A 51,945-nucleotide genomic window follows, 5' to 3' on the forward strand; every position below is an offset into this window, starting at 1 on the left:
TCCAGCGGCAGTTCGTGGCCGGACTGCTCGGCGGGGCGGTGAAGGGATGAGCCGCCCGAGCCGGACCCGTCTCACCCGAGTCCCCGGCCTCCTGTACGGCGGCGACTACAACCCCGAACAGTGGCCCGAGGAGGTCTGGGCCGAGGACGCCAAGCTGATGCGGGAGGCCGGGGTCACCATGGTGACCGTCGGCGTGTTCTCCTGGGCCCGGCTCCAACCCGGCCCGGACACCTGGGACCTCGCCTGGTTCGACCGGCTCCTCGACCTGCTGCACGCCCACGGCGTCGCCGTCGACCTGGCCACCGCCACCGCCTCACCGCCCGCGTGGCTGGTGCGCGCCCACCCGGAGATCCTGCCCGTCACCGCGGACGGTGTACGCCTTGAATTCGGCTCGCGCCAGCACTACTGTCCGTCCTCACCCCAGTACCGGGCCGCCGCACTGCGCCTGACGCGCGCCCTCGCCGAGCGGTACGCGAACCATCCCGCGCTCGCCCTGTGGCACATCCACAACGAGTACGGCGACCACGTCACGGAATGCTTCTGCCCCCGCTCGGCCGCCCACTTCAGGGCCTGGCTCAGCGACCGCTACGGCACGATCGACGCCCTCAACCACGCCTGGGGAACGGCCTTCTGGTCGCAGCGCTACGCCACGTACGACGAGATCGAACCGCCGCGCACCGCGCCCGGACCGGTCAACCCGACCCAACTCCTCGACTGGCGGCGGTTCTGCTCCGACGCGCTCCTCGCCCTGCACCGCGCCGAACGCGACATCCTGACGGAACTCAGCCCCGGCACTCCCTCGACGACCAACTTCATGTCGATGTTCAAGGCACTCGACTACTGGAAGTGGGCCCAGCACGAGGACTTCGTCTCCGACGACGCCTACCCGGACCCCTCCGACCCGCGCGCCCACATCACCGCGTCCCTCAACTACGACCTGATGCGCTCCCTCAAGGGCGGTACACCCTGGCTGCTCCTCGAACAGGCCCCCTCGGCGGTCAGCTGGCGCCCCGTGAACCTCCCCAAAAAACCGGGCCTGCAACGCCTGTGGTCGCTCCAGGCCCTGGCCCGCGGCGCCGACGGCATCATGTACTTCCAGTGGCGGGCCTCCCGCGCCGGAGCGGAAAAGTACCACAGCGCCCTGCTGCCGCATCGCGGCACCGTCTCGCGCGGCTGGCGCGAGACGGTGCGCTTCGGCGCCGAACTCGCCCGTCTCGGCGACGTCGCGGGCAGCCGTCTCACCGCCGATGTCGCGATCGTCCTGGACTGGGACTCCTGGTGGGCCCTGGAGGCCGACGACCACCCCTCGGCCCGGATGCGCTGGCCCGACCTGTTGCGTCCCTGGTACACGGCCCTCCACACCCGCGGCATCACGATCACCTTCGTCCCACCGCACGCCGCCCTCGACGGCTACCGGGCCGTCCTCGCGCCCAACCTGCACCTCCTGCGCCCGGAGCACGCCCGCCGGATCGCCGACTACGTGCGCGGCGGCGGCCACCTCGTGTGCGGCCCCTTCAGTGGCGTCGTCGACGGACACGACCACATCCACGACGGGGGAGCACCCGGCCCGCTGCGGGACGTACTGGGCCTGTCCGTGGACGAGTTCTGGCCGGTCCCCGACGGGGAGACGGTCACCCTGGCCTCCGGAGCCGAGGCCACGCTGTGGACCGAGTGGATCGTGACCGAGGGCGCCGAGACCGCCGACGTGTACACCTCGGGCCCGCTCGCCGGCCGGCCCGCCGTCACCCGGCACCCGTACGGCTCCGGAACCGCCTGGTACATGAGCTGCCACCTCGGCGAAGACATCGGCGACATACTCGACCGGGCCCTGACCGCAGCGGGCGTACAGCCCGTCCTGGACACCCCCGAAGGCGTCGAAGTGACGGTCCGCGCCGGCGCGCAGGGCACCTATCTCTTCCTCCTCAACCACGGCGACCGGCCGGCACAGACCCCGCTGGCCGGTGCGTACGCCGCCGGCGGCACCGATCTGCTCACCGGACAGGCCGTCCACGGCCACGTAGCTCTCGCACCCCTCGGCGCCGCGGTCATCCACGTCGCCCCCGACTCCCCTGGAGGGACAGACCAGTGACCAGACACCGGCCCCTGCACGCCCTGACGGCACTCCTGCTCGCCGCGGGGGCACTCGCCGCCCCGCAGGCCGCCTCCGCCGCGGACCGTCCGCAGCCGCCGTCCCGCTACGCGGACGTCCTCGATCTGCACGGCACCCCCACCGCCGCCCTGCCCGGCAACGACGAAGACAACAACCCCGTCACCGTCTTCGCCGACCGCGGCGCCTGGCACGCCTACGCCCTGCCCGAGAACGGCGAGCGCGCCGCGTACGGAGGCTTCAGCGGGCCGCTCTACATAGCCCAGGAATACCCGTGGTGGCTCAGCACCTCCTTCAGCCGCATGGGCCTCAGTGAGGGCGGGCACACCCTGGACCTGGCCGCGGGCGGTACGCCCCGGTTCACGTCGCTGCCCGGGCTGCTGCGCCAGTCCTACGACCTCGGACGCGGCTTGAACCTCACACTGGAACTGCGGTTCGCCACCAGTCGCAGCGCATTCGTACGAGCGGAGTTACGCAACACCGGTACCGCGACGCGCACCCTGCACGCCGACTGGACCGGCAGCCTGCTGCGCCCCGCCGACCCGCCGATGCACGACGCGCCCTCGCTCACCGCCACACCCACCGGCGTCGGCGTCGACTTCGCGAAGGTCCGCAAGGTGTGGGACTACCTCACGGACGGCACCGAACGCTTCGAGGTCACCCACAAGGAACCCGTTCGCACCACCGTCGACGGCGACACCTACCGGACAGAAGCCACGGCCCCGGTGACCCTCGCCCCCGGGCGCACCCACAGCTTCGACTGGACCGAGTCCTACACCTTCACCGCCGCCGAACGCACCCGCGAGGCACACAGGGCGCGACACGTCCTCGCCGACCCCTCGGCCGAGGCCGCCGCCGCTGACGAGCGCTGGCGCGGCTATGTCTTTGACGTGACCCGCGGCGTGCCGTCGGACCGGCGGCGCACGGCCGTGAAGTCGCTGGAGACACTCGTCACCAACTGGCGCAGCGCAGCAGGGGAGATCAAGCACGACGGCATCACGCCATCGATCTCGTACAAGTGGTTCACCGGCGGCATCTGGGCCTGGGACACCTGGAAGCAGGCAGTCGGCACCGCCCGCTTCGACCCCCAGCTCGCCCAGTCCCAGATCCGCTCCATGTTCGACTGGCAGATCCGGCCGGACTCCCCGACCCGGCCGCAGGACGCCGGAATGATCCCGGACGTCATCTTCTACAACGACCCCTCGCGCGGCGGCGGCAACTGGAACGAGCGCAACTCCAAGCCCCCGCTCGCCGCCTGGGCCGTGTGGGAGGTCTACCGCAGGAGCGGCGACACGGCGTTCCTGCGCGAGATGTACCCGAAACTCGCCGCCTACCAGGACTGGTGGTACCGCAACCGGGACCACGACCACAACGGCCTCGCCGAGTACGGCGCCACCGTCGACCCCGCCAACGACTCGCCCGAACAGCAGCGCCTGGCCGCGGCCTGGGAGAGCGGCATGGACAACGCGCCCCGCTACGACGCCGCGCTCGGCACGTCCGTCGTCGCCAACCGGGCTCCGGACGGCACCCTCCTCGGCTACTCCCTCAACCAGGAGTCCGTCGACCTGAACGCGTATCTCGCCGCGGACCAGGGCTACTTGGCGCGCATCGTGGCCGTCGTGGGGCACGAGCGCGACGCCCGGCGGTGGAAGGAGAAGTCCGCCGCCACCCACGCCCTCGTACGGAAGACGATGTACGACCCGGCCGACGGCTGGTTCCACGACACCGCGCTCGGCACCGGCAAGCCGCTCACCGCGCGCGGGCGCGGCATCGAGGGCGCCGTCCCGCTGTGGACCGGCACGGCGTCCGCCGCGCAGGCCGGGACGGTGCGCGACCGGCTGACGGACGCCGCGGAGTTCGCGACCCGGGTGCCATTCCCCACGGTCGCGAAGAGCTCCCCGTACTTCTCGCCGACCGCCTACTGGCGCGGCCCCGTCTGGCTCGACCAGGCGTACTTCGCACTCGGAGGCCTGCGCCGCTACGGCTACGGCAAGGACGCCGATGCCCTCACCGACCGGCTCCTCGCGCACGCGTCCGGGCTCACGGGCAACGGTCGGATCATGGAGAACTACGACCCGGTCACCGGGGCGCCGCTCAACTCGCCCCACTTCAGCTGGTCCGCGGCGCTGCTGCTGCCGATGCTGACCGGAGACGAGATGCCGACCGGGGACAATTGACGTGCTCCCTGGCCCAAAGTACAGGGATTCCGGCCTGGGTCGGCTGACCCTTCCGGGGGCTTCCTGCTTCACCGCGCTGTGCCGGGACTTTCGTCCTGGTCTTACCGGCGCTCCACGAGGCGTTTAGCGTCTCCGCCCGTCCGGCGGCGACGATACGGCGTCCTTCGAACAGGACGTTGCGTGCTGCGTTGTGGTCGCGGTCGTGCACGGTGCCGCACTCACCGCACGTCCACTGCCGGACGTGCAGGGGTTTGGGGCCGTCGCGGAATCCGCAGGCCGAGCAGACCTGAGAGGACGGGAAGGCCCGGTCCACCTTGGCGAAGGTGCGGCCGTGCTTGACCGCCTTGTACTCCAGCATGCCGACGAACGTGGACCATCCCGCGTCGTGCACGGACTTGGCGAGCCGGGTACGCCCGAGGCGCCGGCGCCTGGGCGCCCGAGGTATTCGGCCATGGCCTCGCCAGCGTCCTCCACGGTGCGTCCGATGACCAGGGCTTTCTGTTCGGGGCCGAACGGGTGGCCGTGCGCCGCGAAGATGGCCGTTTCCGCAACGGTCCAGCATGTTTCGGTGTCGACCAGCAGGCCGTCGCAGTCGAAGACCACCGCCTCGGCGCTGGTGAGGAGCGTGCCCATGCAGATGTCCTTTCGCTTCAGGTGGCGCAGGTGCCCGTTCGGCGGCTGTCGGATCGCCTGAGGCTGCGTCGCCCGGTGCCTTACTGTCCGAGGGCGAGCCGGATGCCGAAGGCGGCGATGACCGTGCCGGTGATGCGGTCGAGGTAGCGGCGAGCCGAGGGCCGTTGCAAGCGGTCTCGGAGCGCGTGCGCGAAGGCGATCAGCGCGCAGGCCCAGATGACGGCCAGGAGGATGTGCACACCAGCCAGGAGCACGCCTGGAGCGAGGTGCGAGGCGCCGGCGGGGATGAACTGTGGGAGCAGCGCAACATAGAAGGCGCCCATCTTCGGGTTGAGCAGATTGGTCACGAACCCTTGCCGCCAGCCGCCGAGCAGGGTGTCGCCGGCGCCTGTCCTGGTCTTGCCCTCGCCCCGGGCCCCCGCTGTCGGCGGGCTCTGGCTCGATGAGTGGTGCCGGTTGGCCCACAGCAATCTGCCGCCCATCCACACCAGGTACGCGGCACCGGCCCAGCGAAGAGCCTCATAGGCGAGGTGAGACGCGGTCAGCAGTGCAGTCACACCGAGCGAGGTGAGCACGCCCCAGACCAGTGTGCCGCTCTGGATGCCGAGGACCACGCCCCAGGCGCGACGTCGGTGTCCGAGCGCTGCGGTGCGCAGGATGAGGGTGGTATCCAGCCCGGGAGTAAGCGTGAGAAGTCCCACCATCAGGGCGAACGTGCCTATTGCGTCTGGGGTGATCATGAGCGATCACCCTAGGTCGGGAGCCGTGGCGCGTCCATACTCCTGCCCGATATCGGGCAGGAATCGCGGTATTCGACTCCGAACTTGCGTATCGCACCTCACGATGGCGTGTCCGGGATGCGCCTCAAACGATGGGGTAAGCCGCTCAGCCGGGACTCCACTGGAACGGGGGTCCCTACAGCCACGACGGCAGTACAGGCGCAGGTCTCCGGTGATCACAGAGCGTCACCACTCCATGACCTCCAAGACCTGCGCCTGCTTTGCTGCCGAGACCCACCACCGCGCCTATCTGCGCGACCTCTAAGGTGCACGTCACAGCAGCCTTGAGACGCTTCATCCCCGGCGTGAACGCCGGCGCTTTCTGCAAGAGTCCCGGGAGCCAAGGTCCCGGGGGGCAGGCGGCGGCCGAACGCCCGGGGGGCTTCCCACCCGCCCGGCTCAGCCGACGATCGGCGAGACGGCGACGCAGCCGGCGGCTGCCACCACGCCCACGCCGGACTTCTCGACCAGGACCTTGCCCCTGTACACAATCTTGCAGGAGAGCTCACCGGAGCCGTCGTTGACGTCCACGGCAATCGGCGCAACGGTCGGCGCCTCGATGCCGCGCAGCTTCACCGTCTTCTTCCACGGCAGCGTGGGGTTCTTCACCGTCTCCAGCTTCGGGTTGGTCGAGTCTCCGCCGCCCGCATTGAACTCGATCGAGTCGACCTTCTCGCCGGTCACCTCATACTCCTCGTTGACCTGCCTGTCGACCTCCTTGCTCACCTCGTCCTCGACCTGCTTGGCGGCCTCGTCGGCGATGTCGGAGCAGGCGCCGAGGCCGAGGACGAGGCCGCCCACGACAAGCGCGGACGCGACGGAGCGGCTGACGCGGTTCATCTGGAATGACCCCCCAGGTCACGCGGACTGTGTAAGCGCAGGCAACAGTAAAGGACGAGTAAAGTCAATTTGTTATCAAGTGGACTGAAGCACTGGCCTTCGTCGTCGGCCGCAGGCCGGCAGTCACCGCGTTGTCGCGACCGCCCGCGTACATCCAGTACGCGGGCGACCCTCCGCCTTGCGATGCTCCCCCACAGCCCGAACGGCGTGGGAGGTACCCCCAGCACCAGACGCCGCGGCGCCCGCCCTCCGGGCGGACGACGGGCAACTCCACACAGGCCCTAGCTTGACTCTGTCGGGGATCTTGATGGTTGCGGGTGTCAGCTGGCGGCTTGCCAGGAACCCGGGCGCGGGATGCTGTCCTTGTCGAGGTAGTCCTGGAATGCGGTCGGTGCTCGTGGGGGCGCGCTCTCGCCGGAAGGCTGCTGGCTGAGGCGCTCGACATTGACGGCGATGGCGGTGAACACGTGCTGCACGTGGGTCTCGGCCTACCCGCGGTAGCGGCAGCGGCGCATGCCGTGGCCGTGGGCGAACTCGCAGATGGTGCCCTCGATGCCGGAGCGGGTGTAGCGCTTGTGCCACACCGGTTCCTGCTGTTTGGCGCGGTTGCGCAGCTGGAGTTCGAGCAGCTCGCGCGGGGGGAAACCCACGGTGAGGCTGACCCTTTGGAGTGGACACCTCTGCGGTTATCTTTCGCACGGACGAGGCCCGCCCTGCGCTTCTCCTGTCCGGGCTGCTCAGCATCCGGTGACGCGGGAGCGTCGTCGTCGCTGCCCTCCATCCAGGCAAGGAGGTCCCGCCTGCGCTGCTCCATGCGTTCCTCGTCAATGGGCACAACAACCCAGACCACGCCGGTCATTCCGGCCAAAACTTCGACATCACCAACCTTGTGCGCGAGCTGGCCCATGAGTGGTTCGGCAACTCGGTCACGCCGAAGACCTGGCGGGACATGTGGCTCAACGAGGGTTTCGCGACGTACGCGGAGTGGCTGTGGTCGGAGGACCACGGCGGTCCCAGCGCGGAGGAGTTCTATGGCGCGCTACGAGAAGGACGAGAACTCCTCGCTGTGGTCGTTCCCGCCGGACGATCCCCGGGCCGCCGCGTCCATCTCCGACTATCCGGTGTACGTGCGCGGTGCGATGGTGCTCCACAAGGTCCGCCGGGCAGTGGGCGACCGGGCCTTCCGCGACATCGTGCAGGGCTGGACGAAGGACCACCGGTATGCCAACGCCTCCACGGACGACTTCACGTCGTACGTGGAGGCGAAGGCCGGCCAGGACCTCAAGGAGGTGTGGGACACCTGGCTCTACGGCAAGGGGAAGCCAGTTACTTCACGTTGATCGCGGTCCAGGCCTTGGCCACGGCCTGGTACTGGGTGCTGTTCGCGCCGTACAGGTCGGTCGCCGCCTGCAGCGTCGCGGTGCGCGCGCCCGAGTAGCTGGTGGTCGAGGTCATGTAAGTGGAAAGGGCCTTGTACCAGATCTTGTAGGCCGCGGTCCGGCCGATGCCGGTGACGGTGATGTTGCCGGAGGTCGGCGAGTTGTAGGTGACACCGTTGATGGTCTTGGTGCCGCTGCCCTCGGAGAGCAGGTAGAAGAAGTGGTTGGCGGGGCCGGACGAGTAGTGGACGTCGAGCCGGCCGACGCTCTTCGACCAGTAGTCGGCGGACCTGCCGTCCTTGCTGGGCTGGTCCATGTAGCGCAGCGGGGTGCCGTTGCCGTTGATGTCGATCTCCTCGCCGATGAGGTAGTCACCGGTGTCGGAGGTGTTGTTGGCGTAGAACTCGACGGAGGTGCCGAGGATGTCCGAGGTCGCCTCGTTGAGGCCGCCGGACTCGCCGCTGTAGCGCAGGTTCGCGGTGCGGGAGGTGAGGCCGTGGCTCATCTCGTGGCCGGCCACGTCGAGGGACGTGAGCGGGTGGGTGTTGCCGATGCCGTCGCCGTAGGTCATGCAGAAGCAGCTGTCGCTCCAGAAGGCGTTCACGTAGGCGGTGCCGTAGTGGACGCGGGAGTAGGCAGCCTTGCCGTCGTTCGCGATGCCGTTGCGGCCCAGCTCGTTCTGGTAGAAGTCCCAGGTCATGGCGGCGCCGTAGTGGGCGTCGACGGCGGCGGTCTGGCGGTTGGAGGCGGTGCCGTCGCCCCAGACGTCGTCGGCGTCGTTGAAGAGGGTGCCGGTGCCGGCGGAGCCACCGTTCAGGTCGTACGTCTTGTGGCCGCCGCGACCGCTGTCGGTCAGGTCGAAGGTGGAGCCGTTCGGGGTGGTGCCGAGGGTGACGGAGCCGCTGTACATGCTGGTGCCGGAGCCGGTCTCGATGGCCTCGTACTCGAACAGCTTCTTGCCGGTGACGGCGTCGGTGACGACGTGCAGCTCGCTCGGGGTGCGGTCGGCCTGGAGGCCGTTGACGACGATCTCGTAGGCGAGGGCCGGCTTGCCGGTCGCGGCCCAGATGACCTTGCGCGAGCTCGCGGCGGAGGTCTTGGTGTTGTCGGCCGCGGCGGAGGCGGCGAGCGCTTCCTTCTTGGCGCCGGCCTCGGTGACAGTGGCAGCGGTGGACGCGACGGCGATCTTCGCGGAGATCGCCTTGGTGACGCCCTTCAGCTTGCCGCCCTTGGCCTTGTGGACGACGAGGTCGCCACCGAGGATGGGGAGGCCCTCGTAGGTGCGCTCGTAGCGGGTGTGGACGGTGCCGTCGGCGTCCTTGATGACGTCACGGACGACCAGCTGCTCCTTGCCGTCGAGGCCGATCTCCTGAGCGACGGCGTCGGCACCGGCCTGAGCGGCCTTGATGGCGGCGGCGCGCTGAGAGGCGCTCTGCGGCAGGGCGGTGGCGCCGGCCTCGCGCTCCACGGCGGCGCCCGCGGAGCCGGCCTGCACGCCGAGGACGACCATCGCCGCGGAGGCGGCGAGCGCGGCGGCGCGGATGACGGTCTTACGGGGGGTGCCCGAAGCGGCGGTCTTTGCGGTCACTCTGGTCTCCTTGGGTCTCGAGGTGTGACGGGCCGTAAGACTGCCAGGAGTTGAGCGCCTCTTGACAGAGGTCGGTCAAGTTCTTGCCAACCGTTGCCTGGAAGGCGCATACCGATGTTCGTTATCCGGTCAACAGCCTTGATTTGGCAGCTCTTTGCGCATGACCGCGCATGAACACCCGAGTTGGCGGTCTTTTGGACGCCGCCGATGATTCGGTCGTGATCTGGCCCGGGGTAGGTGAATCGGTCACCGGAGTCGTCGTAGGGCATTCGGAACACAACGAAGAGCTGAAGATCCACCTGTCCTGATCGAGTCGAGCACCGAAGGACAGAACGGAACGCCGCGGCGACGCGCGGAATCCGGGACCCTCGCGAGTTGTCCGCCGGTCGGGCGCGACAGGTCCCGGTGGAAACGTGACATTGTATTCTGAGGGCCCGTACGGCGCTGGAGGAACACATATGGGCCGCCTGACGACGCTCAAGGCGATCTCGGCGCATGAGCACTTGCGTGACCGGGTCGCGGACGCACTCAGGGCGGCTCTGATCGCCGGTGATCTCCGTCCTGGCATGATCTACTCCGCTCCCGCGCTCGCAGCCCAATTCGGGGTGTCCGCCACTCCGGTCCGCGAGGCCATGCTCGACCTGGCGCGGGAGGGCCTGGTCGAGGCGGTCCGCAACAAGGGCTTCCGGGTCACCGAACTGACCGAGCAGGACCTCGACGACTTCACCGAGCTGCGCGCCATGATCGAGGTGCCCACCGTCGGCCGGATCGCCCGGATGGGCAAGACCAAGGAGCTGAAGGCGCTGCGGCCGCTTGCTCTGGCGATCGTGGACGCCGCCGCGGAGCAGGACATCATCGGATATCTGGAGGCCGACCGCCGCTTCCACCTCGAACTGCTCGGCCTGGCCGGCAATCGCAGGCTGGTGGAAGAGGTCGGCAACTTGCGCAAGCGATCGCGTCTCTTCGGGCTGAACAGGCTGTCGGAGACGGGGCAGTTGATCGCATCGGCCGAGGAGCACGTCGAGCTGCTGGACCTCGTGATCGCCGGTGACGTACAGCGCGCCGAGACCTGCATGCTGGCTCACATGTCGCACGTCAGGTCGCTGTGGGCCGAGAAGGACGGCCAGGAGACGGCGGCCACCACGGGACTGGTCGGAACCAGCAGGGTGCCCGTGCCGGTCGCGGAGGCCTGACCGGCACGGCGCTACGACCCGAACCCCGGTCGTCCGAGGCTTGAGCCGCCCCTGGCCCGCATGCCGCGCCCCTCGGCCGGCTGTGCGGTGCGTCTGCCCGTCCCCGGTGCGTCCGCTCGTCCCCTCGACCGCGGGCCGTCATTGCGGATCCAGTGCAGGACACAGGCGTGTGCCCCGGCTGCGGCGATCGTCGAGTAGCCCGGACCGTTGCCCTCAAGCCGGGCCCTCAGATCGAAGACGCCCTGGATCCAGCGCTTGCCGCGGCGGTGCCGCAGCGCCTGCGGGAGGCTTCGCACCACATCCTCGAACCCTGCCACCGTCGCATCGGCGGCATGCTGCAACTGATCCTTCTCCCAGAGGTCCTTGGCGAGGCGGAGTTCGCTGAGCACCGTCGCCAGTCCGGCCGGTGCCGACCGCCTGGGCGCAAACGAACCGCGGCTGCACAGCGGTTCGTCGACGGACGGGTCCACGCCGTCCAGCACCCGTATCGGGGGCTGTGGCCCGGTCAGCAGCTTCTCCCATGCGTCCAGGTGTGCGCAGCGGATGCCGGTCATCCGGGTGGCCTCCGTCAGGTCGGGCCTGCGCCCGACCCAGAACTCCCCGTATCGGCGGTCACGGTAGAACTCGCCGCCGGTGCGTGGTGACCGGGGCCGCAGGTACAGCACCGCCTCGTGCCGCTCGTCGCCGTCGGGTTTGAGGACGAGGCCATGGCTGGCGTGGTCCTCACCGGTGAGGCCGGTGAGCCAGGCGCAGCCGGTGGTCGGTGTCGTTGGAGCGGACCGCGAGCCGGGCACGGCGGGCGGGTGTGACGTCGTACGAGGGGACGCGGATGTCCGCCGGTAGCGGGGTGGCCGCCCACGCCGTGCTCATGAAGGCGTCCAGTGCGGGCGACACCGGCAGGTCATGACTGCTGGCGAGGGGCGCGGAGAGGGCTGGGACACGGGCGTTACCCCTCGGTGTTCTGTCGGTGCGCTGCTGAAATCCGTTGCTGCAGCGATGAGTTGGCGCGGAGATGAATGTGTGTGAGAGGGCTTCCAAAGAACATGTGACATATGCAATTGTACAGCGCGCAGTGAGGAAGAGGTCGTGTCCATGCCATGCCCACGGAGGAATTCGGTCCGGCCTCACCCCCGCGCAATCCCCCACAACCGCGCGCCATCGCGCGGTCACGACTCCGCTGGGAGGCGGCACGTGAAGAACCGAACGGTTCGACAAAGATTCACCGGACTGTCCACTGTGGTCCTGGCAGCATGCCTGGGCGTGGGCCTGCTCTCCACACCGGGCCAGGCCGTCGAGCGGCACCCCACCGCAACGACAGCGACCGATCACACCCGGAGCGCCGCCGCCGGTTCGGCGCGTACGGGCAGTGGACCCGCCGAAGATCCGGGCGGCCCCTCCGCCGAGGCGCCGACCGCCCCTGCGGACGATGCCGACCACTTCGGCCGCAAAGCCCTCAAGGCCGCCGACCGCCCGCCGTTGTCGGCGTCCAAGGACGCACTGCGGCGGGACTACGACGACCCGGGCGCCGCGCTCCCGAGCCACCTGGCGCCTTCGATGAAGGCCGCCTCCAAGGCCAAGGCCAGGGCCGACTCCAAGGCCCGGACCGCGGCCGAGTGCAATGTCAGCGACTTCACCAGCCGCACCGGAAGCGACCTGGTCCAGCAGATCAAGTCATCGACAACCGACTGCGTCAACACGCTGTTCCGTCTCAAGGGCAACGACGGCAAACTGGCCTTCCGCGAGGCGCAGATGGTCACCGTCGCCAACGCCATGCGTGAGGGATCGGCCGCCTACCCCGGCGACAGCAGCACCGGCATGCCCCAGCTGGTCCTCTATCTCCGAGCCGGGTACTACGTGCAGTACTACGACCCCGACACCGTGGGCAGCTACGGGCCGGAGCTGCGAACAGCCATCCAGGGCGCGCTCGACGCGTTCTTCGCCTCCTCGCACGCCTTCGACGTCACGGACGCCAACGGGGAGACCCTGTCCGAGGCTGTCATATTGATCGACAGCGCCGTGGAGAACGCCCGCTACCTGTCTGTCGTCAAGCGGCTGCTGGCCGACTACGACTCCTCGTACAACAGCTCCTGGTACATGGTCAACGCCGTGAACAACGTGTACACGGTGTTCTTCCGCGGTCACCAGGTGCCGGAGTTCATCGCTGCGGTGGAGGCCGACCCCAGCCCGCTGGACGCCCTCAGCGACTTCGCGTCGCGCCATCTCGACCTGCTGGGCACCAAGCAGTCGTTCCTCGCTTCCAACGCGGGACTTGAGCTCGGCCGCTTCCTCAAGGAAGACTCCCTGCGCCCCAAGGCAAGCCCGTTGGCCGCCGCACTGCTCGGCAAGAGCTCCATCACCGGCCCCACCGCCCCGCTCTGGGTCGGCGTGGCGCAGATGGTCGAGGCCTACGACAAGGCGAACTGCTCGTACTACGGTACCTGTGACCTCGCCCAGCGCCTGAAGAGCGCGGTCCTCCCCGTCAGCCACACATGCAGCGACAGCATCCGCATCCTGGCGCAGCAGATGTCCGCCGAGGACCTCGACGCGAGCTGCACCAGTCTGCGCAACCAGGATGCCTACTTCCATGACGTCGCCCGGGACAACCGTCCGGTCGACGGCGACCGCAACACCACCATCGAGGTCGTGGTCTTCCACTCCAGCACGGACTACCAGACCTACGCCGGCGCGATCTACGGCATCAACACGAACAACGGCGGCATGTACCTGGAAGGCGACCCCGCTGCGGAAGGCAATCAGCCCCGGTTCATCGCGTACGAGGCCGAGTGGGTCCGCCCCAGGTTCCAGATCTGGAACCTGAACCACGAATACACGCACTACCTCGACGGCCGCTTCGACATGCACGGCGACTTCGAGGAAGGGCTGACCACGCCGACCGTCTGGTGGGTCGAGGGCTTTGCGGAGTACGTCTCCTACTCGTACCGAAAGGTCAACTACGACGCCGCCGCTGTCCAGGCCGCGAACCACACCTACACCCTGCGGACCCTGTACGACACCACCTACGACAACGCCGACCAGACCCGCATCTACAACTGGGGCTATTTGGCCGTCCGTTACATGCTGGAGTCCCACCGCGCGGACATCGACACGCTCCTCGGTCTCTACCGCAAGGGTGACTGGGCGGGTGCTCGCACCCTGCTCACATCGACCATCGGCGACCGTTACGAAACCGACTGGAACACCTGGCTGACCGCCTGCGCGGCCGGCAGCTGCGGCGGCGGCACGCCTACCGAACCCGGGGGCGAGTGCACCGGGAAGGACGCCAGGGAGCTGGGCAAGGACTGCAAGCGCAGCGGGCTCAAGGCGGTCAAGGACGACTACGCCTATCTGTACGTACGCATTCCGGCGGGCACCGCTCAGCTGCAGATCACCGTGACGGGCGGCACGGGCGACGCCGACCTCTACTACAACGCGGACACATGGGCGACCACCACCGCCTACACCAGCCGGGCCGTCGGCGCCGGGAACGAGCACACGCTGACCATCGACCACCCGGAAGCCGGATACCGCTTCATCAGCCTGCACGCCGTTGAGGGATTCGACGGTGTGACCGTCTCCACCAAGTACTGAGCACTGGTGCCGGTGCTCCGGGCGGGGCATCGGCACCGATCTCCTTCTGGCACAGGGCACAAGGCACAGGGTGTACGGCAGCGGCCGGCCGGAGCGACGGAACTCGCTCCGGCCGGCCGCTGCCGCGCACAGACGGCTCACATCAGACGCAGCGCGCCGGGGGACGTTTCGTCCGCCAGAATCTCCACGAGCAGGTCGCCTCGGCCTCTCCGACCACGGGGCGACCTCACAGGGAGGCGCGATGATTCAGATCACTCTCGGCAAGAAGAAGGAAGAACGGTGGAGTTCACGCGGGCGGATCCGGACGGGTCCGCCACCGCCACCGTCGCCCCGCTGTTCGCGACGTCGGAGCCGACCCTGTCGGACTTCGCCGAGGATGACTGTTCCAAGCCGGACAAGCAGGACCGGCAGGTGTGCTTCACGCTCGGCAAGAGCACCAAGGACAAGGCGAAGCGATCCAAGGCGCCCAAGCCCGGCAAGACCAGGGAGACGACGCAGACTTGGTGAGTGACGTTTTCTCAGTGGTGATCACTTCCAGATTCCGTTGAGGACGAGGGCGGCGCGGGCGATGTCGCCGATCCGGCTGGGGCTGAGGGTGACGCGTTGCAGGGTGCGCCAGCGCTGCTTGAGTTCGGCTGCGGCGCGTTCGCCGAGCGCGCGGACACGGACAGCGTGGGCCATCCGGCGTGCGGAGCGACCTTGGCTCAGTGCACGAGGCTCAGGGTCCCCTTGGCCTGCTGGTTACTGGCCCCTTCTCCGAAAGTTCTTCCGCGCCTACGAGTTCTGCGTGCCGGACAAAACGCTCGGAGCGGCCGGATCCGTGCGATCAACTCCGGGCATGTAGCGATACGCTCTGTTCGGAGCTGTGATAGGACACTTGCCATTCCGCTCTTGACCTCGTTCATGCGCCCGCCCGGAGGCACTGTGGGCGGGTGGGCGTACAGGATGTGAACACCGCCGTCACGGCGCTCGGGGCGGTCTTCTCGGGGCTGGAGGCCCTCGCCGCGGTCGCGGTGGCGCGTTGGCAGACCGTGTTCGGACGCCGCCTCGCCTTGGAATCGATGAATACGCAGGCCACCGTGGAGCGGAAGCTGAGGCTGGAGGCGCAGCGGTGCGAGGCGTGGACGGCATTCCTGCGTGCTGCAGACGCGTTCGTCGACGCGGTGTGGCGGCTGGGGGATGTGGACCCGGGGTCCCGGGCGGAAGAACTGCGGGCCCAACGACAGCCGCTGATGGAAGCGTGCTCGGGACTGAGGGTCCTCGGCCCAGACGCCGTCGTCCGGCACGCGGAGGCTGTAGCGGAGCGGTGCGCCCGCATGGAACGGTATGCGGTCAGGCGGGCCCTGGTGCAGTCCGCACTGGACGCCCTGGAGCGATGGTGGTGCCCAGGGAACGCGGAGCGGTGCGAGGAGCGGTGCGGGGGCAGTGACGCGCACGGCTGCGCTTGGGTAGCGCACGTGATGCTCGAAGGCTGGGGCGACCGGGACGAGGACGACCGCCCCGACGACCTCGACCACCTGGAGTACCTGATCCGGGAGAGCGGCGTCCTTGCGGCTGGACCGTCCACGCGCTCACGCTCCACCGGCGCCTCGCGGCCGAACGCCGAGACCCGCTCACCGGGGCCCAGCGCCGCGCCGCGTTCGAGCGCCGTGCCCAGCGCCTGCTCGCCCGCCACCGGCAGGACTCCCTGCTCTGTCTGGTCGACCTCGACCACTTCAAGGGCCTGAACGACACCCACGGTCATGCCGCCGGCGACGCCGCGCTCGCCACGACCGGCGAGCGTCTCGCCCGCTGGGCCGGACCGCACGGAGTCGTCGGCCGGCTGGGCGGAGACGAGTTCGCCGTCGCCACCCGCGTGGACACCCGGGCCTGCGAGAACGCGATGGAGCAGCGACTGACGGAGCTGATGGACGCGCTGCACGAGCCCGTGCCCACGAATGCCGGCCCGCTCCCCGTCGCCGCGTCGGTCGGCACCGCCGTCCCCGACTACCTCGGCATCCACGCCCTGCCTGCCCTGCTGCGCGGCGCGGACGTCTCCATGTACCGCACCAAGCATTCCGGCCAGTACGGCTGGGCGGAGATCGAGGACCTGGACGCACCCACCGTCAACGGCCGCCGTGCCGGCCGCCGGGGTACCGGGCTGCTGGAGCGTGCCGCATGACGACCGCACTCGAAGTCGGCGACTGGATCCGCGGCATCACGATCCGCCAGCCCTGGGCCACCTGCATCCTTGCCGGGAAGCGCACGGAGAACCGCGCCGTGCACTGGCTTATGGGCAGCTCGTTGGGTTGTTCCACGCGTGACCAGGCCTTCTGCCTCGTGGACATGTCTTCGACGCAGTTATTGGCCGGGAATGCCAGCGCAGGCTAACGCTTCAGCCCACATCTTCGGCTCGCAATTTGGCTGGGCCACGGCGTCTGATGAACTGCGCCGCCGCGCCGATTCAGATGCGGTACGACCTGCTTTTCCTGGACCCTGACGAACATGCCTACGCCCTTCCGGGACGGCGTGGCCCGCCATCCCGCTGGCACGGCTCGGGCCGTAGCCAGCACTCGGGCTGCTCAGGCGGGGACGGGCTCCGGGCCAGCATCGTCAAAGGGCGGATAGGTCTGGCTGCCCATGCGCTCGGCCGCATCAATGTAGTCAGCAAGAGCGTCGCGGGATTGAGCGAGCCTGTCTATCCGGTCGTCCAGTTGCTGCAGCCGTGACCGCATCGCGGCTAGCAATTCGGGACAGCCGAGCAGCTCCGGGGTCTCTCCAACCGCACAGGGCAGCAGGTACGCGATGTCCACGGAAGACAAACCGGCGCCAAGCAAGTGGCGGATCTGTTTCACCCGCAGTACGGCGTTCTCACCGTACTTGCGGTAACCGTTCGCGTTGCGGTCTGCTTCCAGCAGGCCCTGGGCCTCGTAGTAGCGCAACCGATGCGCGTTGACGCCCGTCCGGCGACTCAGTTCCCCGATCCGCATCGAAACCTCGCTTGACCTTCACACCAGTATCAACGTTGACGATGCTGCCATGAACAAGACCGATACACCCGTGACAGTCATCGGACTCGGGCTGATGGGCCAGGCACTTGCCGGCGCGTTCCTGAAAGCCGGGCATCCCACGACCGTGTGGAACCGCACGACCTCCAAGGCTGACCAGCTGGTGGCCGAGGGTGCGCGGTTAGCGCCAACAGTCGGCGACGCGCTCAAGGAATGTTCCCTGGCGATCATCTGCGTCACCGATTACCAGGCTATGCAGGAGCTGCTCGGCGCGAGCGATATCCAGTTGGACGGCACGATGCTGATCAATCTGACCTCGGGCGACTCGGCCCAGGCCCGGGAGGCCGCCCGATGGGCCGAGCAGCGCGGCGCCCACTATCTGGACGGTGCCATCATGGCCATCCCGCCGACAATCGGCACCGCCGAGGCGGTGATTCTGCACAGCGGGCCGCAGGCCGACTTCGAGGCACACAAGTCGACACTCGACGCACTCGGCACCGTCACCTACCTTGGTACGGACCATGGGCTGGCGTCCCTGTACGACGTGGCTGGCCTGGCCATGATGTGGAGCGTCTTGAACGCCTGGCTCCAGGGCACTGCCCTGCTCAGGACGGCCGGTGTTGACGCCACAACGTATGCGCCGTTCGCGCAGCAGATCGCGGCCGGTGTGGCCGAATGGCTGCCTGGGTACGCCAAGCAGGTCGACAGCGGCTCCTTCCCGGCCGAGGTGTCGGCTCTGGAGACCGACGCGCGGGCCATGGCACACCTGATCGAGGAGAGCGAGGCGGTGGGTGTCAACGCCGAACTGCCGAAGCTGATCAAGGCGATGGCCGACCGCTCGATCGCCGCCGGCCACGGTGGAGAGCAGTATCCCGTGCTGATCGAAGAATTCAGCAGATCCCGCAGCGACTGACCGACCCCGATGCCCGGGAACGAGTTGGTCTGGCTAACTGCCGATGTCATCCCCTGCTGCTCGGGGCTTCACCGTCGACGCCTGGAGTCCGGACCGGCAGGTCCTGCCAGAGGTTGGCGCGGATCGCAGGACGTCATCGTGAGGTGGGCGTAGCCGATCACGCATCCGGTCGGCCCAGTTGAGATGCGTTGCGGAGTCGGCGGATTTCGCCGTATGCGGTCTCCAGGCGTCCGGCGAGCTCGCTGTTCTCCGCTCGCAGCTGCTTGATGCGCGCGAGCGCGGTCTCCAAACGTGGCTGGACGGAGGCCTTTGACGCCGGCTGTGACCCGGTCCGCTCGGTGGCGGGCTGCCGGTCCTGCAACTGCCGGACGGCGGCGACGAGGTCGGGCTGGATATATAGCCACGACCTCGAGACACCGGCCGTCTTCGAGATCGCCGCGAAGCTGATCCGGCCGCCTGTGCATTGTGCTGTCGAGATGTCCTTCTCGGCGTCGCTGCGGGCGCGCTCGCTGCGACGCCGGGTGGCCTCGGCTAGTGCGGCGGTGTTGTCAGCTGGCGGCATCGACGTCCTCCACCTGGCCGCCGACGACGATCTGGTTCTCGGCAGTCCCTTCGAGGGTGCTGATGATCGTGTCGAGTTTGCCGAACGTGCGGCGGTTCTTCTCCGCGACTCGGGCGAGCCCGGCCTGCTCGGCCTGGGTGATGAGTTCGCTGGTCTCCTGCCGCTGTTGGCGGTGCTGCTGGAGGAAGTCGCCGGTGGTGATGAAGAACCGGCAGTCCAGGCAGGGGTTGGCGTACTCGCAGTCGGTCTGCACCGGGGCTCCGCCGTCACCTTCACCGGGCGGCAGTGCTCATCGGTGAGGCTGAGCCGCTCCAGCCAGATCGCCAGATGGTCGCGCATGCGGCGGTCGCTGACCGGCTTGCTGCCGTCGACGTTCTTCAGCGAGGCCGGGAAGAGCCACTTGCACCCTTGGGGGAAGCGCTCGAGGACGACCTGCTGCTGGCGGCCGATTGCGGCCGCGAGGTCCTCGCTCAGCGGGAAGAACGCCGCGCGGTCGTGGATCTTGCGGTTGAGCCAAGCCAGGTAAGGGTTGTTCTCGGCGTCCCGGACGATGCAGTCGAAGGGCAGCGAGCGGGCGTCCTTCGTACGCAGACCGCAGGACATGAGAATCTTCAGCAGTTCCCGTCCGTCGTCGGACGGGAACTGCGCGACGGCCTCGGGGGCCTCCAGCTGCCGCATGAGGTGCTCAGGGATGAACCGCGGCTTCAGCGCGCGCGGCTTGGGGGCGGCGTCGTAGATGAACGCGCTGCGGGCCAGGTCCGGTTGCCACTCGTAGCGGTGGACGTCGCGCAGGAAGACTCCGACGCAGTTGACGGTGCGCGAGCGGTGGTGCTCGCTGTGACCGTCGGTCTGCAGGGCGGCCAGCCAGGTCTCGATGCGGGCCCGGTTGAGCGCCGCCGGTCCGGCATCGACGCCATCGATATCGGCGAAGTGGCCGGCCAGCCGGGTGGATGGCCTGAACGCTCAAGGTCAGGCCGGCCGGGTTGCTGCCGCGGGTCAGCCGCCAGCGGGTCCAGCGCTTGGTCAGATCCCGCAGCCAGGGCTGGGGAATGTCGCCGAAGTGCAGGCGGCAGCAGCCCTCGTTTGCCAGGTCGAGCAGCCGCAGATCCCAGCTGTCACGCGGGAACTGGTCGGCCCACGGATCGTCGGCGATCAGCAGCCGCTGTAGCTCGAACCGGGTGTCGCGGATGAAGGCGAAGGACAGCGACTGGTAGCCCTTGCGCGCGACGCGGCAGAACTCCAGCCACTGCGTCTCGTCCCAGTCCATCAGGCTGCGCACGCCCGATTCGCGGATCCAGCTCAGTGCGCGGGTCACCGTGCGCGGGGCCGTGTGACGGTCTCCGATGTCGGCCCGGCGCTGCAGCCCGAACTGCACCTCCAAGCGGACCTGGCGCCCCAGGTCGTGAAAGCGGGTGTAGGGGTCGCGCCGCAGCTCCAGCCGCTCGAACCACTCGATCAACTGGTCGTCCGGCAGCTCGGGATGGCCGTTGTTGCGCCAGCGGATGGAGTGCCGTCGGCACAACACCGACCCGGGCCCCGTCGTCCACCACGGGCGGCAGCACACAGTCCCGCTCGCCGTGCGGCGGCGCCTCGTAACGCGCAGTGGCCAGCCACGCGTCCAGGTCCGGCACCCGGCCGCCTCCCACAGCTCGGTGTGCCGGGTGCAGATCCGTGGCGAGCACCCGTTCATCGAGCGGCGGCAGCCCGTCACCGCGCAGCCCCGGATCACACGGTGGTGCCGGTGGTAGGCGTCCTCGCCGGGCACCCACGCCTCGAACTCGGGGCGGCCGGCCTGCACCCACCGCTGGTAGTGCGCGGTGCACAGCTGCTTGACCGAGTAGCTCAGCATTCGCTCGCACGACGGGATGCGGCACTCGCCCTGGAAGAACACCCGGCTGTCACGCGGCGGATAGAACTCCTCGCCCCGGAACTCCGGCCGCACGACCTCCATCAGCCGCTCCAGCAGACCGGTCGCTGGCTGGACGCGCTCCAGCGTGCTCACGCCTCCAGGGCGAAAGTGCCGACGTCCCGCATGACGAGGCATACCGCCGCGTGTTCGGTGAGGGTGAGGCGTGAGCTACAAGGTGGCCGGGGGCTCTGGTCCCTCGCCCAGGCGGAGCGGTTCGCCAGGGACGGCCCGACGGGGTGCGGCAGGTGTTCACTGCCGTCGACCGCCGCGCCGACGACCCGTGCCCCGAGGGCGTGTTCGGCAGTGCCGACGGCTCTCAAAGGCCTGCTGGTCGCACCGGGTGGGACCAGCCAAGCACGCAGCCCCGGCCCAATCTCTCGGGATCCACAGATGCTGGACGGCGAGGCGTCGTGCACCGATCAGCCGGTCTGGCGGCTGTCGCGGCGGGGGAAGGCATGGCGGTGGGCGGCAGTGGTGATGGTCAGGGCGGTGGCGAGCAGGGCGAGGGCGGACCAGGGCAACACGGTCGGGCCGCCGTGGTCGAGGATGAGGCCGCCGGCCAGTGCTGCGCCGGCGATGCCAAGGTTCCAGCAGGTGACGAGCAGGGACTGAGCGATATCACCGGCCGGGCCGGCCGCGTCGGCCACCGCGGTCTGCAGAAGGGTGGCGGCGCCGCCGAAGGCGAGACCCCAGATCGCGGCGCTGGCGAAGGCCAGCCAGGAGACGGAGGCGAGCAGGGCCACGGCGATGGAAAGGGCCGCAGTGATGAGGAGGGCGCAGGCGGCGATCGTCAGGGCACGCAGGTGCCGGTCGATCAGTGCGCCGGTGCCCAGGATGCTCGCCAGCGAGGACAGGCCGAGGACGAGCAGTACGGTGTCAGTCCGGCCGTCGAGCCCCAGAGGCGCGAGCAGTGCGGCGATGTAGGTGTAGAGGATGTTGTGCGCGAGGACGAAGGCCGCCGTGACGGCCAGGACGGCTGCCACTCCCGGAATCCGCAGCACCTGGCGGACGGGGACGCGGGTATGGGCGGGCCGCCTTGGGACGGCGGGGACCGCAACGAGTATCCAGGCGGTCAGGCCCATGGCGACGGCGCTCATCAGTGCGAAGGTGAACCGCCAGCCTGCCAGCGAGGCGAGCAGGGTGCCGGCGGGCACGCCCACTGACAGGGCCACCGTCGAGCCGCCCATGGCGACGGCCATCGCCTTGCCGCGTTGCTCCGGCGTGACGATGCTTCGGGCGTACCCGGCCAGCAGGGCCCAGAGCAGGCCGGCGACAAGACCGGCGGCGAAGCGCGCGGCCATGGTGAGGGGGTAGTTCGCAGAGACCGCGGTGACCGCGTTGGCCGCGGCGAAACCGCCGATGGCCAGGAGCAGCAGCCGCTTGCGCGGCCAGCCGGCGGTGGCGGCGGTCAGCGGTATGGCCGCTGCGATGGAACCAGCCGCGTACAGCGTGACCGACTGCCCGGCAGCGGACTGGCTGACACCGAGGTCCTCGCTCATGGCGGGCAGCACACCGGCGGGCAGGGCCTCGGTCATGATGGTGACGAATCCGGCGGTACTCAGAGCCAGCAGACCAGGCCAGGGCAGCCTGGTGGCGTGCACGGTCGAGAGGCTGGGGGAACGGAGCTCGTACGTGGGCATGGGCTCGATCGTTTACCCTTGACACTCATGTCAAGGTCCAGTCGGATCAGAACGATCGGGACGTGAGGATGGTCACATGCGCATCGGCGAACTCGCCCGGCTGACGGAAACCCCTCCGCGCTTGCTGCGCTACTACGAACAGCAGGGCCTGATCACTCCGCGCCGAGAGACGAACGGCTACCGCGACTACGACGACTACCTCGTCGACCGGGTCCTCCAGATCCGCGGGCTCCTGGACGCGGGGCTGCCCACGCGGATCATCAAGCAGATCCTGCCCTGTCTGGACAGCCCGCGGACGATCCACTTCGCCGACGCCACGCCGGAGATGATCGCCACTCTGGAGTCGGAGACGGAGCGGATGACACGTCGGATCCAGTGCCTCACCCGCAACCGCGACGCCATTCTGGAGTATCTCGCAGCGGTCAAAAGCCTTGCCTGAACCAGCAGTTGACAACACGGGCGGCGTGGAAGGCTCGTCGGCTTGACCTTGCCACTAGTGTCATGGCCTGACGCTGCTGCCATGACTGACTCCGCCATCCGGCACATCGAATTCGGCGACGGCACACCGATCATCCTGATCCACGGTTACACCGTCGACCACCACGTGCTGCTCCCCCTCGAACCCGCCTTCGCCGACCGCCCCGGGTGGCGGCGGCTCTACCCCGACCTCCCCGGCCACGGCACCAGCCCCCGGTTGCCGGGCACGGCCTCGGCGGCCGCTCTGGCCGACGCCGTCTTCGAATGGATCGAGACCGAGGTGGGTGAGCGGCCCTTCGCCGTGCTCGGGCAGTCGTTCGGCGGGCAGCTGGCCCGGGCTGTGTCGGCGAGGTTCGGGAAGCAGGTCCTGGGCTCGGCGCTGCTGGTACCGGTCGTGCGCTGGGGCGCCGACCGGACCCTGCCCGAGACGACCGTGGTCGAACGCGATGACGACCTCCCCGACCGGCTCCCGGCCGCGGACCGCGAGTTGTTCGGCGCCGTCATGGCCCGCCACACCAAGCGGAGTTGGGAGCTCTTCGAGCAGTACGTCCTGCCAGGGTGGCGAGCGCACGACCCGGCCGCAGCCGCCGAACTCGAAGCCGACTTCCTGCTGCCGCACTGGCCTGAGCACCAGGCGCCGGAGCACCACGGCCGGCACCTGCTGATCACCACCCGGCAGGACGCCCTGGTGGGCTGGCGCGATCAACTTGCCCTGCTCGACCACTACCCCCGCATGGCGGCGACGGTTCTCGACGGCGCCGGACACAACCCGCAGGTCGAATGCGCCGAGACCGTCCGGGGCCTGTTCGGGGCCTGGCTCGACGAACTGCCCCGCCCGGCCGACGAGTGAACGAGACGGCGCCCGGCGCCCCCGGAGGCCGTCCTCCTCGTCCTCACCAGCGCCTCGGGCACGGCTGCGGCCGCCGAGGTGAGATCCGTCGCGCGGGGTACGAGCGAGCCGCTGGCGGGCAGCACGCGAACGCTGCGCACCGCGCCGGTGTCCTCCGATGTGCGCCGCGGCGGCGATCCGCGCAGTGATCAGCCGGAGTTGGTGGCGTATGCGGGCGAGTCCGGTCGCCGACGGGCTGGCCGGTGGCCAGGTCCTACGCCCGCACCGTCTCATCGTCGCTGCCGGTGACGGCGGCCGGGCGGTTGTTCGCCATCGCTGTTGCCACCGCGGCGTGGTGACCTTCGAAGTCCGCTACCGCCGGTGGGACGGTGTGGTCCAGTCGGCCCCTCTTGGGGCGGCGAGGATCCTTGGCCCCGCATCGGGCTGCACGGCGGGCGTTCGAGCCGAAGCGCGGTACCCTGATCGCCACCCGGGTCCCTGGCGTTGCCGTGGAGGAGGCGGATGCGGGCCGGGTGAGGATCAGGGGCCGAGCAGCGGAAGGCGTCGCCCTACGTCGGCAATCGTTGGGCACTACAGACCGAGCGCACTATCTCCGGCCTCGCGGCGTGCTGCTTCGCTGAACATGTCTTGCTCACGTGCACGTCGTGTGAGCAGCCACGGCGTCGATGATTGCGGGCCAGAGTTCTCGTGGTCGGTCGTGGCCCATGTCGGCGAGCAGGATCAGTTCCGCGCCGGGCACGAGTTCGGCTGTTCGCTTCCCTCCACTCGGATCGATGAGGGTGTCGTCGAGGCCGTGGATCACGAGGGTCGGGACAGTGAGGGAGGCGAGCCCCTCGGCGCGCGACCCTCCGAGGATCATCGCTCCGAGCTGACGACCTGTGCCCGCTGGGTAGTACGCGCGGTCGTAGCTACGGGCGGCGAGTTCTCGGATGCCGTCGATATCGGTGTAACGCCGGGACGCCCAGATGGCTTCTCTCTCGGATGCGTTGATGTATCCGGCACGGTCTGCGGGCTTGGGGCTGAACAGCACCTGCTGGGCTGCGGGACTGGGTTGTCCGTATTCGGACTCGCCGGTGGAGGACATCATCGAGGTCAGGGTGAGGCACCTCTCAGGGTGGGTGATTGCCATGGTCTGAGCGATCATCCCGCCCATCGACGAGCCGAAAATGTGGGCGCGAGTGATCCCCATGGCGGTGAGCAGGCCCAGGCCGTCGTCGGCCATGTCCTGCAGCGTGTAGGGGATCATCGCTTGAGCAGCGGGGATTTCGCCGGCGCTCACGGTCTCGATGAACCGCGTCATGTCAACCGGATGGGCGTCGAACTTGGTGGACAGGCCGCAGTCGCGGTTGTCGTACCGGATCACGTAGCGCCCTCGCTTGGCGAGCATGTGGCAGAAATCCTCGTGCCAGGAGATCATCTGGGCTCCGAAGCCCATGACCAGCAGGACGGGTGGATCGGCGGGGCCGCCGAAGGTGTCGTAGGCGATGGAAGCCCCGGACGGAACGTCGGCGATGGGCATGATTACTCCTCGTGAACGTGGTGCTGGTCGCGTCGCCCTTGCGGCTGGGGGCGTTTGATTTTTACGTCGTCCAAGCAGGTCGTGGTGGTTCTCAGGCGCTTGAACGGGATCTTTTCGGATGTCAGATAGTCGATTGCTATGACCTCGGCCTCCACTGCGGCGAGTTCGTCGGCCTCGACAGCGGTGTCCGCGTCGACCCCGATGCGACAGCGGAACGTGAATCTGGTCAGGGTCGGTGTATATGTGAACGTTCCGTCCTCGGTGAAGGCCGCGAACTGCAGGTCATGTTCGCCCTGCTCGGCGAGCAGTCGTGTACGGAGCGGCTGTTCGAGCCCATCGAACTGGCCTGTCACCTGAGCTCTGTATGTCCTCACTGTCATGTTTGCCATACCTTCGTGAGTTGGCGTGCGGCTATCAGCCGGCGACCGAGTCGAAGCTGATCGCGGCCATCAAGATCTCCGACTGTGTCAAGCTCAGGCGGAGCGGGCCTCGGTCAGTTCCTCCGGCTGCGGCTGGCCGGAGGAGCCGGCCAGGGCGAGCGGCCGGGCCCGGCCGAGCGGCACGGCGACCAGGACGGCGGTGACGGCGAGCGCGCCCGCGCCGCTGAGCACGGCGACGTGTATGCCGTCGAGGAAGGCGCCGTCCACCGCTGCCTGGACCGGCCCGGGCGGCGCGGGCGCCGTACCGGCGGACCCGTAGGACGCGCCGGCCGGGGCGTCCGCGATCGAGCCGACGGCCTCCGGCGGGACGCCGAGGCGGCGCAGCGCGGAGGTCAGCGAGTCGCTCATCCGGTTGGTCAGGACGGCGCCGAGCACGGCGATCCCGAGTACGCCGCCGAGTTCGCGCAGGGTGTTGATGGTTGCCGAGGCCATTCCCATCTGCGCCGGGGAGACCCGCTGCATCACCCCGATCGACACCGGGGTGAAGGTCATGCCCATCCCCAGGCCCATCGCGAACAGCGTCCACATATAGGCCAGGTAGTGGGCGTGGTCGCCGTACAGTGACAGGCCCCCGAGGCCCACCGCGCACAGTGCCAGGCCGAGCACCAGCGGCAGCCGCGGACCGTACACGGCGGTCAGCCGGCCGGCCAGTGGTGCGGCGATCACCAGCATCGCGGTCATCGGCAGCCCCGCGTAGCCCGCGGCGGCCGGGGACCAGCCGAGCACGCCCTGCATCATCAGCGGCAGGAAGAACGATGCGCCGAACATCCCGAAGCTGACCATGAACCCGCTGAGCATCGCGCCGACGAGCGGGCCGTCACGGAACAGCCTCAGCTCCAGCATCGGCTCGGCGAGACGCAGTTCGAGCAGCAGGAAGGCGACCAGCAGCACGGCGGCCGCGGCTCCGCAGCCCAGCACCCGGGTGTCGGTCCAGCCCCGGGAGGGGCCCTCGATCAGCGCGTAGACCATCAGGGCCAGGCCGGCAGCGGACAGCGCGAGGCCGGCCAGGTCGATACGGCGCGGTCGCGCGGCGATGTCCGGCAGGACGCGGGCGGCCAGCAGCAGTCCGGCCACGCCGATCGGCACGTTGATCCAGAACACACTGGCCCAGCCGAGGTGTTCGACCATCGGGCCGCCGAGCACCGGGCCGACCGACAGACCGAGCGCGGAGACCCCGGACCAGGTGCCGATCGCCTTGGCGCGCTCGCGCTCGTCGGTGAAGACGTGCCGCAGCAGGGTGAGGCTGCCGGGGGTGAGCAGCGCGGCCCCGACGCCCTGGAGCATCCGGGCACCGACCAGCACGCCGATCGACCCGGCCAGGGCGGCCACCGCGGAGCCGACCGTGAACAGGCCGAGGCCGAGCCGGAACACCCGGGTGCGACCGTAGCGGTCGCCGAGCGCGCCACCGGTCAGCACCAGAGCGGCGTAGACCAGGCTGTAGCCCTCGACGACCCACTGCAGGCCGCTGATCCCGGCGTCCAGGTCCTGCCCGATGCGGGGCAGGGCGTTGTTGACGATGACGTTGTCCACCATGGACATGAACATGGTGATGCAGAGCGTGAGCAACGCGAGCCGCTTGCGGCGTGGACTCAACTCCTCCATGGATTCCCTCCCGACTCGAGGCCCCTAACGGCGTTAGGGGTGCTTTCGGCAGCCACAGATTGCACCTAACGGTGTTAGATTGCAAATGGGATTCCCGGAATCCCCCACGACACCGCTAGGAGGCGTCCACACAGCCATGCCGGAGAACGACACCGCCGCACCGGCGAACAGTGCCGGAACACCCGCCGTGACCAGGGAAGCCCTCGCCCAGGCGGCACTACGCGTACTGGAACGGGACGGCCTGGCCGGACTGTCGATGCGCAAGGTCGCCGCCGAAATCGGCGTCAAGGCGGCCTCGCTGTACTGGCACGTCCGCAACAAGGAGGAACTGCTCGACCTGCTCAACGACGCCATCATGGCCTCGGCCGAGCCGCCGCCCCGCGAGGGCGACTGGCGGGCCCAACTGAGCGGCTACTGCTGGCTCTACCGTCGACTGCTGAACGACAACCGCGATGCCGTCAAGATTATCGCCGGCCGCTTCGCCCCGGGTCCGCACCAGTTCCAGCTGCTCGAGGACCAGCTGGACCGGCTGCGCGCGGCCGGATTCTCCGATGAGCACGCCGCCCTGGCCTCCTACCTGCTCAGCTCCTTCGTCCAGGGCTTCGTGCTGCAGGAGCAGTCACCGATGTCGGCCGCCCACTCCGGCGGCGCCAGCCGCCTGGACGTCGTCGCCGAGGTCCGGGATCGCTTCCGCGCCCTGCCCGTCGGCGTCTTCCCCAACCTGGTGGAGCTGGCCAGGGACCTCACCGAGCCGAACTTCGACGCCCGCTTCGGGTTCTGCGTCGAGCGCATCCTGGACGGCCTGGCGGCCCTGCTGCCGCAGGACCGGCACTGACGGCTCTGACGGCGAGGAGGCTCACCCGGCACCCGGCCGCACGTTCCCGGAGGAGTCACCGATGACCGAGCCGTATTCCTCCGACGCGCCGTACGCACAGGGCCTGCTGGACGTCGGCGACGGGCAGCGGATCCACTGATCTCGTGGTTGATCCGCTCCAGCGGGCTGGTCGACTGGATCTTCTTCCAATTGGGATGGGCCATCGCGCACTTCCTTTGAATTCGCCGTTCTACTCGGAGAGTTGCGCGATGGCTGCCCCACGACCAGGTCGTTCATCCGGGCCCCGGACGGCCTCTCGCCGGCTCCGCTTGTGCACGGACCACCGACGGCCCGTCGGTCGAACACCTGGCGGAGCTAAAACAACTCGGCGGGGTGGGGCCGGAGCAACCCGGCGGAGACACGCTGGGGTACGGCCGGGGAGGCCTTCGTTTGTGCTTCACGCCGCGCTCTCCTCAGCTCCGGTTGGCCGCAGGTCGGTTGCGTTCGCCCGCCGCTCCTCGTACCGCTTGCTGAGTCGCTTGAGCTTGCGTCGTACACGCTCCCCGTACCCCGCCGGAAGCCCGGCGCTGAGCGCAGCCTCGTGCCAGGTGTCGTTGGTCGCTTCCCAGGCCATGGCGAGCGCATTTTCGTCGAATTCGAGACCCCGCAGCACCGCCAGCAGTCGGCTGTCGGCTAGCTCGCCGAGCACCTCGGACTCCGGAGTGCGGTGCTCGGCCAGCAGATCCTGCACGGTCAGGTTCGTGCTTACAGGATGGCTGAGAAGGACGGTCCGCCTGCCCCGCGTTCTGCGCTCCCACAGCGGCTGCAGAGCCTGATGCTCAGCGCGGGCATGCCGCTCCAACACGTCCAGGACGTACCGATCGGTGCTCTTGCCCCGGCCCAGAACGTCGACCCAGTTACCCAACAAGGCCATCTCGACCGCCTCACGCCACCTCTGAGGATGAGAGAGGCCAAGCCACTCCTTGCTGAACCCATCGACTGGAGTTGCTCAGCCGTCGTCGACAGAACCGATCCACAGGTTCCGAGCATTGCTGCAGCGAGAGCATCCGCTTCGTGATTGCATTGACTCAGCTGAGTGGTGGTGCCTGGCCCGGGACCTACTCCCTGGGGTGCAGGTAGAAGATCTCGTTGGCCGCAGGGTTGGGCCAGTCGGGGCCCAACTGGTACCGCCACTGGATGACCCAGGCGCCGTCGCCGGTCTCATTGCGGTTGATGTTCGCGTACAGCCCGGTCGCGTTGTCGCGCAGGACGGTCAGGTTCGGGAACGTGGGGTTGGGGTGTTCCAGGGTGAAGTTCTGGGTGTCGCGGCGTGGGCCGCCGCTGCCGGGCTCGCCGTTGATGGGGTGGCAGTCCCAGATGTTCAGGTAGTCGCCGGCGTGCGAGCCCTGGCCGTTCGCGACGTCGAGGCACTTGCCGTTCGACTTGCTGACGAGCCGGTACATCGGCTTGCCGGTGTCACCGAGAATCCCCAGCCAGCGCAGGTACCAGCGCTGGTTGTCGCCGCCGTTGTCGTGGTACTGGATCACGTGCGTGCCGTTGGCGCTCTCGCCCTGGTACACGTCCAGGAGCCGGTCGCTGTTGTCCGCGTGGATCGTTAGTTCGGCAGGCCCCGCGGATGCCTGAAGGGATCCAAAGCGTACCGGCCAGTGGTCGCTGCCGTGGTTGGGCAGCACGGTCGCCTGCCAGCGGTCGGTGTCGACGTCGGAGACCATGTAGTCGAGTTCGTTGCCGGACTGCTGGGTAGCTTGTCCGCCGTTGTAGATGCGCGAGCCCGCGGGCAGGTTGAGCGCGGGCAGGTCCTGTGGGGCGCGGTTGAAGTCGCCCAGTGCGGCCCAGTCCAGAAAGCCCTGGAAGAACGCCGCCTGGGCGATCCGGCGCAGCAGGGCTCCGGCGTCGTTCCCACCGCCCGACGCCGCGTGGACGGAGGCGAAGAGGATGCCGTCGGCGCGGTTCACCACGCCGAGGGCAGGGCGGTAGACGCCGTTGATAGCAAGGACGTTGTCCGGCTGCCACGCCGTGACCATCCCGAGGTCGCGGGTGGTGGTGCGCAGGATGTACAGGTGCCGGAGCGGTCCGTTGTCGCCCTGCACCCAGAGATAGTGCTCAACGCCGTTGACCATGCCCTGGTAGTACGACCCGGCAGGCTGCCCCTGCGGAACTTCCTGGAGGGCCACGACGTCGTGGGTACGGGCCAGGTTGTATGCGCCCGCCCAGCGGTCCGGTCCGGCTTGCATGTTCCAGGTCGCCGCGACATGGCTGTCGGGGTTCGCGGCCTGTGCCACGCCACTGTTCACAACCAGCCCCGCGCAGGCCAGGAGCAGCGTGATCAGGGCCGCCACCGGGCGGCCTAATCGGACCGTGGACCTCGGTTTGCCGGAGCGGTCAACTCCGTTATTCCGTCTGCTAGTTGTCATGCTTCGAACTGTCCCAGACCGCACAAGCCGGGACCATAGGGGTGGCATTCAAACAGCCGTCCAGGTGGTTGGGTCCGGCCTGCTCCTGGTCGTACTGGCGGCCACCGTGAGCATGCAGACCCGCGCGGGAACCCGCACGCACTGGAGCACCGCAATCCCGCCGAGTTCGAGACCGACCTCGCGACTTGACCACCACGCGGATGGTGTGCGTCAAAGCGGAGCAAGCTCAGTGACCGGCACCGCGCCACGGAAAACCACGGCAATGGAACACTAAGAGGGCGTTTGATCTAGGTGGATTGCCCTTTATCTCCTAGTAAGTTCCTCGCCAGGTGGGTGTCGTCTCGTCCGTTATGCGCTTGGTGAGGTTGTCGATCGAGGCGACGCGAATCATGGCCTCGGAGCTGGCTGGCAGGGTCTCGTAGTCTCGGGCGAGGCGCCGGTGCAGCATGATCCAACCAATACTTCGTTCGACAACCCAGCGCCTTTTGACAACGTGGAAGCCGCGAACTCCTGGGTTACTGTTGACGACTTCGACGTCGATTCCGAGGCTGGCGCCGTGCTCGATGACGGCGTTCTTGAAGCCGGTGTCGACCCAGCTCTTGGAGATGGTCGGGTAGGTCTTCTTGGCCTGGTCGAGGAGCTGGATTCCGACGGCGTTCTCGGACAGGCTCGCGGCGGTGACAGTCACGGCGAGGATGAGTCCGATGGTGTCGGTGAGGATGCCTCGTTTCCTGCCGACGATCTTTTTGGTGGCGTCGGTTCCCTGGCTGGTCAGGGGCACATTGGTGGAGGTTTTCACGCTCTGGGTGTCGATCACGGAAGCGGTCGGTTCGGGCTTGCGTCCTTCTTTCACGCGGGCCAGGCCGGTCAGGTCGTAGTTGAGCTGGGTGAGGATTCCCTCGTCGCGCCAGGCGGCGTAGTAGGCGTAGACGGTGCCGTGGTTGGGGAAGTCGTGCGGGAGGTATTTCCAGGGGATTCCGGTGCGGTTGATGTAGAGGAGTGCGTTGAATACGTCGCGCAGGTCGACCTTGGCCGGCTGCCCGGTGGGCCTGCGGTCGAGGCGAGCCTTTCTCCAAGCGGTCAATGTCGGCTCGATTAAGGCCCACCGGGCGTCGGACAGGTCGCTGGGGTACGGCTTCCGCTGGCTCACGCCGTAGCGTGATCATGGATGCGGCGGACGGTGCTGTTCCGCTGCTGCTGGGCGTTTCTGCCTGACCTTCAAACCAGACGGACTTCATGCGCGAGAACCGGAGCAAACGGGCGGCCAAGTTCAATGGTACGGGAACGGCTGGCCCGTTGGGCTGCGGCGCACATCTCTCCCGAGGCGTATGCCATCGACGACGTTGGCTTCCCCAAGGACGGCTACGACTCTCCCGGGGTGGCGGGGATGTACTGCGGCGCGCTGGGCAAATGCGGCAACTGCCAGATCGGGGTCAGTGTGAACATGGTCAGCGACCGTGCCTCTTCCGCTGTCGACTGGCGCCTGTTCCTGCCGGAGAGCTGGGACGACGCCAAGCCGGGCGAGGATCTGCTGCTGGCCGAGGGCATCCGGCGCCGCCGCACCAAGGCGGGCGTCCCGGACACCGCACGGCACCGGGAGAAGTGGCGCCTGACCCTGGACATGCTCGACGAGGTGCGCGGGGAATGGGAACCGCCCGACCTGCCGGTCGTCGCCGACGCCGGATACGGCGACGCCACCGGCTTTCGTGAGGGCCTGGCCGAGCGCGGACTGACTTACGCGGTCACGGTCAAGGCCACCACAACCGCGCACCCGGGCGACGCGACGCCCGAGCGCCCGCCGTACTCCGGGCAGGGCCGCCCTCCCTGTCCGCCTCCCCCAGCCGCACACCACCCTGCGCGCCCTGGCCCTGGCCGCCGGACAACCGGCCACCCGCAGCGTCACCTGGCGCCAGGGCAGCAGGGCCACCAGGCGCAACCCGACCGCCGAGATGCGCTCGCAGTTTCTGGCCTTGCGGGTCCGCCCGGCCAACCGCTCCATCCGCCGGTCCGCCGACGGCGCGCTGCCCCAATGTTGGCTGCTCGTCGAGTGGCCACCCGACTCCGCCGAGCCGACCGACTACTGGCTCTCGACTCTGCCCACCGACTCCCCACTGCACGATCTGGTACGAATCGCCAAGATCCGACGGCGAGTTGAGCACGACTACCGCGAGCTCAAGGACGGTCTCGGCCTGGACCACTTCGAGGGCCGCAACTACGCAGGCTGGCACCGCCACGCCACTCTCGCCTCCCTCGCCCAGGCCTTCTGCACCCTGCTCAGGACCGACCCAAAAGCCCCTGCGCCGGCCTGACCCTCTACGCGGTACTCCGCGAACTCCAGGCCCTCCTGGCCACCTGGACCGGCGCCTGCTCGATATGCGGCCAACCCGCACCGACACCAGAACCACACCACCGCACCTAACAAAGCCCTACTAGCCCTCCTCGCCGACCAGGGCGAGCGGCAGGCCGACACCGGGCAGCTCGCGCAGGAGTGGGACAGCTACCGCAGCGACTTCCTCGCCATCGTGTCCACCGCCTGCGGCTTCCCGCACACCGCAGCCCAGCAGCGCAACAGCGCCGACGCCTGATCGTCAGGGAGAACTGCCCCGGGCGACGGACGCAGCGGAGCTTGGCCGGGTTGGCGTATTTCCGTCCCAACCCGGCCAAGCCCCCCACCGGGCCGCGTTAGGCTCGTGCCCACCCGCCCCCCGACCCGAGGAGGGTGCCCATGCCGTCCTTTTCCCAGCTCCCCCATGCCGTACAGCTGGAACTGCTCGAAAACCTGACGCGCACCGCGCTGACCGAGCACTATGGGCTCGAAGGCACAGCCGTACGGATGGAGGTCCAGCAGTACGAGGACAACGCCGTCTGGCGCATCACCCCGCCCGGCCTGAGCTCCTTCGTGGGCCGCCTCTCCGTACGCGACGGCCGCCCTGCCCGCCAGCAGCGCAGCGAGATGCGGTGGCTGGAGAGCCTGGCCGCCTCCCGTACGGTCGCCGTGCCCGAGCCCGTCACGACCGCCAGCGGCCACTACGTGGTCCCGGTCGACGTCCCCGGCCACGACGAGCCGTCCACCCTCGCCCTGCTGCACTGGCTCCCCGGCACAGCCGAACCCCCCTACCAGCAGCCCGACGTGGCACGGGCCATGGGCAGCGCGACCGCCCACCTGCACCAGAACTCCGCCACGGTGCCGTTGCCGGAGTTCGACCGGCCGGTCTGGGACGCACAGACGACCCTCCTCACAGGGCACGCCCTCACCTCTTTGGCCGGCCGCCGACAGCTGGGTGCCGAAGGCGCCACCGTGCTCCGCAAAGTCACGGAGCTGATCACCCCAGCGCTCCACGAGGGCGCCCCGGACGACCGCGGGCGCATCCACGGCGACCTGCACCGCGAGAACCTGATCTTCATGAAGGACGGCGGCGTCGGCGTCATCGACTTCGACGACTGCGGCACCGGCCACTACCTGCTCGACATCGCCACCGTGCTCTCCTCCATCCACCGGATCGCACGCAACACACCGGGCACATACGAGGCCTTCGCCAACGCGTTCCTGGACGGCTACATGCAGGTGCGGCCCCTGCCCGCAGACGCCGACCGGCTCCTGGAGCCCTACCTCCTGCTGCGGGATGCCTTCGTCCTCAACTTCGTCACCACCGCGGCGCCGGGCAACGCCGACGTCGCCTCATGGGGACCAGGACGCATCACCGGCATCGTGGCCAACATGCAGGCGTACCTGGAGGGGCACCCCTATCCAGGCGCCCTCGCCTCCAATCCCTGATCATGCCTCGGGCGTGGCCGCCCGCGCCCGAGGGAGGCGCATTTCGGCGCACCGATCACGATCGCGCCCGAGATCCTGGCGTCAGGCGGTCAGCGAGCAGGCCCTTGTCTCGGCCTCGGTTTCTTCGTGGCCGCGGTGGCGCGGTGGGGCTTCGCTGCCTTCACGCTCTGCTCCAGGGCTGTCATCAGGTCCACGAGCCCGCCCTCGACCGGCACTGGTGCGTGCGGGGGTTCGAGGCCTTCCAGCCGGGCGGCCACGACCTGCTCCAGGGCGTGCCGGTAGGCGTCCCGCTCCTCCTCCAGGTGGAAGTCCCCGCTAATGGTGTCCATCAGTGTCCGGGCCATCTGGAGCTCCTGGCGGCGGGGCGGCTCGGTGGGCGGTACGGCGATGTCGTCGGTGGGGCGTAGTTCGTCCGGCCACATGAGGGTCTGCATCGCGATCACCTCATCGCGCACACGCAGCAGTGCCAGTGATTCGCGGGTGCGGAGCGTGACCCGGACGACGGCCACCAGGTCGCTCTCGCGCATGGCGTCGCGCAGCAGCGCATACGGGCGCGCCGCAGTCGGGTCGCCGATTCCGAGGTAGTAGGGCCTGTGCAGCAGGAGCGGGTCGATCTGGTCCGCGGGCACGAAGGCGAGGACGTCGATCGCCTGGGGCGAGCTGGGCAGCGGCAGGTCGGCGAGGTCGTCGTCGGAGAGCATCACGACCCGTCCGTCGGGCGACTGCCAGCCGCGTGCGACCTCCCCGTACAGGACTTCGATGCCCTCGTGCTCGCAGTAGCGCCGCAGCCGGATGCGGCCGGCCCCGCACTGGGTGTGGACCAGGTGGAGCGGGACGGGGTGCTGGGCGGTCGCGGCATGCACGGTCACCGGGATCGAGACCAGGCCCCAGGAGATCGCCAGCTTCGAGATGGTCTGCGGCATGATCCCATCGCACCGCTGACCGGCGCTGGTCGCACCCCGAAACACGCCCGTGCCACTCACCGTAGACAGTCGGCCTCGGCTTGCTCTCCTGGCCTCGCCCTGAGGCCGGGGGAGCCGGATCAGCGATTGACCGGATCCGCGCCGCGGCCGCTGCACCGGGCCAGCGGTCGGGCCAGGGAGGGGCGTACGCAGGAAATGCTGCCTCGTGTGCACGGTCAGCTGGGAGTGCCGGTGCCGGTGCCGGTGCAGGTGGGGGAGGGGGCCCACTGGCAGGACGGTGCTCGTCCTCCGCAGCGTGAGCAGACTTGTACTTCGGTGAGGGGTTTGCCGTAAACCCATGGCAGGCAGGAGCTGGTGCGGAAGGGGCTGTGTTCGGCTGGTGGCTGATGTCCGGCCGGCAGGTGTTCGAAGCGGGCGGCTGCTGCACGCCTCATGGGCGGGCCACCGAGGGCGGTGACAGCACGTCCGGATTCACTCGCTGCCGCTGTGTGCCGTGCCAGCCAGTGCCCCAGCGGCAGCCCGCTCTTGGTACGCGTGAACTCCTCGACCCCGAGGGCCTGGGCTGCTTGGGCCAGCCAGCCAGCCGGGTCCGCGCCGGGGCGTCGGCGCCGGCGTTCCCACATCCACATCTGCTCGGCGAGGGCAACTGCCTCGGGGTAGACGACGACGGGCGCGGCCCGGCGCCGGCCGCCACGAGCGTGACCGAGCGCGTCTTCGCGTTCCCGCCACACCGTCCGGGCGACGTCGCGGTGGACCCACCACCACAGGGTGACCTGGTGGGCGTCCGCGACGAGCGCGTCGGCCACCGGGCCGATCCGGCGCATCAGCGACCTGTGACGGGCCAGGGCGAGCCCCAGCTGCGGCACGGGGCCGGTGTCGACCAGGTATCCGCCGCGGTCGCCGATCATCCACCGGCGGCCGCAGCCGCACGGCCGCCACCGGTGCCCGTCCGCCACCAGCCACGCCCCCTGCTCCATGCACAGCGGGCAGGCCGGCAGCGGTCCTGATCCGTACTCCTCGGGCCAGGGCGCGATCCGCACCCGCCGCCCCGGGGCGCCGATAAGGCGTTCGGCCCGCAGATCCGGCAACGCCCGGCCAAGCTGCTGCAAGGGCCTTGCGACCAGAGTGGCCAGCAGCTGCGTGGAGGCCTTGGAGAGGTAGACCTCCTCCCGGCCCGGCTGCAGCTCACCGGTCCGGGTCCGGCCCAGGGCGCTGAGCAGTGCCTGGTGCCGTAGTCCGTTCGCCGCCGCTGTGCGGGCGAGGAACGACGCGGTGGTCTCACTGCTGATCAACGGCACCCGCAGCGGCAGGTCCAACCGTGCGGAGGACTTGACGGACCGCAGTGGTGATGCGCGTGTGCTCATACCCCCGACTCATACACCGGAGGCGAGCCCAACGCGTTGGCCGAGCCGAGCCGGATCGGCCGACAGGACCCACGCCAGAGCTATCGCCCCCGACCATGGGTCCGACCACGAGGAGGTCCAGGGCGGTGGTGAAGCGGGGCAGGGCCTCGTACGTGGGCACGGGTGTGTCGGGGGAGCGGCGCGCTGATGTGCGCTCAATGACGGTTGAGTCGGGTGCAGTGCGATTTCGGGGCGGGTGGGGCTCGTGTGGTTGAGGCGCAGCATTCGCACGGCATGGTCAGCTCTCGTATCGGGCGCGCATCACCTCCGCCCACTGCTGGGCCGGGCGGCCTCGCAGCCGTCGTAGCGGCGGCCCGTGATCCAGACGCAGGCCGGGTGATCCTGTTGGCCGGAGGGGCGGGTGCGGCCTTACTCGATCCGGAGCGGCTGGCACAGCGGGCAGAGGTCGTCTCCGTAGAGCGGTTCGTTGGTCATGCGGCGGACTCACACACCGGCCGCTTACCGTCTCGGGCTGTCGCAGCCCGTCTGGCGGGCGCTGCGGTAAAGATCTGGTGACGGCCTCCCGCCCGGCGGGAAGTACCCCGGATCACGCTTTTGTGCAGGTCAATGGCGGGGTTCCATGGCCCGGTGATCAGCAAAGCGGAGGTCCGCCCCGGCGACGGGTGGAGGTACTACTTCCGCAGCGTGATGGTCGGCGACGGCCAACGCCCTGCGGGCAAGCCGCTGCGCGCCGCCCAGGACGAAGCCGGTGTCCCGCCCGGGGTCTGGAGGGGCCGGGGCCTGGCGGCGGTCGGTCTCAAGGCCGGGGACGTGGTGACCGAGCGGCAGGCTGAACTGCTCCTGGGGGAGGGCCGGCACCCGGATACCGACCGGATCGAGCGCGAGCGCCTGGAGGCGGGCGACGATCCGGCGACGCGGCGGGCGACCGTGCTGGGCAGGCCCATTGAGCACAACCGCTCACCCAAGACCGACAGGGCCAAGGAACGGACGCCCTGGCTGGCCATGGACCTGGTGTTCCGGGCCCCGTCGACGGCACACATCGCGTGGGCGCTCGGGGATGACGAGACCCGCTTGGTGCTGGAGCTGTGCCAGGACATCGCCCGGGACAAGACGCTGGCGTGGCTGGAGGATGCGGTCGCACAGATCCGCTGGGGGAGCGGCGGCAAGCACCGCAAGCCGATCCGGGACGGGCTGATCGTCGCAGTGTTCCGGCACTACGAGTCGAGAGCTGCCGAGTCGAAACCGCTCCTCCACGATCATGCGGTGGTCTCGATCCGCGCCCGCCGGCCGGACGACAAGGGGACGTGGGGCAACCTGTCGGCGGACTCGATGCTGGCCCACATCGTCGCGGTTATCTTCAGCCCGTTGATCATCTCTGGTACGTGAGGTCAGGATGCACTTCCCTCACGTGCCTTACGGGTATCTGAGGGTTCTCTGTGACATCTGTTTTGGGGTCTCTGCCGCCACCAGCAGCAAGCCCACCGAAGCCCCCGCCGCCACCGCAACCGCCCCCAGCAGGCGCGGAATGATCGCAACTCTCTCTGGCCTCGGCGCCGGAGCGGCGCTCGCCACCGCCGCTCCGGCCCATGCCACCCCTGACTGCCGGAGCTCCCCGCACTCGCCACGGCAGGTCGCGGCGGCGTTCTACGCCAGCTACAACGGGGACCTGGCCGCCGGATTCGAGCGGTACATCTCCAAAGACCTCGTGCTCCATGGATTTGACGGGCCCAACGAGCGTTCGGCTTGGGTGGCAGGCGACCTCGAGCTCAAGGCGTCGCTGACCGGATACCGCCTGGACGTGTTCGACCAGATCGCCGAGGGCCCCAAGGTCGTCACCCGCTGGAGCCTTGGCGGCGTCCATACGGGGACGATTCTGGGCATCCCTCCGTCAGGCCGAGAGGTCCACCTCAGCGGCATCTCCATCGACCGCATCGTGGGCGGCCAGTCCGTTGAGCACTGGTCGGAAGGAAACTTCGGCCGCTTCCTTCAGATCCTCCGTGGCGAGGATGCCTGACATACCGCCACCAGCTCCGCCCCACTCCCATAAGGGTGCAGGCGATCCCCTCCGAATCCACCAGGAGCACTACATGAATAAGCCCATCGGCCGACGTGCCGTGGTCGGCGGCGCGCTCGCCGGCGGCACCCTGGCACTCGCGTCCGCCATCCCCGCCACCGCTGCGACCGGATCCAGCCCCAAGCGCATTGTGAAGGTGTTCTACGAGAGCTACCGCCTGCGCGACCTGCAGGGGGCCGCTACATCCACGCCGACGCCGTTATGCACGTTCCCGGCTTCGACCGGCAGTCCTGGCTGGAGATGGACAGCAAAATCGTGGCCGCCTTCGACGGCCTCGCCATCACCGTCCTCGACCAGCTCGCCGAAGGCGACAAGGTCGCCACCCGCTGGGCACTGGGCGGACATCACACCGCACAGTTCCTCGACATACCGCCGAGCGGCCGCTACGCCTCGTTCACAGCAACCACCGTCGACCGGGTGAAGGACCACAAGATCATCGATCACTGGTCCGACGCGGACTTCACGGCCTTCCTCCAGCAGTTGGCCGCGTAGATCCGAACCCCTCCATGCGGCCAGCCGCCGTGCTTGGCATCCCTGTCAGGATGCTCCGCCCGGTTGCGAGGGTGACGTCCTCAGCCGCCCGGGCAACCGGGGGCCGGGGGCGGCAACGGAGAGGCCGACGTAGTGGAAGGAACGTACGGGCTTGGTGGAACCGTCTCCGGGCGGTCTCGGCAGGTGGTGTATCCGCCGTCGACGGACGGGACGGTTCCGGTCACGAAGCTGGAACGCGGGGAGTCAGAACGTGCTGAGCGCGGCCTCAAAGGGTGAGCCGGGTCCGGTGCGGTACCGGCCGAGGGCCTGGCGCGGGTCACCGGGCGGGATGAATGCTTCGAATCCCAGAGTGAGTTCGCCGGCGGCGGGGTTCAGGAACATGAAGCGGGCCATGTTCCACTCCCACGCTGGGAGGCCGTCGAAGCCGGGGCAGAAGGTGCGGGCCAGACCGCCGTACTCCCGTCCATGCACGAGCGCCGCTCCGGGCAGATCGTCAACCTCGCGTCCACCGAGGCCAACCGGGTGACCCCACCGGCGTCGTCCACTCGGCAGCGAAGTACGCAGTGCACGCAGTGTCCGAGGGACTGCGCACACTTCTTCCCAGCCGCCAGGTGTCCAGTGCGGCCTGGGCACGCTGCTACGCACAACGCCGATCGCCCTTGATTAACAGGTATTCACCACAAAATGCCTGCATCAACTAGTTCGGCTAGCGTGATGACGGCAGTCAGTGTTCGCATCCCTGTGTGACCGCGCCCGCAGCCGACTGGCTCCCGCCACACGGCTCCGCGGTCGGACGAGACCGTGGCCCAAGCGAACACAGGCTCCATAGCGCTCAGCGGTGCCGGGCTTCCCGCGGTCGTTGTGTCCGGCCCCCACCCAGCGAAAGGATCCTGTGAGCATGTCTTCCGTGACCACAAAGGACGGAACTTCGATCTTCTACAAGGATTGGGGCAGCGGCCAGCCGGTCGTGTTCAGCCACGGCTGGCCGTTGAACGGCGACGCATGGGATCCGCAGGCCAAGCTGGTGGCCGACAACGGCTTCCGGGCCGTCGTGCACGACCGGCGCGGGCACGGGCGCTCTTCACAGACCTGGAACGGCAATGACCTCGACACCTACGCAGACGACCTGGCCGAAGTGATCGAGAAGCTCGACCTGCGCGACATCATCCTCGTCGGTCACTCCACCGGCGGCGGCGAGGTGACCCGCTACATCGGCAAGTACGGCACCGGCCGGGTTGCCAAGGCCGTCCTGCTCGGCGCGATCCCTCCGCTGATGCTGAAGACACACGCCAATCCCGAGGGCCTGCCCCTCGATGTGTTCGACGAGATCCGCCAAGGCGTCGCCACCGACCGCTCGCAGTTCTACGAAGACCTCAGCGCGCCCTTCTACGGCGCCAACCGTCCCGGTTCCCAGGTGTCGCAGGGCACCCGCGACGCGTTCTGGCTGTGGTCGATGCAGGCAGGCATCAAAGGCGCCTACGACTGCGTCAAAGCGTTCTCCGAGACCGACCTGACGGAGGATCTGAAGCGTTTCGACATTCCGACCTGGATCGTGCACGGCAGCGACGACCAGATCGTCCCGATCGTGGCCGCCGGCGAGAAGTCGTCGAAGATCGTCAAGGGCGCCAAGTTCACGGTGTACGAGAGGGCCCCGCACGGACTGTCGATGGTAGCCCCCTTCAAGGACAGGTTCGACGCAGACCTGCTGGCCTTCTTTCGCAGTTGACCGACGGGCCAGCGGCGGCCGATCGCGCGTGCGGGCCGCCCCGGGTGCGCCTCACTCGACCCTGTGGCCCTGGCCCCCGACAGCGCAGGATATAGCCGTGGTGCTCGTGGCCACGGCCGGTGAGCATGGGCAGCAGGGTGAAGATCCTCGAGGAGGTGGCGCCGTGGAAGAAGAGCGGGGCGATGCTGTGTGTGTCCCAGCCCACGGCCCTGACTCTTCACCCTGTCCGGCGCCACCGCGTGACTACCAGGTGGTGACGAACCCGCCGTCGATCGTGACCACCCTGGGCGGCAGGCCCCCGCCGCCTGAGTACCGGCTGCGTCGGGCCCAACGACCGGGCCGAGCTGTCTCGTCACTGACGCGGTGAACGGATTGCAGTACGGCGTACGGCGTGACGCCACGGGCATCGGCCAAATATGATGGATTTGTCCTCTTCCGTGGCAAATGAGAGGCCATGTCATGGATGGAATTGCCGACATGGGAGGCACCCAGGGCTGGGGTCGTGACCGTTGTCCGGGACGGTCGTTACCCCACCCGAGTAGCCAGCGGGTGGGGAGATCGGGATGTACGTGCGTCGGGTCGTGGGGACGGGAGCGCGTCGTGAGACGTACACGGTCGTGGACGGCGATGGGCGGGTCGTCGAGACGGTGGACGACTACCTCGCGCTGTGTACCGACGCGGAGCATTCGCCGAACACCCTGCGGGCCCGCGCCTTCGACCTGAAGGCGTGGCTGGTCTTCCTGCAGCTCCTGGGCTCGATCCGCTGACCGCGTCTCCTGAGCACGTGGACCAGTTCGCCGACTGGATGCGCCGCCCCGTCCAGCCCGGCCGTCTGCGCTCGGCGGACATGGACAGTGGCCCGGCGCGGGAGGCATCGACAGTGAACCGTGCGCTGAACAGCGTCTACATGTTCTACGAGTTCCTCGCCCGCCGCGGTGTCGGCATGGGTGCTCAGCTGACCCACCGCCGGGCGACCTCGATCGGTGACCACGGCGGCTTCCTCGCGGGGATCGCGGAGCGGCAGGTCACCGTCCGGCCGACACGGCTGGAGCAGACCAAACGCCGACCGCCGACGCTGACCGACGCCGAGGTCCAGCAGGTCCTGGACGCCTGCGACCGGGTTCGCGACCGGCTGCTGATGGCCTTGATGTTCGAGACGGGCTGCCGGATCGGCCAGGCGCTGGGGCTTCGCCATGAGGACATCAACACCGACCGGCGGACGCTTACCCTGCGGCCGCGCGAGGACAACGCCAACCGGGCACGGGGTAAAAGCCGCGACCCGAAGGAGATCCCGGTCCGGTGCACGCTGCTCGACCTCTACACCGACTACCTGTTCGCCGAGTATGGCGAGTTGGACTGCGACTACGTGTTTGTGAACCTGTGGAACGGCGTGGTCGGCACGCCGATGGGGTACTGGGCGGCGATGAGCCTGGTCAAGCGGCTGCGACGGCGCACGGGCATCGACTTTCACCCACATCAATTCCGGCACACCCACGCGACCGCGCTCCTGCGGGCGGGCGTCCGGTTGGAGGTGGCGAGCGAGTTGCTCACGCATGGCTCGGTCCGCACCACGGCCGAGATCTACGGGCACCTCGACATCGACGACCTCGCCGAGGAACTGGACCGCGTCGGCTTCAGGGGCTCGCGGTGAGCGCCGACGGTGGGATGGCCGCCGTCGTCCCATTCCCCGGAGACCCACGGGCCGCGGCCCTGCTGAACGTGGTGCGCACAGAGTTCCGCGTCGAATGCTTCATGCCGCGCGCCGGGCACTTCCTCGCCTCGACTCCATGCAGGATCAGCAGCTGTCTACGGAAGAACGCTTCGCGGGGGTTGTGCGCCGAGCACGACGTGGCCTGGCGGAAGGCCGGCCGACCGGACCGCGAGGAATGGATGGCGGACCCGGCGAACTGGCCGGGCGGGCTGAGCCTGGACGTGGCATCGGCGTCACCGAGTACGCCGCCGCGGCTCCGGTCCTCGCTCGCCCGGCCGTGGGGCCGTGCAGCTTCCCCGCCTGCGGCTACGGCATCAGCCGCCACCAGCTGTGCGACGGCCACCACTACCGCTGGGAGAAGATCGGCCGACCTCCGCTTGCAGGTGTTCGGCCGCTGCCTGGTTGGCGTAGTGCTTCTCCTCGAACTCGATCGGGCTGAGGCAGCCGAGCCGTTTCTGGATGCGGCGGGGGTTGTAGAAGCCGTCGATGTATTCGAAGATCGCGAGGTTCGCCGCGGCTCTGGTTGTGAAGACGCGGCCGCGGATGCACTCGGTCTTGATCAGCATCCACAGCCGACCGAGCCCATGGATGCTTGAATTCCCGCTCTGACCAGGCGTGTTGTGAGCTTGATGGATGTGTATTTGGTGCCGTGGTCGGCGTGGTGGACGAAGGTGGGAAGTAGGCGAACCGTCCGGGTCCAGTCCGTACGGCCACTCTTCTCTTACCCAGGTAGGTGCGGAGGTCATTGTCACGGGAGTGCGGCTCATCCTGTCCCTGCCCGCAGCCATCGCACCGAGCCACATGTGTCCCGCCGGGCGGCCTCGCGATTACTCGACGTCGGTCTTCCACACATGGCGAGCGGACGAGGTGCGGGGCAGGAAAGGCACCGCGGAGGAGCGGCTGGCAGCCCGTGCAGTTGGTGGTCCGCTATAGGTCGAGGACGGCTTCGGTGGTGGGTTGGCTGCAGCAGACGAGGATGGTGCCTGCTTCGGGGAGTTCGAGGGGTGGGGTGGTGTAGGTGACGTCGCCTGCCACGAGGTGGGTGATGCAGGTGTGGCAGACGCCGGTGCGGCAGGACCAGCGGGTGGGGATGTCGCACGCTTCGGCGAGATCGAGGAGAGTGGCGTGCGCGGGTGACCAGGGGGTGGTGATGCCGCTGCGGGCGAAGGTGATGAGGGGCCCGGTGCCTGTGGGGCCGGGTGGTTGGTGCGGTCGCACGGCGACCGTGGGTGCGACGCCGGGGTTGATGGCCGGGAGGGCGCTGAATTGCTCCGTGTGGATCTGCTCCGGGCTCAGGCCGCGATCGCGCAGGAAGCTGCCGAGGTCGTCCATGAAGGCCGATGGTCCGCAGAGATAGGCGTCGGCGTCGGTGGGGATGCCCATGGCCGCGAGTGACGGGACAGTCGGACGCCCCTGGGTGATGTAGGGCTCGTCGCGGTGTGCCGTGGCTTCGGCGGTGTAGTAGATGTGCTCGTGGGCGCAGGGGAGTTGGGCCAGGAGCGCGTGGGCCTCGTCAGCGAAGGCGTGGTGGGCACGGTCATGGGCGGTGTGGATCCACCAGACGGGGCGTGGGTCTCGTGCGGCGGCGAGTTGGTGAAGCATGGCGAGCACGGGAGTGGCGCCGATCCCTGCGGAGATGAGGACGATCGGGCAGGTGCCTTCTTGGAGTACAAACGTTCCGCGGGGGCTGGCGATGTCCACGAGGTCCCCGGGACGCAGCGTGGCATGGATGTAGCCGCTGACTTTCCCGTGGGGCTCGTGCTTGACGCTGATGCGGTAGGTGTCGGCGGTGGGGGCGGAGGACAGGGAGTAGCTGCGCACTGCGGGGGCGGCGTCGCCGACGGCGAGGCGGATGGAGAGGTACTGGCCCGGGCGGGCCTCGGGCAGGGGTGTACCGTCGGTGGTGTCGAGGTAGATCGACGAGACGGTGGGGGTCTCGGGAACGATGCGGGCGACGCGCATGGTCTTGAAGCCCGGCCATCCCGGTTCCTCCCTGGGCTGCTGGGTGGCGGCGCGTTCGCCCGGCCATCCCGGCTCCTGTTTGGGCTGCTCGGCGGCGGCGAGTTCACGGAAGGACTGCTGCCATCCGGGGCTGAGGGCGGGGATGTTCAGCGCTTTGCGCAGCTTCGCCGGGTCGCGGTCGGGGAGGTAGAGCAGTGCGTCGGTGTCGGCGACGCTGAGTTCTTCTGGGCCCTTGCGGGTGAGGGTGATCTCATCGCCGGCCTGGACATGTCCCTCGGTGATCACGCGCAGGTAGAAGCCGGGGCGGTGGTGGGCGACCAGGAGGGAGGCCATGGTGGGTTCGCCCAGGCGCATGCCGACGCGGTAGCAGGTGACGCGGGGCTGGGTGACTTCGAATTCGGCTTCGCCGATGCGGTACCGGTCGCCGATGCAGACTTCGTCGTCGGGCAGGCCGTCGACGGTGAAGTTCTCCCCGAAGATCCCGAAGGTCAGGTCGCCACGACCGAGGTGCTTTTGCCAGTACTGGTAGGACTGCAGCTGGTAGACGAGGACGGCTCGAATTTCACCGCCGTGTCCGGCCAGGTCACCTTGACCGTCTCCTTCGACGTTCAGCCGCCGCACCATGTGAATGCCGTGTACGGGGGATTTCCACGCCCCGGTGTGGACGGTCCTTCCCTGCCAGGAGACGTCCTTGGGCATTCCTACGTTGACGGACAGCAGCGTCGCCATTGCGGACCTCCTCCGGGTGGTCGGCTGGGGCAGCCCCTCATGGCGCTGTGATCTGTGCGCTGGGGCCGATCCTAGTTCTTGTGCCGGTGCCGCTGCGATTCCGTGATCACGAATCTTGGTGTATTCGCTGGGATTCTTCGCGCGGAGGGCGGTGCGGACGCCGTGTCCATTTGCTCTTTCTGGGCGGATCATTCGTGGCCTGCATGCTCGCAAGGTGGTGGCGCTGCGTCGTGCGCACGAAACTGATCACATGGAGTATGGGGGTGACCCAGATACGAGTCAAAGGGGCAATCTTGAGGTTCTGACCGGCGTCCGGGCTCACTCGGTGCTGTTGGCGTCCTCGGCGAGGATGCGGTAGACGGTGGCGACCGAGGGCCGCTTGCCCTGGTTCTTGCCCGAAGTGATGACCAGCTTGCGGGCGATTTCAGGGACGGGGATCCCGTCAGGGCGGATGCGTTCTCGTGGGAATTTGGAGATGGTTTATATCGGTAAATAACTTTCACGGCCGTCAGACTTGAGGCGTTTGCCTCATACGCGCACCCTCGATTCCATCGAGCTTCGAACTTGGCCGCCCGTTTGCTCCGGTTCTCGGCGTATGAAGTCTGTCTGGTTTGAAGATCGGGCAGAAACGCCCAGCAGCAGCGGAACGGCGCCGTCCGCCGCATCCATGATCACGCTACGGCGTGAGCCAGCGGAAGCCTTACCCCAGCGACCTGTCCGACGCCCGGTGGGCCTTAATCGAGCCGACGCTGACGGCCTGGAGAAAGGCTCGCCTCGACCGCAGGCCCACCGGGCAGCCGGCCAAGGTCGACCTGCGCGACGTATTCAACGCACTCCTCTACATCAACCGCACCGGAATCCCCTGGAAATACCTCCCGCAAGACTTCCCCAACCACGGCACCGTCTACGCCTACTACGCCGCCTGGCGCGACGAGGGAATCCTCACCCAGCTCAACTACGACCTGACCGGCCTGGCCCGCGTGAAGGAAGGACGCAAGCCCGAACCGACCGCTTCCGTGATCGACACCCAGAGCGTGAAAACCTCCACCAATGTGCCCCTGACCAGCCAGGGAACCGACGCCGCCAAAAAGATCGTCGGCAGGAAACGAGGCATCCTCACCGACACCATCGGACTCATCCTCGCCGTGACTGTCACCGCCGCGAGCCTGTCCGAGAACGCCGTCGGAATCCAACTCCTCGACCAGGCCAAGAAAACCTACCCGACCATCTCCAAGAGCTGGGTCGACACCGGCTTCAAGAACGCCGTCATCGAGCACGGCGCCAGCCTCGGAATCGACGTCGAAGTCGTCAACCGAAACCCGGGAGTTCGCGGCTTCCACGTTGTCAAAAGGCGCTGGGTTGTCGAACGCAGTATTGGCTGGATCATGCTGCACCGGCGCCTCGCCCGAGACTACGAGACCCTGCCAGCCAGCTCCGAGGCCATGATCCACATCGCCTCGATCGACAACCTCACCAAGCGCATAACGGACGAGACGACACCCACCTGGCGAGGAACTTACTAGGAGATAAAGGGCAATCCACCTAGATCAAACGCCCGCTGACATCCCGTTGCGGGCCGCTTTTGCCCATGTCCTGGCTGGAGTTGAAGGTATGGAATGGGCGGGATGGGCGGCGCGGACGCAGCCGGGGATCGGGGCGTGCTCGCCGTGTTGCGCGTTGGGGTCGCCGCAGCGCTGGGCCCCAACGGTGTGGCGGTTTTTGGGTCAGGCGTCTTCGGGGCGAGGGGTGGGTCGGCCCCTGCGCATCCGTGTACCTCAGTGCCGCGAAGAGGGCGTCACTTGCCGGGCAGCTGCTGCTTACGACGGCCAGGCCCGGCGGAGGGGTGGTTGCCTCCAGCAGGGCGTCCCGCTGACGAATCAGGGCCCCGTGGATCTGCTTCGACACGGGCTCTGGAGAGAAATCAGTGCGACTCGAAGCCGTGCTTGCGCCCTGTCGAGACCAGATCCTCCAGCCCCGGCCGATGCCTCGGCTTCGTTGTCCAGGTGAAACCGCGGACCGTCCGCGTGTGATCAGATTGCGCAAGGCCGACCTTGGGTGTCGCCTCGGTAGCGACGTCGAAGAGGCTCAACCCGACCACCCACCGGTCAGCTTGACCAAGCTCCGCAGACCTCTGCCCCAAGGTGCTGACGCTGGATGGCGAGTGGCAGCATCGAACCCGCAATGAGGCTCGACGTGGCCACCCGGAGACCTCCTGCTTCCTGGTGGCGGCCGCGGCCCGTCGACGCCCTCGGGCGGTGGGTGGCTCATTCCGAGGGCCAGTCGCCACTCGCTGCCGGTAAGGCGGGACCAGATCGTTGATGTGCCACTCAGCCGTCCACCGACTCGTCCAGCTGTCCCGCAGCACCAGCCGCCTACAGGCCTCGTTCAGGTGCCCGTATGTCGACATCAGCTCGTCCAAGACACACGCGTCGGAACGGCCCCGCAGCGGATGATCACAACTGGCGCCGGGGATGCGGTGCCGCTCGCGCATCAAACGTGCCCTGCTGGCCGGCCGCCGGGCATCCATGGTCGGCGGCTGACGCCGATGCGGTGTCGGGGTCGCGGCGCTGCAATTCCTTGCGGAGCCGGGCGAGCGCCCGGTGCAGAGTGCTCTTGACCGTTCCAGGCGCCATGCCGAGGGCGGTGGCCGTCTCCTCTGTGGTCATCTGCTCCCAGTGCCGCAGCACCACGACGCTGCGTTGTTGGGGCGCCAGCACTCGCATGATGTCGATCAGCAGCGTGCGGTGGGCGTGCTGCTCGGTACAGTCCCCGACGGGCGTGTCCGGGAACTGCTCGATGGGCAGCTCCTGGAGCTTCTGGGCCCGCCACCACTCCGTGCGAGTGTTGATCATGACGCGGCGAACATAGGCGTCCGCGAGCTGCTTGTCCGCTATGTCATCCCAGCGGCCATATGTTCGCAGCAGCGCGGTCTGCAGCAGATCCTGAGCGTCCAGCGGATCGGGGACCAGACGCCGGGCCCTGCGCAGCAGAGCGTCATGCCGCGTACGCACGTACTCATCGAAGTCCAGCATCGGGTCAGGGCGTGTACGCACATGCACGGTTGGATGCCTTTCGTGGATGGCCGTGAACGGCAGGAGAACCGCGGCGCGGCCGATGCATACCCCCGTAAGACATCGGCCGCGCGTCGTGCGGTTTACCGAAGAGGAACTCGTCACCCGGCCCGCGGTGTCCTCTGCATCGGCGAGCGAGGCTCACAGCGGCACATGCCGGCCTGTCACCCCTCGCGCGACCGCGAGGGGTGCACGAGAGAGGCGGGTAGGGTTCAGCTGCAGGTCCGGTAGTCGTAGCCGGCGATCCGTCCGTTGCCGGCACCGTCGTAGAAGTGATACCGGCCCTGGTCGTCTCGGCTGACGCTGATCACATGGGCGGCACCGATGTACGTGTCGACGGCTCCGTCGCCGTCTGTGTCCCGCAGCCAGTCGCCCGCCTTTGCGAAGGTCTCCTTTCCGACCACCCCGTCGGGGCTGGCCTCCCAGTCGCTCTGCCACGCCTTGGTGGCTGCCTTGGTCTTGGAGCCGAAGACGCCGTCGATGTCCGAGGCGGAGGTGAGGTTGCCGTCCGCCCAAAGAATCTTCTGCCACAGGCAGGTGGCGTTGGAGGCCGTGTTGGTGCCCGTCGACAGGATGCCCTCGTCGTCCCAGTCGTTCGAGAAGGCACCGGCGCCGTAGACGTAGGCCTGACCGCTATAGGTACCGCTTGCGGAGGCCGGGGAGGCGCTCAGCGCCAAGGTCGCGGCGGTCAACGCCCCGATCGAGCATGCGATCAGCTTGGCCCGCGTCATGCGTGAAGTCACAGTGCTGCTCCTTTGTCGTGGTTCCGATTGCCTCGAACGTGCGCGGCGACGAGCAGGGCCGGCGCCGCGCAACTCGCTGCGAGGCCTTTCGTCATCGAGTTCAGCGGGTCGGGGATTGAATGGGCAGCCGGATTTACCAACCTGATCAATGGCTGCATTGCAGGTCACGGGCACGGCGTTGGAGCGCTGACTGAAGAAGGCGCATCTGGCTTGCTCTGGTGCCGTGGGCTGCGTAGCTTCTCGGGCCACAGTGCCGCGTCCCCGGGGAGGCGGGGCGGGGGAGGGGATCTGTCGATGGCAGGGCGCCGTGAGAGTCCGCTGGATCCGAATGCTGGGCCGGTCGCGCGGTTCGCGTTCGAGTTACGCAAGCTCCGTGTGGAGGCAGGGAGCCCGACGTATCGGACGATGGCGCAGCGCGCGGAGCAGGGGGCGAGCACGCTGTCGCAGGCGGCGGCGGGGGAGCGGTTGCCGACTCTGCCAGTCGTGCTGGCCTACGTACGTGCGTGTGACGGTGATGTGACCGAGTGGGAGACGCGGTGGCGTGATGCGGCTGCGGAAGCGGCGGCTGAGCCGCGCACCGAGGATGAGGGGAGAAAGCCTCCGTACCGGGGACTGGCGCGTTTTGAGCCTGGCGACGCCGATGTGTTCTTCGGCCGTGACGAGTTGACCGAGCGCCTGTTCCAGCAGGCCTGTTCCGGCCGATTCACTGCGGTGTTCGGCCCGTCGGGCAGCGGCAAGTCCTCCCTGCTGCGCGCCGGCCTCATCCCCTGTCTCCGTGCCCTGGATGTGGCCGGGCTGCGTCCGGCCGCCCTGCGCGTGCTCACTCCCGGCGAGCACCCCTTGCGTACCCATGCCGAGCGCCTGGACCCGGCTGACGGGGACGGCGACACGTGGCTGATCGTGGACCAGTTCGAAGAGCTCTACACCCTGTGCACCGATCCGGGTGAACGCGCTCAGTTCATCGACCAGCTCCTCGCCTGCACCGACCCGGCCAGTCGGCTGTGTGTCGTGATCGCGGTACGCGCTGACTTCCTCGGCCACTGCGCCGAACACCCCGCCCTGACCGCCGCGCTGCAGGACGCGACCGTGCTGGCCGGCCCGATGACCGCAGACGAGTTGCGGGAGGCGATCGTCAAACCTGCCCAGACTGCTGGGCTGATCGTGGAACGGGACCTGACCGCCCGCATCGTCGCAGAGGTCGCCGGCGAACCCGGCGCGCTCCCGCTGATGTCTCACGCCTTGCTGGAGACATGGCACCGCCGCAAGGGACGAGCCTTGACCGAGGCCGCGTACGAGGCGATCGGCGGTCTGCACGGCGCGATTGCCCGCACCGCCGAAGACCTCTACCAACGCTTGACCCCTGCCCAGGCCGAGCTGGCCCGGCGCCTCCTCCTGCGCCTGATCACTCCCGGTGACGGAACCCCCGACACCCGCCGCCCTACGCCCCGCACTGAACTCGACTTCGCCGATACCGCCGACACCAGCACCGTCCTGGACCGCCTTGCCGGCGCCCGGCTGCTTACCGTCGACGACGCGACGGTCGACCTCGCCCATGAAGCCCTGATCACCGCCTGGCCGCGGCTGCATGCCTGGATCGACGCTGAACGTGACCGAATGCGCCTCCACCGTCAGCTCACCGAGGCCGCCGACGCCTGGCAGGGGCTCGGTCGTGACCCGGGAGCCCTATATCGCGGCGTGAGACTCTCAGCGGTCGAGGAAGCGTTCGAGGTGAGCGGGTATCGTGCCGCACTCACCCTGCGGGAAGAGCAATTCCTCACCGCCAGCCTTGAGATGCGCCGTCAAGAACAGCGGGCGGGTGCCCGCGCGGCCCGAAGGCTGCGCGTCCTGATCGCGGTGCTGTCCGTCTTGAGCCTGATCACGTCCGCGACCGCCGCCATCGCCTTACAACAACGGGCCAGTGCCCGCACCGAGCGCAACACCGCCATTTCCAATCGGATCATCACCGAAGCCGACCAGCTGCGCGGCACCGGTATATCTGGAATGTCTCCGCAGGCCCAAGATGTCTCGCTCGCGGCCAGGCTGGACATCGTCGCCTACCGTATGCGGCACTCTCCGCAGGCTTATTCGAACCTGGTCACGGCCACGACCGCCGTGCTGTCCACGACCCTCAGCCGTGAGGCGGACTCGGTCAAAAACGTGGTGTTCAGTCCGCGTGCGCAGGTCCTGGCTGCCGTGGAGGCAGGTGGTTCCGGTCCGGCCCGGGTGCAGTTGTGGAACACCGCATCCGCGCATCCCGAGCGGTTCGGGCACCTTCCCGGCGACCGCCGTAGCGAAGTCACCGCGGTGGCGTTCAGCCCCGACGGGCGCACCCTGGCCGCTGCCACAGCTGCAAGCCGGGGCCGCGATACTGACACCGGCACTCCGGTAAAGCTTCAGCTGTGGGATGTGACCCGGCCCGCACACCCACACCTGGTCGGTACCAGTGCTCCCATCCCCGACAGGGTCGACACGGTGGTCTTCAGCCATGACGGGCGGACCCTGGCCACCTCGGGCGACAGTGGCAGGATCCGGCTGTGGGACGTAACCGATCCGGTCTCGCCCCGGCTCCTCAAGCCTCTTCTTCCCGGCTTGGGTATCGGCACCGGCTTCGTAGCCTTCGCCCCGTGGGGCCCCGTGCTGGCCACGGTGGAAGGTGATCGAGGTGGCACAGTGCGCTTGTGGGACGTCGCCGACCCCCGGCACCCCCGCCGTGTGGGCAGCTTGCCGTCTCATAAGAGTGCGGTACGTGACCTTCCGTCCAACTTGTCATCACTCGATGGTGTGACGTTGAGGCATTGCTGCCGGTCAGGCGTTCGGAGGTCGCTTGGGTTGTGGCATGAGCATGCGCAAGCCGTACCCGAGCGATCTCACCGACGAGCAGTGGGAGCTCGTTGAACCCGTGATCACGGCGTGGAAGGCCCGGCATCCGTCGGTCAGCGGGCA

General features: G+C 68.5%; 46 protein-coding genes and 6 pseudogenes (1 of these 52 cut by a window edge). 26 read left to right on the top strand and 26 right to left on the bottom strand.

The genetic code is table 11. The features are described from left to right. The 3 genes in view from ACWDEX_RS24010 to ACWDEX_RS24020 are tightly spaced (each overlapping or abutting the next) and all read left to right on the top strand, a layout consistent with a single transcriptional unit that may run on beyond the window. Positions 1 to 50, top strand: the 3' portion of a protein-coding gene (locus ACWDEX_RS24010; protein WP_450465905.1) for a carbohydrate ABC transporter permease. It extends 808 nt beyond the left edge of the window; 50 of the gene's 858 nt are visible here — the last part of the coding sequence; its start codon lies off the left edge, out of view; its stop codon occupies positions 48 to 50. Next, entirely contained in the window at positions 47 to 2,089 is a 2,043-nt protein-coding gene (locus tag ACWDEX_RS24015) for a beta-galactosidase (RefSeq protein ID WP_450465907.1), read from the top strand. The genes ACWDEX_RS24010 and ACWDEX_RS24015 overlap by 4 nt, the downstream gene beginning before the upstream one ends. Then, positions 2,086 to 4,284: an MGH1-like glycoside hydrolase domain-containing protein gene (locus ACWDEX_RS24020; RefSeq protein ID WP_450465909.1), complete on the top strand. Its 2,199-nt coding sequence runs from the start codon at positions 2,086 to 2,088 to the stop codon at positions 4,282 to 4,284. Before ACWDEX_RS24015 ends, ACWDEX_RS24020 begins: the two co-directional genes overlap by 4 nt. Before the next feature lie 16 nt (positions 4,285 to 4,300). Here the strand turns inward: ACWDEX_RS24020 and ACWDEX_RS24025 are convergent. The 5 genes and pseudogenes from ACWDEX_RS24025 to ACWDEX_RS24045 form a co-directional block, all read right to left on the bottom strand. After that, positions 4,301 to 4,702, bottom strand: a pseudogene (locus tag ACWDEX_RS24025) (RNA-guided endonuclease TnpB family protein); the annotation flags it as partial. Positions 4,703 to 4,997: 295 nt separating this feature from the next. After that, the gene (locus tag ACWDEX_RS24030; RefSeq protein ID WP_450465911.1) at positions 4,998 to 5,657 is read right to left on the bottom strand and encodes a LysE family translocator; all 660 of its coding nucleotides are present in this window, start codon (positions 5,655 to 5,657) and stop codon (positions 4,998 to 5,000) included. A 438-nt stretch (positions 5,658 to 6,095) separates the two neighbouring features. Further along, positions 6,096 to 6,536, bottom strand: a complete 441-nt coding sequence (locus ACWDEX_RS24035) for a hypothetical protein (RefSeq protein ID WP_450465913.1) — start codon at positions 6,534 to 6,536, stop codon at positions 6,096 to 6,098. Positions 6,537 to 6,856: 320 nt separating this feature from the next. After that, the gene (locus ACWDEX_RS24040) at positions 6,857 to 7,012 is read right to left on the bottom strand and encodes a hypothetical protein (protein WP_450465915.1); all 156 of its coding nucleotides are present in this window, start codon (positions 7,010 to 7,012) and stop codon (positions 6,857 to 6,859) included. 12 nt (positions 7,013 to 7,024) lie between these two features. Next, on the bottom strand, positions 7,025 to 7,186 hold the full coding sequence (locus ACWDEX_RS24045) for a hypothetical protein (protein WP_450465916.1): 162 nt from the start codon (positions 7,184 to 7,186) through the stop codon (positions 7,025 to 7,027). A gap of 189 nt (positions 7,187 to 7,375) precedes the next feature. Here ACWDEX_RS24045 and ACWDEX_RS24050 point away from each other — a divergent pair. Then, a pseudogene (locus ACWDEX_RS24050) lies at positions 7,376 to 7,876 on the top strand (M1 family aminopeptidase); the annotation flags it as partial. On the opposite strand, the gene ACWDEX_RS24055 reads toward ACWDEX_RS24050, so the two are convergent. Continuing rightward, entirely contained in the window at positions 7,863 to 9,425 is a 1,563-nt protein-coding gene (locus ACWDEX_RS24055; RefSeq protein WP_450465978.1) for a M4 family metallopeptidase, read from the bottom strand. The pseudogene ACWDEX_RS24050 and the gene ACWDEX_RS24055 sit on opposite strands and share 14 nt — an antisense overlap. A gap of 536 nt (positions 9,426 to 9,961) precedes the next feature. Here ACWDEX_RS24055 and ACWDEX_RS24060 point away from each other — a divergent pair. Continuing rightward, the gene (locus ACWDEX_RS24060; RefSeq protein ID WP_450465917.1) at positions 9,962 to 10,696 is read left to right on the top strand and encodes a GntR family transcriptional regulator; all 735 of its coding nucleotides are present in this window, start codon (positions 9,962 to 9,964) and stop codon (positions 10,694 to 10,696) included. Positions 10,697 to 10,827: 131 nt separating this feature from the next. On the opposite strand, the pseudogene ACWDEX_RS24065 reads toward ACWDEX_RS24060, so the two are convergent. After that, a pseudogene (locus ACWDEX_RS24065) lies at positions 10,828 to 11,596 on the bottom strand (aminopeptidase P family protein); the annotation flags it as partial. A 291-nt stretch (positions 11,597 to 11,887) separates the two neighbouring features. On the opposite strand from ACWDEX_RS24065, the gene ACWDEX_RS24070 reads away from it, so the two are divergent. Further along, positions 11,888 to 14,284 carry a M9 family metallopeptidase gene (locus ACWDEX_RS24070; RefSeq protein WP_450465919.1) on the top strand — a complete coding sequence of 799 codons (2,397 nt, stop codon included), beginning with the start codon at positions 11,888 to 11,890 and terminating at the stop codon, positions 14,282 to 14,284. Positions 14,285 to 14,563: 279 nt separating this feature from the next. Continuing rightward, positions 14,564 to 14,791 (top strand): hypothetical protein, encoded by a 228-nt coding sequence (locus ACWDEX_RS24075; protein WP_450465921.1) that lies wholly within the window; start codon positions 14,564 to 14,566, stop codon positions 14,789 to 14,791. 21 nt (positions 14,792 to 14,812) lie between these two features. Here the strand turns inward: ACWDEX_RS24075 and ACWDEX_RS24080 are convergent, their stop codons facing one another. Continuing rightward, a complete protein-coding gene (locus ACWDEX_RS24080; protein ID WP_450465922.1) occupies positions 14,813 to 14,965 on the bottom strand; it encodes a hypothetical protein in 153 nt (50 codons plus the stop codon). A gap of 251 nt (positions 14,966 to 15,216) precedes the next feature. Between ACWDEX_RS24080 and ACWDEX_RS24085 the strand changes: the two genes are divergently transcribed. Genes ACWDEX_RS24085 through ACWDEX_RS24095 form a run of 3 tightly spaced genes read left to right on the top strand, consistent with a single transcriptional unit; the run spans position 15,217 to position 16,654 of the window. Further along, positions 15,217 to 16,011, top strand: a complete 795-nt coding sequence (locus ACWDEX_RS24085; protein WP_450465986.1) for a hypothetical protein — start codon at positions 15,217 to 15,219, stop codon at positions 16,009 to 16,011. After that, positions 15,945 to 16,445: a GGDEF domain-containing protein gene (locus ACWDEX_RS24090; RefSeq protein ID WP_450465980.1), complete on the top strand. Its 501-nt coding sequence runs from the start codon at positions 15,945 to 15,947 to the stop codon at positions 16,443 to 16,445. Before ACWDEX_RS24085 ends, ACWDEX_RS24090 begins: the two co-directional genes overlap by 67 nt. After that, positions 16,442 to 16,654 carry a hypothetical protein gene (locus ACWDEX_RS24095; RefSeq protein ID WP_450465987.1) on the top strand — a complete coding sequence of 71 codons (213 nt, stop codon included), beginning with the start codon at positions 16,442 to 16,444 and terminating at the stop codon, positions 16,652 to 16,654. Before ACWDEX_RS24090 ends, ACWDEX_RS24095 begins: the two co-directional genes overlap by 4 nt. A 191-nt stretch (positions 16,655 to 16,845) precedes the next feature. Here ACWDEX_RS24095 and ACWDEX_RS24100 read toward each other — a convergent pair whose 3' ends face one another. Next, the gene (locus ACWDEX_RS24100; protein ID WP_450465924.1) at positions 16,846 to 17,253 is read right to left on the bottom strand and encodes a MerR family transcriptional regulator; all 408 of its coding nucleotides are present in this window, start codon (positions 17,251 to 17,253) and stop codon (positions 16,846 to 16,848) included. A 49-nt stretch (positions 17,254 to 17,302) separates the two neighbouring features. On the opposite strand from ACWDEX_RS24100, the gene ACWDEX_RS24105 reads away from it, so the two are divergent. Then, the gene (locus ACWDEX_RS24105; protein WP_450465981.1) at positions 17,303 to 18,184 is read left to right on the top strand and encodes an NAD(P)-dependent oxidoreductase; all 882 of its coding nucleotides are present in this window, start codon (positions 17,303 to 17,305) and stop codon (positions 18,182 to 18,184) included. A gap of 157 nt (positions 18,185 to 18,341) precedes the next feature. On the opposite strand, the gene ACWDEX_RS24110 is transcribed toward ACWDEX_RS24105, so the two are convergent. From ACWDEX_RS24110 to ACWDEX_RS24125, 4 genes are all read right to left on the bottom strand, one after another. Beyond that, positions 18,342 to 18,746 carry a DUF6262 family protein gene (locus ACWDEX_RS24110; protein ID WP_450465925.1) on the bottom strand — a complete coding sequence of 135 codons (405 nt, stop codon included), beginning with the start codon at positions 18,744 to 18,746 and terminating at the stop codon, positions 18,342 to 18,344. After that, positions 18,733 to 18,999 (bottom strand): hypothetical protein, encoded by a 267-nt coding sequence (locus tag ACWDEX_RS24115; RefSeq protein ID WP_450465926.1) that lies wholly within the window; start codon positions 18,997 to 18,999, stop codon positions 18,733 to 18,735. The genes ACWDEX_RS24110 and ACWDEX_RS24115 overlap by 14 nt, the downstream gene beginning before the upstream one ends. Positions 19,000 to 19,431: 432 nt before the next feature. After that, positions 19,432 to 20,748, bottom strand: a complete 1,317-nt coding sequence (locus tag ACWDEX_RS24120) for a hypothetical protein (RefSeq protein ID WP_450465927.1) — start codon at positions 20,746 to 20,748, stop codon at positions 19,432 to 19,434. A 326-nt stretch (positions 20,749 to 21,074) separates the two neighbouring features. Then, positions 21,075 to 22,295 carry an MFS transporter gene (locus tag ACWDEX_RS24125; protein ID WP_450465928.1) on the bottom strand — a complete coding sequence of 407 codons (1,221 nt, stop codon included), beginning with the start codon at positions 22,293 to 22,295 and terminating at the stop codon, positions 21,075 to 21,077. Positions 22,296 to 22,371: 76 nt separating this feature from the next. Between ACWDEX_RS24125 and ACWDEX_RS24130 the strand changes: the two genes are divergently transcribed. Beyond that, positions 22,372 to 22,734 carry a MerR family transcriptional regulator gene (locus ACWDEX_RS24130; protein WP_450465930.1) on the top strand — a complete coding sequence of 121 codons (363 nt, stop codon included), beginning with the start codon at positions 22,372 to 22,374 and terminating at the stop codon, positions 22,732 to 22,734. 81 nt (positions 22,735 to 22,815) lie between these two features. Continuing rightward, entirely contained in the window at positions 22,816 to 23,622 is an 807-nt protein-coding gene (locus tag ACWDEX_RS24135; RefSeq protein WP_450465931.1) for an alpha/beta fold hydrolase, read from the top strand. A gap of 631 nt (positions 23,623 to 24,253) precedes the next feature. Here the strand turns inward: ACWDEX_RS24135 and ACWDEX_RS24140 are convergent. From ACWDEX_RS24140 to ACWDEX_RS24150, 3 genes are all read right to left on the bottom strand, one after another. Further along, the gene (locus ACWDEX_RS24140; RefSeq protein WP_450465932.1) at positions 24,254 to 25,141 is read right to left on the bottom strand and encodes an alpha/beta fold hydrolase; all 888 of its coding nucleotides are present in this window, start codon (positions 25,139 to 25,141) and stop codon (positions 24,254 to 24,256) included. A 2-nt stretch (positions 25,142 to 25,143) separates the two neighbouring features. Further along, the gene (locus tag ACWDEX_RS24145; RefSeq protein WP_450465933.1) at positions 25,144 to 25,530 is read right to left on the bottom strand and encodes a DUF6204 family protein; all 387 of its coding nucleotides are present in this window, start codon (positions 25,528 to 25,530) and stop codon (positions 25,144 to 25,146) included. An 84-nt stretch (positions 25,531 to 25,614) separates the two neighbouring features. Next, entirely contained in the window at positions 25,615 to 27,183 is a 1,569-nt protein-coding gene (locus ACWDEX_RS24150; protein ID WP_450465935.1) for an MFS transporter, read from the bottom strand. A 136-nt stretch (positions 27,184 to 27,319) separates the two neighbouring features. On the opposite strand from ACWDEX_RS24150, the gene ACWDEX_RS24155 reads away from it, so the two are divergent. After that, positions 27,320 to 28,018, top strand: coding sequence for a TetR/AcrR family transcriptional regulator (locus tag ACWDEX_RS24155; protein ID WP_450465937.1), 699 nt, complete (start codon positions 27,320 to 27,322; stop codon positions 28,016 to 28,018). A gap of 436 nt (positions 28,019 to 28,454) precedes the next feature. On the opposite strand, the gene ACWDEX_RS24160 is transcribed toward ACWDEX_RS24155, so the two are convergent. The 3 genes from ACWDEX_RS24160 to ACWDEX_RS24170 all read right to left on the bottom strand — a co-directional run bounded on the left by ACWDEX_RS24160 (position 28,455) and on the right by ACWDEX_RS24170 (position 31,582). Next, positions 28,455 to 28,931, bottom strand: a complete 477-nt coding sequence (locus ACWDEX_RS24160) for a hypothetical protein (RefSeq protein WP_450465939.1) — start codon at positions 28,929 to 28,931, stop codon at positions 28,455 to 28,457. Between the two features lie 184 nt (positions 28,932 to 29,115). Next, a complete protein-coding gene (locus ACWDEX_RS24165) occupies positions 29,116 to 30,432 on the bottom strand; it encodes an RICIN domain-containing protein (protein ID WP_450465941.1) in 1,317 nt (438 codons plus the stop codon). Between the two features lie 310 nt (positions 30,433 to 30,742). After that, positions 30,743 to 31,582, bottom strand: a complete 840-nt coding sequence (locus ACWDEX_RS24170; RefSeq protein WP_450465943.1) for an IS5 family transposase — start codon at positions 31,580 to 31,582, stop codon at positions 30,743 to 30,745. A gap of 123 nt (positions 31,583 to 31,705) precedes the next feature. Between ACWDEX_RS24170 and ACWDEX_RS24175 the strand changes: the two are divergent. The 3 genes and pseudogenes from ACWDEX_RS24175 to ACWDEX_RS24185 all read left to right on the top strand — a co-directional run. Beyond that, positions 31,706 to 32,230, top strand: a pseudogene (locus ACWDEX_RS24175) (IS701 family transposase); the annotation flags it as partial. Positions 32,231 to 32,381: 151 nt separating this feature from the next. Continuing rightward, complete coding sequence (locus ACWDEX_RS24180) at positions 32,382 to 32,741, top strand: transposase (RefSeq protein ID WP_450465945.1); 360 nt, start codon at positions 32,382 to 32,384, stop codon at positions 32,739 to 32,741. A gap of 416 nt (positions 32,742 to 33,157) precedes the next feature. Further along, the gene (locus tag ACWDEX_RS24185; RefSeq protein ID WP_450465947.1) at positions 33,158 to 34,207 is read left to right on the top strand and encodes a phosphotransferase enzyme family protein; all 1,050 of its coding nucleotides are present in this window, start codon (positions 33,158 to 33,160) and stop codon (positions 34,205 to 34,207) included. A gap of 89 nt (positions 34,208 to 34,296) precedes the next feature. Here the strand turns inward: ACWDEX_RS24185 and ku are convergent, their stop codons facing one another. Continuing rightward, positions 34,297 to 35,130 (bottom strand): non-homologous end joining protein Ku, encoded by an 834-nt coding sequence (ku, locus tag ACWDEX_RS24190; RefSeq protein ID WP_450465949.1) that lies wholly within the window; start codon positions 35,128 to 35,130, stop codon positions 34,297 to 34,299. 215 nt (positions 35,131 to 35,345) lie between these two features. After that, a complete protein-coding gene (locus ACWDEX_RS24195; protein ID WP_450465951.1) occupies positions 35,346 to 36,494 on the bottom strand; it encodes a hypothetical protein in 1,149 nt (382 codons plus the stop codon). Positions 36,495 to 37,181: 687 nt separating this feature from the next. Between ACWDEX_RS24195 and mobF the strand changes: the two are divergent. From mobF to ACWDEX_RS24210, 3 genes and pseudogenes are all read left to right on the top strand, one after another. Continuing rightward, a pseudogene (gene mobF, locus ACWDEX_RS24200) lies at positions 37,182 to 37,844 on the top strand (MobF family relaxase); the annotation flags it as partial. A gap of 175 nt (positions 37,845 to 38,019) precedes the next feature. Beyond that, the gene (locus ACWDEX_RS24205) at positions 38,020 to 38,508 is read left to right on the top strand and encodes an ester cyclase (protein WP_450465953.1); all 489 of its coding nucleotides are present in this window, start codon (positions 38,020 to 38,022) and stop codon (positions 38,506 to 38,508) included. Positions 38,509 to 38,751: 243 nt separating this feature from the next. Next, positions 38,752 to 39,060 (top strand): ester cyclase, encoded by a 309-nt coding sequence (locus ACWDEX_RS24210; RefSeq protein ID WP_450465983.1) that lies wholly within the window; start codon positions 38,752 to 38,754, stop codon positions 39,058 to 39,060. A gap of 243 nt (positions 39,061 to 39,303) precedes the next feature. Here ACWDEX_RS24210 and ACWDEX_RS24215 read toward each other — a convergent pair whose 3' ends face one another. Next, positions 39,304 to 39,531, bottom strand: a complete 228-nt coding sequence (locus tag ACWDEX_RS24215; RefSeq protein WP_450465955.1) for a hypothetical protein — start codon at positions 39,529 to 39,531, stop codon at positions 39,304 to 39,306. 427 nt (positions 39,532 to 39,958) lie between these two features. On the opposite strand from ACWDEX_RS24215, the gene ACWDEX_RS24220 reads away from it, so the two are divergent. From ACWDEX_RS24220 to ACWDEX_RS24230, 3 genes are all read left to right on the top strand, one after another. Next, positions 39,959 to 40,786 carry an alpha/beta fold hydrolase gene (locus ACWDEX_RS24220; RefSeq protein ID WP_450465957.1) on the top strand — a complete coding sequence of 276 codons (828 nt, stop codon included), beginning with the start codon at positions 39,959 to 39,961 and terminating at the stop codon, positions 40,784 to 40,786. Positions 40,787 to 41,349: 563 nt separating this feature from the next. Then, complete coding sequence (locus ACWDEX_RS24225) at positions 41,350 to 41,553, top strand: hypothetical protein (RefSeq protein ID WP_450465959.1); 204 nt, start codon at positions 41,350 to 41,352, stop codon at positions 41,551 to 41,553. A gap of 17 nt (positions 41,554 to 41,570) precedes the next feature. Further along, complete coding sequence (locus ACWDEX_RS24230; RefSeq protein ID WP_450465961.1) at positions 41,571 to 42,437, top strand: tyrosine-type recombinase/integrase; 867 nt, start codon at positions 41,571 to 41,573, stop codon at positions 42,435 to 42,437. A gap of 374 nt (positions 42,438 to 42,811) precedes the next feature. Here the strand turns inward: ACWDEX_RS24230 and ACWDEX_RS24235 are convergent, their stop codons facing one another. Then, positions 42,812 to 43,063, bottom strand: a complete 252-nt coding sequence (locus tag ACWDEX_RS24235) for an IS3 family transposase (RefSeq protein ID WP_450465963.1) — start codon at positions 43,061 to 43,063, stop codon at positions 42,812 to 42,814. A gap of 361 nt (positions 43,064 to 43,424) precedes the next feature. Continuing rightward, on the bottom strand, positions 43,425 to 45,188 hold the full coding sequence (locus ACWDEX_RS24240; protein ID WP_450465965.1) for an MOSC domain-containing protein: 1,764 nt from the start codon (positions 45,186 to 45,188) through the stop codon (positions 43,425 to 43,427). A 683-nt stretch (positions 45,189 to 45,871) separates the two neighbouring features. Here ACWDEX_RS24240 and ACWDEX_RS24245 point away from each other — a divergent pair. Continuing rightward, complete coding sequence (locus ACWDEX_RS24245) at positions 45,872 to 46,711, top strand: IS5 family transposase (RefSeq protein ID WP_450465967.1); 840 nt, start codon at positions 45,872 to 45,874, stop codon at positions 46,709 to 46,711. 930 nt (positions 46,712 to 47,641) lie between these two features. Here ACWDEX_RS24245 and ACWDEX_RS24250 read toward each other — a convergent pair. Together ACWDEX_RS24250 and ACWDEX_RS24255 are read right to left on the bottom strand one after the other, a co-directional pair. After that, positions 47,642 to 48,220 carry a SigE family RNA polymerase sigma factor gene (locus ACWDEX_RS24250; RefSeq protein ID WP_450465968.1) on the bottom strand — a complete coding sequence of 193 codons (579 nt, stop codon included), beginning with the start codon at positions 48,218 to 48,220 and terminating at the stop codon, positions 47,642 to 47,644. 251 nt (positions 48,221 to 48,471) lie between these two features. Further along, entirely contained in the window at positions 48,472 to 49,002 is a 531-nt protein-coding gene (locus ACWDEX_RS24255) for a peptidoglycan-binding domain-containing protein (protein WP_450465970.1), read from the bottom strand. A gap of 405 nt (positions 49,003 to 49,407) precedes the next feature. Between ACWDEX_RS24255 and ACWDEX_RS24260 the strand changes: the two are divergent. Both ACWDEX_RS24260 and ACWDEX_RS24265 read left to right on the top strand, forming a co-directional pair. Continuing rightward, positions 49,408 to 51,531 (top strand): annotated as a pseudogene (locus ACWDEX_RS24260) (nSTAND1 domain-containing NTPase); the annotation flags it as partial. Positions 51,532 to 51,838: 307 nt separating this feature from the next. Then, a partial coding sequence (locus ACWDEX_RS24265) for a transposase (RefSeq protein WP_450465984.1) occupies positions 51,839 to 51,945 on the top strand: 107 nt, incomplete at its 3' end.

Source organism: Streptomyces sp. NPDC001020 (assembly GCF_053599115.1).

Coding starts and splice junctions, on each gene's coding strand:
- ACWDEX_RS24015 (WP_450465907.1), top strand. CDS start 47: ATGAGCCGCCCGAGCCGGACCCGTCTCACCCGAGTCCCCGGCCTCCTG.
- ACWDEX_RS24030 (WP_450465911.1), bottom strand. CDS start 5,657: ATGATCACCCCAGACGCAATAGGCACGTTCGCCCTGATGGTGGGACTT.
- ACWDEX_RS24035 (WP_450465913.1), bottom strand. CDS start 6,536: ATGAACCGCGTCAGCCGCTCCGTCGCGTCCGCGCTTGTCGTGGGCGGC.
- ACWDEX_RS24055 (WP_450465978.1), bottom strand. CDS start 9,425: ATGGTCGTCCTCGGCGTGCAGGCCGGCTCCGCGGGCGCCGCCGTGGAG.
- ACWDEX_RS24060 (WP_450465917.1), top strand. CDS start 9,962: ATGGGCCGCCTGACGACGCTCAAGGCGATCTCGGCGCATGAGCACTTG.
- ACWDEX_RS24080 (WP_450465922.1), bottom strand. CDS start 14,965: ATGGCCCACGCTGTCCGTGTCCGCGCGCTCGGCGAACGCGCCGCAGCC.
- ACWDEX_RS24095 (WP_450465987.1), top strand. CDS start 16,442: ATGACGACCGCACTCGAAGTCGGCGACTGGATCCGCGGCATCACGATC.
- ACWDEX_RS24100 (WP_450465924.1), bottom strand. CDS start 17,253: ATGCGGATCGGGGAACTGAGTCGCCGGACGGGCGTCAACGCGCATCGG.
- ACWDEX_RS24105 (WP_450465981.1), top strand. CDS start 17,303: ATGAACAAGACCGATACACCCGTGACAGTCATCGGACTCGGGCTGATG.
- ACWDEX_RS24110 (WP_450465925.1), bottom strand. CDS start 18,746: ATGCCGCCAGCTGACAACACCGCCGCACTAGCCGAGGCCACCCGGCGT.
- ACWDEX_RS24125 (WP_450465928.1), bottom strand. CDS start 22,295: ATGCCCACGTACGAGCTCCGTTCCCCCAGCCTCTCGACCGTGCACGCC.
- ACWDEX_RS24130 (WP_450465930.1), top strand. CDS start 22,372: ATGCGCATCGGCGAACTCGCCCGGCTGACGGAAACCCCTCCGCGCTTG.
- ACWDEX_RS24135 (WP_450465931.1), top strand. CDS start 22,816: ATGACTGACTCCGCCATCCGGCACATCGAATTCGGCGACGGCACACCG.
- ACWDEX_RS24140 (WP_450465932.1), bottom strand. CDS start 25,141: ATGCCCATCGCCGACGTTCCGTCCGGGGCTTCCATCGCCTACGACACC.
- ACWDEX_RS24145 (WP_450465933.1), bottom strand. CDS start 25,530: ATGGCAAACATGACAGTGAGGACATACAGAGCTCAGGTGACAGGCCAG.
- ACWDEX_RS24150 (WP_450465935.1), bottom strand. CDS start 27,183: ATGGAGGAGTTGAGTCCACGCCGCAAGCGGCTCGCGTTGCTCACGCTC.
- ACWDEX_RS24155 (WP_450465937.1), top strand. CDS start 27,320: ATGCCGGAGAACGACACCGCCGCACCGGCGAACAGTGCCGGAACACCC.
- ACWDEX_RS24160 (WP_450465939.1), bottom strand. CDS start 28,931: ATGGCCTTGTTGGGTAACTGGGTCGACGTTCTGGGCCGGGGCAAGAGC.
- ACWDEX_RS24165 (WP_450465941.1), bottom strand. CDS start 30,432: ATGACAACTAGCAGACGGAATAACGGAGTTGACCGCTCCGGCAAACCG.
- ACWDEX_RS24180 (WP_450465945.1), top strand. CDS start 32,382: ATGCGCTCGCAGTTTCTGGCCTTGCGGGTCCGCCCGGCCAACCGCTCC.
- ACWDEX_RS24185 (WP_450465947.1), top strand. CDS start 33,158: ATGCCGTCCTTTTCCCAGCTCCCCCATGCCGTACAGCTGGAACTGCTC.
- ku (WP_450465949.1), bottom strand. CDS start 35,130: ATGCCGCAGACCATCTCGAAGCTGGCGATCTCCTGGGGCCTGGTCTCG.
- ACWDEX_RS24195 (WP_450465951.1), bottom strand. CDS start 36,494: ATGAGCACACGCGCATCACCACTGCGGTCCGTCAAGTCCTCCGCACGG.
- ACWDEX_RS24205 (WP_450465953.1), top strand. CDS start 38,020: ATGATCGCAACTCTCTCTGGCCTCGGCGCCGGAGCGGCGCTCGCCACC.
- ACWDEX_RS24220 (WP_450465957.1), top strand. CDS start 39,959: ATGTCTTCCGTGACCACAAAGGACGGAACTTCGATCTTCTACAAGGAT.
- ACWDEX_RS24225 (WP_450465959.1), top strand. CDS start 41,350: ATGTACGTGCGTCGGGTCGTGGGGACGGGAGCGCGTCGTGAGACGTAC.
- ACWDEX_RS24235 (WP_450465963.1), bottom strand. CDS start 43,063: ATGCTGATCAAGACCGAGTGCATCCGCGGCCGCGTCTTCACAACCAGA.
- ACWDEX_RS24240 (WP_450465965.1), bottom strand. CDS start 45,188: ATGGCGACGCTGCTGTCCGTCAACGTAGGAATGCCCAAGGACGTCTCC.
- ACWDEX_RS24250 (WP_450465968.1), bottom strand. CDS start 48,220: ATGCTGGACTTCGATGAGTACGTGCGTACGCGGCATGACGCTCTGCTG.